This is a genomic window from Nisaea sp. (genome assembly GCF_034670185.1).
GTDB lineage: Bacteria > Pseudomonadota > Alphaproteobacteria > Thalassobaculales > Thalassobaculaceae > Nisaea.
Map to the genome: position 1 here is coordinate 1649160 of NZ_JAXMNY010000001.1, position 57671 is coordinate 1706830.

Sequence of the window (57671 nt, forward strand, 5' to 3'; positions counted from 1 at the left end):
CCGGGAAGACCGTCACAATAGCCAAACTGGCGACGAGGCTTGTGATGCAGAAACAAGCGGTGCGGGTCATCACCACGGACACGGTCCGCGCAGGCGGGTTCGCCCAACTGGAAGCTTTCACCAAGATCCTGAAGCTGAACCTGATCAGTGCGGGAACACCTGCTGAGCTGAGAACCGCCGTCGCCGGCGCTGAAGGCCGCGGGCATATCCTGATCGACTGCCCTGGCGGGAACCCTTTCGACAACGACGACATCGACAGGCAGGCTCGCCTGATCAAAGCGGTGGATGCGGATGTCGTTCTGGTCATGGCTGGCGGTATTGACCCGATGGAAGCCGCCGAAATCGCGGGCATCTACCGTGAACTCGGCGCCCGCCGCCTGCTTCTTACCCGGATCGACATGACCCGCCGCTTCGGATCCTATCTGAGCGCTGCCGCGATGACCGGATTGCAGATGACCGAAGTGGGGGTCGGGCCAAGTGTGGCTGACGGCCTCAGGCCAATGAACCCGGTTACACTGGCACGATTGTTGCTCCCCAAGTCAGTGGTGGAGAGTTTCGACGACGAACAACAAACGGCACGAGGCGCCTATGGTTGAGGTCGCTATGATGGAACGGACCCGAGGATCAATCCAATGATGTCGCCCGCAGACAAGCCCCGCCCCACCACGGCCAGCGGTCCCGTCACCAAAGGCGCGAACATTCTCGCCATCGCTTCCGGCAAGGGCGGTGTGGGCAAGACATGGTTTTCGGTAACTCTGGCTCATGGACTTAGCAGGATGGGCCAGAAGGTTCTGCTGTTCGATGCCGATCTTGGCCTCGCCAATGTCGATATCCAGCTCGGCCTTATGCCTCAGCGTGACCTGGGCGGTGTTATTGCCGGCCGGTTGTCCCTTGCTCAGTCAAAAATTCACTACGACGCCGGCAATTTCGACATCATTGCCGGACGCTCCGGTTCCGGCAGCCTCGCGACCCTGCCCTCCAACAGGCTGCAATCGCTTGGCACCGAGCTTGTTCAGCTCTCCGATTCCTATGACCGCGTGGTCATGGACCTCGGAGCCGGACTTGACCGGACGGTCCGCATGCTGGCGGCACGGGCCGGAAAAATCATTGTTGTCACGACTGCCGAGCCGACATCGCTGACCGATGCCTATGCGTTCGTCAAAGTCGCGCATCAGAGCGATCCGAATTGCGAGGTCTCCATCGTCGTGAACAGCGCGGATTCGGTGAATGACGGCCGGAAGACCTACGATACGCTCCGCAAGGCAGCGATGAATTTCCTCAAGTTCGAGCCGAAATTGCTCGGGATCATTCGCCGTGACCGCAAGGTCATCGAATCGATCCGGAACCAGAGCCCGATCCTGAGCCGCTATCCGTCGGCCCCGGCGGCGACCGACGTGGAGGCTATTGTCGACAGCCTGCTATAGCGGGCGAAGAGAGAAGATTGAGCACCGTACAACCCACCGCGCCTGCCCCGCAGGCGACAAGTACCTCACAACCGGCCGCCAACGCGCCGGTTGAGGGACGGGTGACCAGTGGCGCAGACGCGCTCCAGTCCGGGAACCAGGCCAAGCCGGCTGCACAAGGCTCAACTCCGCAAACACAACCACCAGCACCGCAACCCACTCAGGGACGGGCCGCCCAAAATCACCCCCCGCAGGGACAGGCTCCGCAACCTCAGGCCCAACCACCCCAGGGGCAAGCGCCTCAGAGTCCGGCGCCGCAAGGGCAGCCGCCACAAAGTCAGCAAGCCCCTGTTTCTCAGGCAGCGCCCCAGTCGCAGCCGCCAACGCCACCTTCACAATCATCGGCAACACCGCCAGCGCAAAACCCAGCGTCTCAAAGCCCCGCGTCTCAGGCCCCCGCGCCACTGCCGCCCGAAAGCACATCCGGGCAAGGCCGCGCAACGCCATCTCCCGCGCCCGCACTTAACGTTCCAACATCTCAGCCCCAACAACCGCTACCGCCTCAAGCTCAGACTCAACAGCCGGCGGCCCAGGATGTTACCGTCACACGGGTTCGGACTGACGGAACCGTCAGTGTCCGAACGGCGGCGGGCGAAGCGACGATCCAGATCAACCCACGGCAAATTCCGGCCTTCGTGCGCCCGGGCACAATTGTCAGCCTGATCCTGCAGCGCACAGACAATGGCCTGCAGGCGCTGCTGCAGCCCCGCTCTCCAGCGCAAGCCGGTACAACTGCAGCGAAAGCGGTATCCAGCAGCCAGCAAGCCCCGACCGGCGCGACCGGCAGCGCTACTTCCACAACAGCACCTGCCGCAAGGACTTTACCCCCGCTATCCGATGGACAGATTGCCCGTGCCATCGTGTTGCGACCAACCTCGTTGCCCCAGGGCGTCGCAAGCGGCCCGCTCCCCGCAACCGCAAGCGGCATCAACCCTCAGCAGGCAGCGCAAGCCGCCGCAAGGTATCTGCTCGCGTCCAGCCCGCATCTGAAACCATCCAGCGCCTTGCCATCGGCCCCGCAAAGCACAGCCCCAGCCCTAACGTCTTCGCCGCAGACAGCCGTTAGCAGCCAGCCTCTTCCCGGCACATCATCGCCGACACAACATCCGGCAGTGAAACCAGAAGTCGTCCAGCAAAACGCGCCTCCGGCGACACGGACGCCTACATCAACGTCAACACCTACACAGACACCTACGCAAACACCGACACCGACCGGTGCAGCAGGTACATCCGCCGCGTCTGCATCGCAGCCAGCAACAGCGGCGCCTCCCGGCGGCACTGCGGCGACGGCGCAATCACCGCAGGCTCCCGCGACAAGAACTGCCCCGCTAACCACACCACAAGCCGTGACAAGCGGGCCGATAACGACCAGGCAGACCACCACACCTGGACTAACAACCGCCGGACAAACCGCCGCCACGCCACAGGCTTCTCCCACGGTCCCTCAAGGCGCCACGGAAAGCCGGACAACGCCAGCACCAGCCGGGACCGCACCTGCTAGCCAAGCGACAAGTACACCCGCCGCGACGGGAACCTCAGCCCCAAAGCCTGGAACAGCACTCCCTCCCGGGACGGACTTTCCGGTCCGGGTATTGTCTGTCGGCGCGCAGACCAGCAACGCGCTACCGGCGCAGGCCGGCAGCGGCAGTACCGTGATATCCGGAACCATCGTTGCCACCGGCGGAAACGGCCAGGCCATTGTGAACTCGTCGGTTGGATTGCTCGATATTGCGGCGCGCGCAGAGGCCGGGCAGCTGCAATCGGCTATTCGCATGGAAATCCTCAACCGTTCGGAAAGCGACGTGCGCGGCCGGATCGAAGGCGGCAGCCAGACACCCCTCTCCATTCTCTCCCGGGAATGGCCTGCGCTGGAAGAAAGCCTGCGCGCCCTTGAGATGTCGGCACCGCAGAGCGCGGCGCAGTTTGCCGCAACGATCGCACGGCCCGGCCCGCAACTGACCGCTTCCATGCTGTTTTTCCTGGCTGCGGTGCGTGGCGGCTCCCTTGGTGGCTGGCTTGGAAAAGATACGGGGCAGGCCCTGGAAAAGTCACATAGCCGGTTGCTTTCAACCCTCTCCGGCGATTTCCAGTCCATGTCCCGGGCAAGCGAAGGCGGGCCGGAAACCGCTGGGTGGCGCGCATTCTTCATGCCGATACAGACCCAGGATGCTCTTGAGCAGATGCGGCTTTTCATCCTGCAGCCATCTTTCGAACGCACTGGCGATGAGGGTGATACGGATAGCGAAGATAGAGATGACAGCAGTGGCGACGGAGAGACCAGATTTGTCGTTGACCTGATGCTCAGCGGTCTCGGCGCCTTTCAGATCGATGGATCCGTCGCGAAGCAATCAATGTCACTTCTGATCCGAACGCAACGCGCCCTGCCCCCGAAGATGCGGGTGGAGATCATCGATATCTTCGAAAATGCGGCCGGACGCACCGGCATGTCCGGCGCGGTGAGCTTCAAGGTCCAGAAGGAATTCCCCCCCCTGCCTATCGCCGATCTTATGCCGGACGGGCGCCAGAGCCCGGATGTCTATGCCTGATCGCTGATCAGCCTAACCACGACGCTGCTTCATCATATTGAGGGCGATCTCATCGATCTCCATCTGTTCAAGTCGTCCGACTCGCTCGGCTTCACGGGTCTTTTGCTCTTTCTCAACAGCCTCTGCCTTGCAAAGCTCCTGATAGGATTCCAGCACTTCTTCATTGGCGGCCTCGATCTCGCGGCGTTTCGCCTCGATCCGCTCTTCCAGAGCCCGCACCCGGGACTTGAAGTGATGCATATAGGGTTCGAGCGTTCGGCGAGCTTCAAGCGAGCCCGCCGCGGCTTGCTTCTCCCGTTCGAACTCGCGCTGCATGGCATCGGATTCAGCAAGCAACCCCGCCTCTTCCTGAAGCAACATACCCATCGCCCGGCGCTTTTCGTCGAGCTCCCAGGTTCGAAGCCGGATCAGTTGCTCAAACTGGCTCACGGCTCACCTGGCTCTTCCTCAGTCTCCGCGCTCTCTCCGACCATGGAAAGGATGGCATCGAGCTGGGCGTAACCAGATTCAAGAGAGGCTGGCTCGTTCTTGTCCTGAGACAGGAAATGCTCCAGCGAGGCATGATACATGATCGCTTCGTCGACTTCCGGGTCGCTGCCTTTGCGGTAAGCCCCAAGGCGGATCATGTCGGCCATGTTGTCGTAAGTAGCCATCAACGCACGCGCACGGCGGACCAGCGCATTCTCCTCGGCCGAATTACAGTCGGGCATGGTCCGGGACACACTGCGCAGCACATTGATGGCGGGATACCGACCACGGTCAGCGATCCCGCGCTCCAGGACGATATGACCGTCAATAATTCCGCGCACCGCATCGGAGATCGGCTCGTTGTGATCGTCGCCCTCAACCAGAACAGTGAAAAGGCCAGTGATGGTGCCTTCTCCCGCGCCCGGCCCCGCGCGTTCCAATAGTTTCGGCAGCTCGGCAAACACAGTCGGCGTATAGCCCTTGGAGGCCGGCGGCTCCCCGGTAGCGAGACCAATCTCACGTTGCGCCATGGCAAACCTGGTCACACTGTCCATCATGCACATGACGGTCTTGCCCTCATCGCGGAAGTATTCGGCGACGGCCAGTGTCATATGAGCCGCCTGACGGCGCATAAGCGGGGACTCGTCAGAGGTCGCAACAACAACCACGCTGCGGGCCAAGCCTTCTTCACCGAGGTAGTCCTGGATAAACTCCTGGACTTCGCGGCCACGCTCCCCGATCAGGCCGATGACGTTGACCTCGCTCTGGGTGAAACGCGCAATCATCGACATCAGCATGGATTTACCCACGCCCGAGCCGGCGAAAATCCCCATACGCTGGCCCTTGCAGACCGACATGAAGGTATTGATGGTGCGCACACCGAGATCGAGCTTCTCGCCGACCCGTCGCCGCGTGTGAGCCGCTGGTGGTTGCGTCTTAATCGGGCATCCGAGGGGGCCGTCCCCGAGCGGCCCCTTACCGTCTACTGGCTCGCCCATCGCATTCACGACTCGCCCAAGCCAGCCCTCATGCGGAAAGATTACCGGCGCCGCATCCGATATCTCAGCCCGGCTTCCGATACCTATCCCGTCGAGGGCGCCGAACGGCATGGCCAATGCCCGGCCGTCCTTGAAGCCAACAATCTCGCAACTGACCCGCTTCCCGCCCCGGGCCTGAAGGTGCAGGCGATCGCCAATGGACAGCGCCCGGTCCACGCCACCAACCTCGACCATCATGCCGAGAACAGCGGTCACACGACCGTAAAGCCGAAATTCAGCAATCTTATCAACTTCCGATGCAAGATTTCCGAGTGCAGTTGCCACCCGTACATACTCCTTAACGCGACCGACGCTTTGAGCCTGCCATTAACTGTTCTACACTGGGAGTTTAGCATCAATGAGAACGCCTGGCACGCTTTCGACCGGGCGCCGCCGCAGGTTAACGGTTTGTTTATCTTACCCCGTTAACCTTTGCTCCAGGGTCATAGAGGGAGAGTTCCATGCGCGTACTCTTGGTAGAAGACGATTTCGCCACAGCCCAGAGCATCGAGCTCATGCTGAAGGCCGAAGGTTTTGTGGTCGACGTGACGGAGCACGGAGAGGACGGCCTGGAGATCGGCCGGCTTTACGATTACGACATTATTCTCCTTGATCTCATGCTCCCGGATCTCGATGGCTATGAAGTTCTGCGCCGTCTCCGGAGCTCGAAGGTCGAGACACCGATCCTGATCCTCTCCGGCCTTTCCGAGCTGGACAACAAGATCAAGGGCTTGGGCTTCGGCGCCGACGACTATCTGACAAAGCCGTTCGACCGCCGCGAGCTGATTGCTCGGATGCAGGCCATTATCCGCCGCTCCAAGGGGCATTCCGATTCAGTGATTGAGACCGGCCCGATTGCCGTGAACCTTTCCACCCGCAGCGCAGAAGTCGACAACAAGCCGGTACATCTGACCGGAAAAGAGTTCGCTATCCTCGAACTGCTTTCCCTGCGCAAGGGTACGACCCTGACGAAGGAAATGTTCCTCAACCATCTTTATGGCGGGATCGACGAGCCGGAACTCAAGATTATCGATGTGTTTGTCTGCAAGCTCCGGAAGAAGCTCTCGAAAGCGACCGGCGGCAACAATCACATCGAGACAGTCTGGGGTCGCGGCTACGTCCTGCGCGACGGGGACGAGGACACAGCGACCGGCAAAGAAGCCGAAAAGGTCAAGGAACCGGCGGAATAAGGTTTCCTGACATTTAGGCCTTCAAGGCTCCGATGAAAAAGGGCTGAACCAGTAGATGGTTCAGCCCTTTTTCTATTATCGCCCGATTCCGGGCACGGCCTTCATGCGCCGTGCGTCAGATCGCTGCTTTCTGGCCTTCTTTGGCAGTCGGCTGATACATGCCGCGCTGCCCTTTCACCGGCTGGAACTTGTCCGTAATGCTGATCACCGTTTCGGCCCCGCCGAGATAGAGATATCCATCAGGCGCAATCTGCCTGGAAACCCCTTCCAGTACTTTCCGCTTAGTATCCTGATCGAAGTAGATCAGGACGTTCCGGCAGAAGACGATATCGAAATTGCCCAGCGGGCGCGGGTCCTGCAGCAGGTTGAACTCACGGAAAGTAACCATCCGGCGGATCTTCTCGCTGAGCTGCCAGCGATCTCCGTCCTGCTGGAAGTACTTCACCAAAAGCTGAACCGGAAGGCCACGCTGCACTTCGAACTGGGAGTAGATGCCGGACCGAGCCCGGGCAACCATTTCCGTCGAAATATCCGTGGCAACGATCTCCACCTTCCAGCCGACAAGCTTGGATGCCAACTCGTCCAGGACCATGCTCAGAGAATAAGGTTCCTGACCCGAAGAGCATGCGGCGCTCCAAATCCGGATCGATTTCTTCGCTGCCCGGGACTGCAACAGGCTCGGCAGAACAACTGTCTTGAACTGATCAAACGGCGTCCGGTCCCGGAAGAACAACGACTCATTCGTCGTCATTGCATCTGTGATTGAGGCAACAAGCTTTTCGTCCCGTCGCGCTTTGAGCGTCGAGACAATCTGCTCAATGGACGTAAGACCGTGGCTGCGCGCCACTGGCTGCAACCTCGTCTCAAGCAAATAGCCTTTGTCCGGCGTCAGTACCAAGCCTGATTGCTTGTACAGCAGGCTGGACAGGAATTCGAAATCAGAGCTGTTCATACCTGTCTACCCCCTCGCCAGCCGACTAACGCTGGCGCCAATCTCCGAAACCGGGAGAACTTCGCAACACAACCCGGCCTGAGCAACCGCGCCAGGCATACCCCAGACCACGCTGCTCTGCTCATCCTGTGCAACCACATCGCCCCCCGCTTCCACAACAGCACGACATCCCTCGCGCCCGTCATGCCCCATACCGGTGAGGATCACCGCGAGGACACGCCCATACGCCTTGATCAAACTACGCATCATAGGATCAACCGCAGGCCGGCAAAAATTCTCGGGTGGATCCTGATTCAACGCGATTACTTTCTCAACGCCTTCGGTTTTCACCGTCATATGATAGCCGCCCGGAGCAAGATAGATCCGCCCAGGTGATACGACATCGCCGGTTTTCGCCTCGGAACAAACCCATCCCGACGTTTTAGTGATGTGCTCTGCCAGGATTGTCGTAAAGGTCGGCGGCATATGCTGCGTCACAAGAATGGGCTGCTTGATGGTCTTCGTGAGATCCGTAAGCACACGAAACAGAGCCTGCGGCCCACCGGTCGAACTTCCAATACCAATCACATCTGCCCGCCGGCCACTGGGCTTGCGCAATGTATAATCGGTGCGGGCAGCTGCGGATGAACGCGCTGCCGAGGACGGCCTCGCAGCCGAACGGGCTGCAGCAGCAGCCAAGGCACTCTTCGGCGCCGGGGTGCGCGCCGCACCGGACGCGGCTGTAGGCGCCGCTGCGCCTGATTTCCGTCTACTCTGGGCCCCGAAGGCCTTGACCTTGCTTAACAAATCGCTCGGGAAGTCTGCCGCACCCGTCATTTCGGAAGTGGAACTCGGCTTTGTGAGATAATCCCGAGCACCAAGCGCGAGGGCTCGCAGGGAAATCTCGGCATTCCGGGCCGTAAGAGTTGAGGCCATGACGACCTGAACCCCCGGGTTCACCTTCAGCAGTTCCGGCAGCGCGGTGATGCCATCCATACGCGGCATCTCGATATCGAGCACAATGATCTCTACATCGTTATTCTTCAGCGTATCGATAGCACGTTGACCGTCGCCCACAGAGGCCACGATCTTCACGTCCGGATCTGCCTCGAGAAATCGTGTGAAGAGTCCGCGGATCACAGCGGAATCATCAACAAGCATCACCCTGTATGGATCGGTCGACCGCGGTTTGGCATCCGCGGACGCACTTTGTCCACGCATCTACAGCAATCCGATTTGAGAAAACTTTGTTTCGATAATCTCGCTGTCGAAAGGCTTCATGATGTACTCATTCGCCCCGGCGGACAGCGCTTCCTGGATATGTGCCATGTCATTCTCGGTGGTGCAGAAAATCACAAGAGGCGTCTCGCCTTCCGGCAGCTTTCGCAGCTCTCGCAGAAATTCAATCCCGCTCATGACCGGCATGTTCCAGTCGAGAAGAACGGCATCAGGCAGTGCTGCCTTACAGGCATCAAGCGCGATTTGGCCGTCTTCCGCCTCCATGGTCTCGAATTTCAGTTCTTCCAGAATTTTCCGAGCCACCATTCGAACGACTTTAGAGTCATCCACGATCAAGCAGGTTTTCATATAAAACTCCGCGAATTTTCACGCGTCAATTGTCACACAGATTGCAGGCCATGCACACTATGCGGCTTCTTCGCCCTGAAAGCGAAGCAAAGAGCGTACATCAAATACAACCAGGAGGCTTTTATCGAGCCGGTAAATGCCCGTTGAAACCTCGCGGATGTTTCCGTCGAGCGTCGCGGGATGCTGTTCGAACATCGCCTCATCCAGCGACAGCACCTCACCAACAGAATCGACCATCAGGCTGTAAAGCTCACCCTGATCCTCAACGACGACACTCATACCTTCGTGCTCGCCCTCATATGGCGGCATGTTGAGACGGCTCCGAATATTGATCGCCGTAACAATACGCCCGCGCAGATTGAGCGATCCCGCCACTTCCTTGGGCGACAGCGGAATGCGCGTTATCCGCTGAGGGCCAAGCACGTCGTGAACCTGAAGCACCGGAATACCGAAGAGCTGCTTGCCGATCATGATCGAAACAAACTGTTTCAGCTCGCCAAGCGTAACCACACTCTGCCCGGTGGATTGAGTAGCTGGTAAATCTGACATCATTCCCTCACGCGTCAATGGTTTGCGCTAGCGTCTCGAGCAGCGCATCCCGGTCGAGTTTGGCGATATAATCCGTGAAACCGACTTCCCGGCCCCGATCCAGGTCACGCGGACCCGTGTGGGACGACAAGGCGATGATCGGCGTATCTTCCCAGCGTGCGATCTCGCGCAGGCGGCGGGTCAACTCGAACCCGTCGATCCCCGGCATCTCGATGTCGCTGATGATGGCGTCGAATTCGGCGCCGCCTTCACACAACTCGAGCGCCGCCTCGGCGTGATCCACAGTGGTCACGTCGTAACCCGCCACTGAAAGCAGCGGCTTGATGAGGTTGCGGAAGAAAGCACTATCATCAACCAGCAGAACGCGCCGCGGCTCAGTCGGCTCCTGGCTGTCGGCATCGGCAGAGCCGAACCAGTCGCCATAGGCCTGGGTCAGGTAGAAGCCGGCATCGATCACTTCAGTTGCCTTGCCGGCAATGACCGCGCTGCCCATCAGCCACGGGGCATCCGGGCGAACCTCGATATTGATCCGGTCTTCGACGATGTCGACGATCTGGTCAACAATCAGTCCCATGGACCGTTCATTGTCGGTAAAGACGAGCACCGGCTGACGGCCTTCGGTCTCAAGCTTGATGTCGTCTTCCATCCCGACCAGTGGCATCAGTTGACCGCGATACTGCACCAACGGACGTCCTTCTGAATACTCGACCGTAGCAAGGTCGATTTCTTCCAGACGGGCGACCAGCGCGAGCGGCACAGCCTTCGGGCTTTGTCCACCGGCACGGAACAGCAACAGCGACGAAACATCGGAACGGTGCGTCAGGTGACGGGCCGTATCCTGGCCTTCCTCGTCCACCATCTTGAGCTCTCCGCTGGCGGCCGCGACCCCGTTCGGATCGAGGATCATGATCACGCTGCCATCGCCGAGAATGGTGTTGCCCGAGAAGAGCGTGATGTTGCGCAGGATCGGTGCGACCGGCTTCACCACGATTTCCTCGGTGTCGAACACCCGGTCGACCATGATGCCAACCGAATAGGTACCGATCTGCAAGACCACGATGAATGCTTCCTGCGGGGTCTCCTCGTCGCCCTCGTCCAGACGCAGCAAGCGCTTGAGAGAAACGAGCGGAAGCAGACGGTTTCGCAGGCGCAGGACCGGCGTACCGTGAACTTCCTCGATCTTGTGTTCGCTGTTGTTCGACGCCCGGACCAGTTCCACGACACTGAGCTGCGGAATGGCGAACCGTTCGCCACCGGCTTCAACGATCAACGCGGAGACAATTGCGAGCGTCAGCGGGATCTTGATGATAAAGGTCGAGCCTTTGCCATACACAGACTTCAGCTCGATCGTGCCACCGATCTTCTCGATGTTGGTCCGCACCACGTCCATGCCGACGCCACGCCCCGAAACGGAGGTGACCGCGGCAGCCGTCGAGAAGCCGGCCCGGAAAATGAACTGCTGGATCTGCTGCTCGGAAAGGTTATCCGCTTCGGATTCAGCAACCAGCCCGTTGGCAACGGCCTTCGCCTTGATCTTCTCCGGGTCGAGCCCCTTACCGTCATCCTTGATCTCGATGATGATATGGCCGCCTTCATGATAGGCGTTCAGGGTGACTGTACCGGTCTCGGACTTTCCGGCCGCCAGACGCGCCGGGCCATCCTCGATACCGTGGTCGGCCGAGTTGCGGACCATGTGGGTCAGCGGATCCTTGATCAACTCAAGAACCTGACGGTCGAGTTCGGTGTCGGCGCCGAGCATCTGCAGATCGATCTTCTTGCTCAGATCGATCGAGAGATCGCGAACCAGACGCGGCAGTTTCGACCAGGCGTTCCCGATCGGCTGCATACGCGTCTTCATGACACCTTCCTGCAGCTCCGAGGTGACCTGGCTCAGGCGCTGCAACGGCACCGTGAACTCGCTGTCTTTCTCGTTGCGGGAGATCTGCATCAGCTGGTTACGCGTCAGCACCAGTTCGCTGACCATCGTCATCAGGTTTTCGAGCAGATCGACGTTCACGCGAATGGTCTGGTTGGCGACCGCGGATTCACGAACCTGCTTGTCCTGATCCGGCTGCTTCGCCACGTCCTTGGGAGCGCTGACAGCGACTTCCTTCTTCGGCTCGGGCGGTGCGGGAGCGGGTTCAACAGCCTCTTCGGCCTGCGCCTCTTCAGCAGCCTCGGCTTCCGGCTCGTCAGAAGGCATGTCGTCCGGGCCCGGCGCTTCCATGAAGGCGCGCTCGAGCTCTTCCATGCTGACCTCACCCGGACGAAGAGCAACAGGCTCTTCTGCAGGCTCCGGTTCCGGCTCGGCGACGTCCGCAGGTGCGGCCCCGCCATCGAGCGTACCGCCCTCGGCAACAAGATTAAGCCGGTCAATCAGGTCCTGATCGTCACCTTCGGGTTCGACCTCGTTCTCCTCAAGCGAGGAGAGCAGCCACTTGATACGATCGAAGGATTCAAGGATCAGCGTGATGGCGTCAGCGGAGACTTCAAGGCTGCCATCGCGGATCTTGCCAAGAACATTCTCCGACGCGTGCGCAACCGCTTCAAGCCGGGGAAGCCCAAGGAAGCCACAAGTGCCCTTGATGGTGTGGACAAGGCGAAAAATATTGCCGAGCAGGCCCTGATCGTTTGGATTTTGCTCCAGTTGGACCAGTTCCACGTCAAGCTCAGAAACGTTTTCGGACGTCTCCGTCAGGAATTCGCTTAATAGCTCATCCATGCGTCTTACCCCAATCTACCTCGTTCTTCGACGGCCACCCTGAAAGATGGCCCGCAGGCATTACTGCGCCGCGCGGTTAGTGTCTTTTCAATCCTGTCGCAGCCTAGGCCAAACCATTAAAGAAAGCGTTAACCCATTTACGACGCGGGAACAATTCATGGCGAACCCATTTCCCGCCTCTTTCAAGTGAAATTCACATCGACGGTGACCCGGCCAGGTTCTTCTTCGACCACAAAGCGAAATCCAAAGCGGTCGGCATTAACTGCCGCTACATGCGCAACAACCGATTTGCTGGTCAGCTCGCTCGTCTCTACATCCGGCTCGAGAGCCGCCCGAACATCGCTAGGTACGCTAGCGCCGTCGCCATCTGCACTCAGGATGAAGTTCTGCCCCAGTTCGCCAGGAGAATTCAGCGAGATGCTCCCTCCGCGCGGCAGGCATTCGCACAAGAAAGAGATGAGACCGAGAATGACCTTTATCCCGCCAGGCGCCGGGCGCACCAGCTTGGGGTCGACCGGACAGTCGAGGCTGAAGTCGATCTTCCGCGCTTTCAGATAGGGAGCCGCGAGCTTGGCTCCGTCCGCAAGAGAATGATCACTGTTCGAACCGGCCCCGCCAAAAGCGACTCGGAAGAAAGAAAGCCGCTCGGATGCCTGCCGGGCACTGGTTCCTATGAGTGCGAGTGCTTCCTGCTCAAGTTCCGATCCGCCGCCGCCAAGATCCGAAATCAGCTCCGCGCCATTGACAGTCGCGCTTACCGGACTGATCAGGTCATGGAAAAGGCGCGATAAAAGCATATCGATCAATGTCATATGTTCAGGCATTCACAATCAATCCCTGGTCCGAGTGGCGGTACATCAACGTAGCGTAAGTGAGATCACTTGTTTTTTCTCAGCTTTTGAATAGCTCCGCATGAAAATCTGTTGAAGTTTGATTCCGCTTTCCTTCACAATTCATTAATCGAGCGATTTTATCTGGCTTGATCGCGCTGAAACGCAACCGAGACTGAGGATGCGATGTCCCATTTTCTGCTACCTGGAAGTTTCGTGTTGCTGGCTGATGAGCCGGATTGGGGGATTGGGCAGATACAATCCGTCGTCGGAGACCGAATAACGGTGAATTTCGAACATCGCGGCAAACAGCTGATCAACAGTGCCAAAGTCGATCTCATTGCTGCCGATGACATGATCGAAGAGCGTCGCGTCGCCCGCATCGGCTGACCGGGTCTCTAATTCGAAATGATGGCCACAGGCCGATGATTTTCCCACTCCCTCGCCTCCAGCCGGGCTGGCTTCTATCGGAAACAGATGAATTCGGGGGTACATCGCATGATGTTTTCCTTGAGGGCCTGTCCGACCGCCGCTGGAACGTGCTGCGCTTTTCGGGCGCTTCAGAGCATCTCGGTGACACAGGCGATCTTCTGTTTATCGACCTGACAGCTTCCGACATCCCCGCCGCTCTGGATAAAGCTGTCGGAAACGCCCTCAAGCATTCCGTCCCCATCCTGTTCCGCGGGCCAGCGAACCTTATTACCAGGATCAGCAACCAGCTCAGCTTGAGACCTATGCTCCTGACCCCGGGGGACTTGCCGTACTGGTGGGGGCCAGAACGGATGGATGAAGAGCTTATCCGCAACACACCGCCGCTGCCGCTAACGTCGGTCACACTCGGTCGCGAATGGGCCATCGTCGAGACCAGCCAGAGCATGGGACTTGCCGCGATGGCGCATCCTTCGAGCGAGGCCTCGGATCAAGCGGAAACCGTCGATCCGCAGCGCATGGTCGGAATGCTGCTCACAAACGTCGCTGCGGGGCTTCGCGAGCCAGCCGGCATTCGAAGAACCATTGCCTGTGCCGCTGTGAATGCGGGAATCGCCACTCCTCCGAATGCAATGCCTGGAGACGGGTTGCTTTCGGACAATGTCAGTCTGGACCGGACAACAGTGATCATCGGACGCTTCCCCGCGCTGCAAACCAAGAGGCCGAACGCTATTGTGCTGGAAATGTCGCCAGGACCGGAAGATCTACCCGCCGAAGCTGCCCCCCATGTCATTCCCGGCGCAGCGGAACTTTTGGTTACCGCTTCAGCCTGGTGCAACGGAACCCTGTCCGGCTTGCTGCGGCTTGCACGAAATGTCCCGGTGACGCTGGTTGGTCCCGGAACCCCGCTCACGCCGGCACTCCATGCCTACGGCATCAGAAAACTGGCAGGCTTCAAGGTTGTCGACCGTGATGGGGTCAGGTCGGCCATAGCCGGAGGTGGCGGTGTGAAAGCGTTCAAGGAATATGGCGATCAGATTTTGATGTCTGCCGAATAGCTTTGCCGCACGGGAGAAACCCGCCCGCTTCCGGCTATTCTACTTTGCAGCCGATCCGTTCGGTCGCGTCGAAAACCACAAGGGTCTCTCCGATCTGCATGGTGACCCAGCAGTCATCCCATTGCTTTCGGCTGCGCGCGTCAACCTGAACGGTCCGCGATCCGGCCTTGAATTCGATGCGGTCGGAATCTCCCGCCTGCACGGCGAGGGCTTCCTTCGTCCAGAGCTTGATCCTGACGCTGACCTCTGTTGAGGAGTCATTTCTGATATTGATGAAGTCCATCTTCGGACCCGGCTTTTCTTCTTCTCCGAAACATCCGGAAAGCACCACAAGCAAAGCTATGGTTAACACAGATAAATTTTTGCGCGTCACTTCAGTACCGCTCGCCATGGTGAAAGATGATACAGTTAAGCAGACCTTACGCCGAAGCACTCAAGAAGAGAAGTCGTTCTACTAAATTCCGAAAATGTACAAATTACATAAAATAGTTTTTATACAATATTTCGGCCTCTTTTATATCATCGGGCCTGTTCACATTGAAAAACGGATCCACAGGCCGGTCTGGATAATCAACCACGGCGAGACGATATCCAGCAGTCCACCGATCCACCTTCCGGATACCATCTGTTTCAATCGCGGTCTTCAACGCACCGGCAAGGGCAACCGGCCAAAGACCGATGACAGGATGATGGCGCTCACCGGATGATACGCATCCGAGATCCGCATTTTCCCGCTCGATAACCTCACCGAGTCGCGCAACCAAATCCGTCGGGACAAAGGGTGCATCCGTCGCGACCGTCAGTATCCATTGAGCGTCCGGCGCATTTTTGAGAACCCAGGACATTCCGGTCAGCACACCGGCGAGCGGCCCGGGCTGCCCGTCGATAACATCCTCGGCAACCGGAAGGCCATACTGAGCGAAGCGCTCGGGATCACCGTTGGCATTCAACACCAAACGGCCAACCTGCTCTCTTACACGCTCCAGGACATGCTCGAGGATCGGACGCCCCGCGAGGCACTTCAACGACTTGTCGCCGCCGCCCATGCGTCGGGACTGGCCACCGGCGAGCAGCACGCCAACGACATCCCTGGTATCAATTGCCATCGGACACCACACTCGCCTTTCGGCCGCTCCTGCGTGGCTCGTCCGCAATCGCCGACCAATCGGCATCGTAGATCAGTCGGTCGTCACCGGAGAGAGCGATGAACCGCTTACCCTTTGCCCGGCCGATCAAGGTCAGTCCGGCCTCGCGAGCCAGATCCACTCCCCAGGCGGTAAAGCCGGAGCGGGAAATCAGGATCGGGATTCCCATCTGTACGGTCTTGATCACCATTTCGCTGGTCAGACGTCCGGTCGTGTAGAAGATCTTGTCGCCCGCCTCGATTTTGTTCAGGAACATATAGCCGGCAATCTTGTCGATAGCATTATGCCGGCCGACATCCTCCATATAGATCAGCGGCTTGTCTTCCTTACACAGAACGCAGCCATGAATTGCCCCGGCCTCAAGGTAGAGGCTGGGTGTGTTGTTGATCAGCCGCGAGAGCGTGTAGATCCAGGATGTGCGGAGCACGGCATCGCGCGGCAGCGCGATATCCTCGAACTTCTCCATCAGATCGCCGAAAACAGTGCCCTGAGCGCACCCAGACGTGCGAATCTTCTTTTGCAGTTTCTCTTCGTAATTCGTTTCGCGCTCGGTACGAACAACGACAACTTCCAGATCGTCATCGTAATCGATTCCGGTGATCCGGTCGTCCTGGCGCAGCATGTTCTGATTGAGTAGATAGCCAACGGCGAGATAATCCGGGAAGTCGCCGATGGTCATGGCGGTCACGATCTCCTGACCGTTCAGGAAGATCGTCAGCGGCCGCTCCATGATCACGGAAATTTCCTGCTCCTTACCCTCGTGATCAAGGCCGGAAAGGCGCCGTGTCAGGCTTGGGTCGTCCGGGTGCGGACCGACAAGATATTCTGGAAGATCATCTTTCATAAGCTAACTATGGGCAGACGGCGCGGTCCAGGCAATCCGCATCGCGGTAAATCGTCCTGTCGACGCCGGAGAATTTCAGCGCGATATTGAAGCCGGGAACGCTGAGCGCTATATCTGTCGGGACATATCGGTCTCCGTAAACGACTCAGGCGACCATAAGGGAGGATCAATGCTCGATCCGTTTGGGCGTGACATCAGCTATCTTCGGGTTTCAGTGACGGATCGCTGCGATTTCCGCTGCGTCTATTGCATGTCCGAAAACATGACCTTCCTGCCGAAGTCAGACATTCTCAGCCTGGAAGAGCTGGACCGGATGTGTTCGGCCTTTGTCGGCCTTGGTGTCAGAAAGCTGCGCTTCACAGGTGGTGAGCCGCTGGTCCGCCGGAACATCATGAGCCTGTTCCGGAACATGCAGCGCCATCTCGAGAGCGGCGCGCTGGAAGAAGTCACGGTCACAACAAATGGCAGTCAGCTTGGCCGTTTCGCACACGAACTATACGATTGCGGCGTGCGCCGGGTGAATGTCTCGATCGACACGCTCGACCCGGAAAAGTTCAAGGCCATCACCCGCTGGGGCAGGCTGGATCAGGTGCTGGAAGGCATCGAGACTGCCAAGCGTGCTGGCCTCAAGGTCAAGATCAATGCCGTTGCACTCAAGGGGGTAAACGACGTCGAACTTGGCGACATGCTGCAATGGTGCGGCGATAACGGTTACGACATGACCGTAATTGAAGTCATGCCAATGGGCGATATCGGTGGCGAGGATCGGGTCGATCAGTACCTACCCCTCTCCATGGTCCGGGCGAAGCTCGCCGAGCGTTTCACCTTGACGGACAACGAATACAAAACCGGCGGCCCTGCCCGCTATGTCGATGTCGGCGAGACCGGCGGCAGGCTCGGCTTCATCACCCCGCTGACCCATAATTTCTGCGAGAGCTGCAACCGGGTTCGCCTGACCTGCACCGGTACCCTCTATATGTGCCTCGGCCAGGACGACGCCGCGGATCTGCGCGCGCCGCTGCGGGCAAGCGAGAGCGACGAACCTCTGGTCGCCGCCATCGAGGAAGCCATCGGTCGCAAGCCGAAGGGCCACGACTTCATCATCGACAGGCGCAACAACGGCCCTGCCGTCAGCCGCCACATGAGCGTGACTGGCGGATAAACCGACCTTAGTACGTCACGAAGCTGTCACTGCAGCAATTCACTCCAGAATGAAACGGTGCGCGTAGGTCCGGCCGTCGCTGATCGTCAGTTCGGTAAATCCGAGCATCTTGCAGAAATCGAGAAAATTGAAGATCGACTCGACCTGCAGGTCACGCAGGATCTTGGTCGTCCGTGCCACCCCCGTCATCATCGCCAGAATGGCACGCGCCTGAGCGAGCGTGGTCATGTGGTTATCGTAGAGGCTGACGACGATCAGCTTGTTGGCGTCATCCCCCTTGGCAAACATTGCCCGTTGCGGCGGATAAGGACGCTCGCTGGCGCTCTTGGCCACGCCCGAGACAAAGGCCAGACGGCTTTCCCTCGTGGCAGCGGGGATCTTCTGTGCATGCGAGACGTAATGCTCTTCAGTCACGCTTTCCGGATAATAGTATCCTGCATGTCTTTCCGAGGCATCGGCATCCTGCCCGAGCAGGGTTGCGAAAGGCAGCGCCACGACGATCCAGAGGGCAGCGGCAATGTGGAGATGTCGACTGCGTTTCATGCCATTTTCCCTTATTATACTTTCTTGAGGCGCCCTATCTTTCCGTGGCCGCGCAAGGTCGGATCATGCATAGTCCGGCCGGACGAATAAAGCTCGAAGCGAGTTCTCCTCTCGCTTATCGTCGCTTTGACCGGCTTTCAATCGGATTGGCCCGAATGAAAATCTGCTTCACTTCCTCGAAAGCACCGGATGCGCAGGACGCGTTCACCGCGCTGACCAAGCGCTACGGGAACCATTCAGCTGCAGATGCCGATGTTATTGTCGCGCTTGGTGGCGACGGCTTCATGCTGGAAACCTTGCGGGATAATTTCGAGAGGCCGCTGAAAGTCTTCGGTATGAACCGCGGCACAGTCGGCTTCCTGATGAATGAGTATCTGGAAGAGGATCTCGAGCAGCGCATCTCCGCGGCGCAGCAGGTCACACTGCACCCTCTCCGCATGGATGCAGAATCCCGGGATGGCACGGTGACCAGGGCCCTGGCGATCAATGAAGTCTCGTTGCTCAGACAAAAAGCTCAGGCCGCGAAGATAAGGATCACCGTCGACGGGATTGTTCGGCTGGAAGAGCTGGTCTGTGACGGCGTGCTTATAGCCACGCCCGCCGGCAGCACAGCCTATAACCTCTCCGCCCACGGCCCGATCGTTCCGCTCGGCGCCGGTGTCCTTGCCCTCACCCCGATCAGCGCCTTCCGCCCCCGGCGCTGGCGCGGCGCGCTGTTGCCGCATGAGGCAAAAATCGAGTTCGAGGTCCTCGACCCCGACAAACGGCCGACCAGCGCCACCGCGGACTCGACCGAGGTACGGGATATCGTCCGGGTGCGCGTCCGGGAGGACCGGACCGTTGCCTTGACCTTGCTCTATGATCCCCAACACAATCTGGAGGAACGGGTCCTGAAGGAACAATTTGCTCCCTGAAGCCGCTCTGCCGTTTCCTCTGCCTCACCCCTGACGGAAGCATGACATGACCGGAAAACCCGATCTCGGCGCCCTTTTCGGTGCGACGCCCGCCTCAACCTTTCTCGGGCTGGAAAAATGTGACGATCTGGATCGGATGGATGCATCCTCGGCCTACATCGGCGCTCCGGGCGCTACACCGTACGGCAGCGTTGGCGCCTATTGCCGGAACGCGCCCGACGCGCTGAGAAAAGCCACCTCATCGCTGACCGCAAATATCGACCGGCATAATTTCGATCTGGGTGGACCTGTCTTTCCGGCTGGCAGCCGCCGCGCCGTCGATTGTGGCGATCTGCCATTCAATGAAACTGACTTCGCGCGGAACCGGACAGTGATCCAGGACGCAATCAGGAAGATCGTCGGCAAAAGCGCGGTGCCAATTCTGGTCGGCGGCGACGATTCCGTGCCTATCCCAATGCTGGAGGCTCTTTCGGCCACCGGGCAGACCTATAGCGAGCTGCAGATCGACGCCCATATCGATTGGCGCAAATCCCATATGGATGAGGAATTAGGCCTCTCATCGACCATGCGTCGCGCATCGGAGATGCCCCATATCGAGCGTATCGTGCAGGTCGGCGCCCGCGGCATCGGCTCCGCCCATTCCGACGACCATGCTGATGCTATCGCCTGGGGCGCCGCATTCGTGACGGCACACGACATCCACCGGTCAGGTGTCGAGCCTGCGTTGGCATGCATTCCCGATGGCGCGAACATCATCGTCTGTATCGATGTCGATGCCCTCGACCCGTCCATCGTACCGGGTGTAATTGGAAGAACTCCCGGCGGCCTCGCCTATCATCATGTTCTGGATCTGATGACCGGAGCCGCTAGGAAAGGCCGTATCGCAGCGATGGATTTCGTCGAATACGTTCCAGAAGCGGATATTGACGGCCTTGGCGGCCTGGCAACCGCAGGCTTGATTTCAGCAGCCATGGGCATCCTTGCACGACAGGACGCCAGACTCCCCATATAGGCATCATCAACGCCAATTATTGCAAATTTTATATAAGCATTTCAGATAGCTGAAAGATAACGCCCACGTTTCTTTCGTTGTCGAAATGCATACATCCGAGCTAAATTAACGAATTGGTTACCGATTAGCCCGAATGATGTAGCGGCTAGACTTAAAAATAATATGGCATGAACCTCCTGGGAAAGAGTCATGACCGACTATTGGGATAGTTACGAAACTACGCAGACCAGCGAAGACGATCTCAAGGCCTATGTCGAGGAACGCAAAAAGCGCGCAGCGCAATATCTGCGAACTGCTAAAAAGGCTCAGGAGCACATCGAGAATCTTCAGCGGATCGAAGAAGCGCACCGCAAAGCCCTAGGCGAGAAATAGCCTCCGGACTGGCATTGGTTCGACCGCCTTTTAAACGGGTAGCACATGCCCGCTAAGCCATGCCGAGAATGCATCCAGATCCTCCTTCAAACGGATGAACCCTTCAGTTTTCCTCATCCGGTCCGGGTCCAGATAAAGCCGCCGGTTGATCTCTACCTGAATGGAATGGCGTCCTTCCGACGGCGCGCCATAGCGGCGGATCATTTCCGCGCCCTTGTAGGGATCATTGACTGAAACATCATACCCTCGCGCCCCGAGCCAGCTTGCGACGGCTTCGACGAGATCGGCATCCGCCGTCTCGCCCTCACTATCGCTGACCACGAAGTCCGGCCGCGCTTGGCCGTCATCCACATTCATCGGATTGCCGTAAGGCTTCATGGAATGCCAGTCGACATGCCAGACCGCACCATGCCGTGCATGCAGCCGGTCGAGGCTTTCCCGGACGGCATCATGGTAGGGCTGATAAAAGACCGCAATCCGTGCGGCAACCTCCTCGATTGACAGCGCTTCTGAATAAAGCGGCACATTGCGCAGGATATGCTTGCGGATGAGCCCCATGCCGCGCGCGCTCTTGTCCGTCGGATTGGCTCCATCGGGCCACGGGCCGGCCAGCAGCTCCTCGTCGATATCGTCGACGGCGCGGTTGGCATCGATATATGTGCGGGGGAACTCCGCCTGCACCAGTCCGATGCCGTGGTCGAGGCATCCTGAAACCAGCTCGTCCACAAATGCGTCCTCGCCGGTCCTGAGCTCCGCCAAGCTGACCGCCGTCACGAAGTCATGCGGGATGGTGCGCCCTGAATGGGGCGAGTCGAACAGGATCGGCACCGCGCCGGAAACCGGGTGGCGTTCTGTCAGAACGCCGTCTACCCGGCGGATCCGGATCGTGTTCGACGGCTCAGAGACCATCATTCAGGTGGCAGGCGGAAATCCGTCCGGGCGCAATCTCCCGGAGTGCCGGTTGTTCGACACGGCAGCGCTCGATCGCATGCGGGCAACGCGGGTGGAAATGGCATCCCGGCGGCGGATCAATCGGCGACGGGATCTCGCCCTTGACCGGAACGAACTTGCGCTTCCGTGTGTCAAGCCGCGGCACTTCACTGAGAAGGGCTTTGGTGTAGGGGTGGTTCGGCTCGCGGAACAGCTCGTCCGTCGGCGCGCTCTCGACCACGCGGCCGAGATACATGATGACGACCCTGTCACTCAGATGCTCGACGACGCCCAGATCGTGGCTGATGAAGAGATAGGTGAGGTTGAGATCCTCGCGCAGATCCATGAACAGGTTCAGAACCTGCGCCTGGATCGAGACATCGAGGGCGGCGACAGACTCGTCGCAAACCAGGAAATCCGGTTTCACCGCAAGCGCCCGGGCGATGCCGATGCGCTGCCGCTGCCCGCCGGAGAACTGGTGCGGATAGCGCTTTATATAGCTCGGGTCGAGACCGACCCGCAGCATCACGCTCTCGACGTACTCATCAAGCTCTCCTTTCGAGACGATGCCATGCACAAGCGGCGCCTCGCCAATGATATCGCGGACCCGCAGCCGCGGATTGAGCGAACTCATCGGGTCTTGAAAGATCATCTGGATCTTGAGCTGCACTTCACGGGCTTCGGCCCCTCTCAGCTCCGTCACGTCCTGGCCGCGATAAAACATGTGGCCTTCACTCGGCTCATGTACTCCCGCGACGACGCGACCGAGCGTGGATTTGCCACAGCCGGACTCGCCGACCAGACCGACCACCTCACCGTCGGCGATGGACAGCGACACACTGTCGACCGCGTGCACGGTTTCGTCGCGCACATTGGCTCCCAGCTTCTGGCCGATCCTGCCGGCAAGATCGAGATGCTTCACGAAGCGCTTGGAAATACCGTCCAGCTGGAGGATCGGTGTATCGGTCGCGGCGGCAGGCTTCTTCATTTGTGTTGTCATGGGTCTAGACCGCCTCAGTCGCGAGCGGATGATGGCACCGGACCTGTCGGCCCCCGGCAACCTCGGACAGAACCGGCGCGGTCTCGCAAACCGGAGTGGAATAGCTGCAGCGTGTCTTGAAGGCACAACCGACCGGCAGATTGAGCAGAGACGGGGTCATGCCCGGAATTTGCTGCAAGCGCTTGCCGCGGGCATTCCGGCTCGGCACGGACCCAATCAGGCCCGCCGTGTAAGGGTGTTGTGGCGCGTCCAGCACGCCGTCCACCTCGCCGGACTCGACCACGCGGCCGGCATACATCACCGCCACCTCATCCGCGAGCCCAGCAACGACGGAAAGATCGTGGGTAATCCAGATCATCGCCGTGCCTGTCTCCGCACAGAGCTTCTGCACCTCGTAAAGGATCTGGCCCTGGATCGTCACATCGAGCGCCGTGGTCGGCTCGTCCGCAACAATCAGTTCCGGCTTGTTCAGCAACGCGATGGCAATCGCAACGCGCTGACGCATGCCGCCGGAGAACTGGTGCGGATAACTCTTCAGCCGCTCTTCCGGTGCAGGAATACCAACCTGGCCGAGCGCATCGCGGCAGCGCTGGCGCGCTTCGTCGTCGCTCACCTTCTGGTGCGCCTTGATGGCCTCGATCATCTGCGTGTCGATACGCAGGACCGGGTTCAGCGTCATCATCGGATCCTGGAAGATCATGGCAATGTTGTTGCCACGCAACTGCCGCATCCGCTCCTGACTGGCACCGACGAGATTTTCCCCGCGATAGCGGATCTCGCCTCCTACCACCCGGCCCGGCTCGTCCACCAACCCGAGAATGGAGAATCCCGTCACCGTCTTGCCCGAGCCGGACTCGCCAACGAGTCCAAGGATCTTGCCTTTGCCAACGGAGAAACTGACGTCGTCGACCGCTTTCACAACACCGGCTTTGGTGAAGAAATGGGTCTGGAGATTACGGACCTCGAGGGTCGCCTGATCGCTCATCTGACCTGGACCTACTTCTGAAGACGGGGATTGAGAACGTCGCGCAGACGGTCGCCGACGAGATTGATCGTAACGATCGTGAACAGCAGGGCCAGCCCCGGATAGACGCTGATCCAGTATAAACCGCTCATGATGTACTCAAACCCGTTCGCAATCAGCAAGCCCAGCGACGGTTCCGTCACCGGCAAGCCGAGACCAAGGAAGGACAGCGTCGCTTCCAGCGAGATCGCATGCGCAACCTGCATGGTGGCGACCACGATCAGCGGCGGCAGACAGTTCGGCAGCATGTGCCGGAATATGACACGACGCTTGGACAGGCCTAGACAAGTTGCCGCCTCGATATACTCACGCCGACGCTCAACCAGAGCCGATCCACGCACCGTTCGCGCGTAATAGGCCCATTGCACCACGACGAGCGCGATGATGATCTTGTCGATTCCCTTGCCCAAAGTCGCGAGTAATACCAGAGCCACGAGGATGGCAGGAAAACTCAGCTGTATATCGACGATGCGCATGATCACGGTGTCGACCTTGCCACCGAAATAGGCCGCGCAGAGCCCGAAGGTCACGCCGATCAGCAGCGCAATGATACCGCTGCCGATACCGACGCCCAGGCTGATCCGCAATCCGTAGATCATGGCACTCACCATGTCCCTGCCCAGACCGTCGGTGCCGAGCACGGCAGTCACGCCATTCCCCATCTGCTCGCCCGGAGCAAGCTTGTTGTCCATGAACGTGACGGACGCGAGGTCATACGGGTCGGTCGGTGCAATGAGCGGCCCGAATAACGCTATCAAGACCACAACAAAAACACTGATCGCGCCGAACACGGCGATCTTGTTTTCCATATAATCGGCGACGAAACGGCGGAAGGGCGTTTCGACTTCCACAGCGGACTGGCTGTGTCCCGCTGCACCGTTATCTGTATTTTCCTGAACGGCGCTCATGACTTCATCTCCTGAAGACGAACACGCGGGTCGAGCACCGAATAGAGCACATCGACGATGAGGTTGATCACGACGAACAGCACCACGACGAACATCAAATAAGCGACGATCACCGGCCGATCGAGGAAATTGATTGAGTCGATCAGCAGCTTGCCCATTCCAGGCCAGGCGAAAACCGTTTCGGTCACAACCGAAAACGCAACCAGACCGCCGAACTCAAGCCCGAGCACCGTCACCACCGGGATCATGATGTTCTTGAACAAATGAACCCCGATGATCCGTGTATCGCTGAGCCCTTTGGCCCGGGCAAATTTGATGTAATCCTGATGCACCACTTCTCTGGTTCCAGCACGGGCCAAGCGAATAACCATCGAGAGTTTGAAAAGCGCGAGATTGACCGCCGGCAAAAAAACGTGTGACAGGCCGTCAAGCGTGAACAAGCTCAACTGAATACCGAAGACATCCACGGTTTCGCCCCGGCCGGAGGATGGCAACCATCCCATGATCACAGCAAAGAACAGGATCATCATGATGCCGACCCAGAAAGTCGGCAGACTGAAGCCGAGGATCGAGGTGGTCATGATGGTCTTGGAAATCCAGGAATTGGCGTTCAAGCCGGCATAGATGCCGAGCGGAATACCGAACACCACGGCGATGAAAAGCGCGGCAAATGCCAGCTCAAACGTAGCCGGCATACGCTCTGCGATCAGGTGCATCGCGGACTCCTGGAACACGAATGAGTTCCCCATGTCCCCCTGCAAGGCGTTCCCGATGAAGCGCAGATATTGAATGTAGAATGGCAAATCCAGTCCCATGGACTTGATGATTGCCTCACGTTCTGCCTGATCCGCGTCATCCGCGACCAGCATCTCGACGGGGTCGCCCACAAGAAACACGCCGCCGAACACAAGCAGCGACATGATAAGTACAACCAGAGCCGCCTGCAAAAGGCGGCGAATGACGAAGACGGTCATTCTTTATCCCAACACCAGCATGTTGAAGAACGCAGCCGGGCTAAAAAGCCCGGCTGCAATCCGCATTTCTTTATTCCGGCACGTAGTCAGATGCGAGCGTACGCTCGTCAGTGCGCGGATTGTATTTCAGGCCCTTCTTCGTGGCCCAAGTATTGACCTGGTAGTGGAGAGGAATGATGCCCTGATCTTCTCCAATGCCCATGTCCGTTGCTTTCGCAAGAAGTCCAGCGCGCTTGGTATCATCCACCGTCGCGAGAGCTTCAAGCAACATAGCATCCATTTTGGGGTTGGAGTGACGGCCGCGGTTGGACGCCCCCATACCCTTGGACTTGTCGTGTGTTGCGAGAAGCGACTTCAGCGGCGAGGACGCCTCACCGGTGCCAGAGCCCCAGCCGACCAGCACGAGGCTGAATTCCGGCAGACCCTCCGCACCAGAGGAGGCACGCTTGAAGAAGATGTTCTTGGTCATGGTCTCGACCTTGGTCGGGATACCATTACCGGTAAACAGCTGACCGATCGCTTCCAGGATCTTCGCGTCGTTGATGTAACGATCGTTCGGACCATGGATGGTTAGAGCAAAGCCATCGGGATAGCCCGCTTCCGCCAGCAATTTTTTGGCACCGGCCGGATCATAGGCTTCGACCTCGAGATTAGGTGAAACGCCGAAAAATCCTTCCGGCAGCAACTGTCCTGCAGGAATGGCAACGCCTTCCATCACCCGCTTCACGATCGCTTCACGGTTGATCATTTTGGACAGAGCCTTGCGGACACGCGGGTCCAGCAGCGGGTTTTTAATCTTGCTGCCGTCCTTGGCCGTCACAAAAGGTGAGTCCTCGCGGAACTGATCCAGGTGGAGATAGATCACGCGGTTTGAGATACCGGAGCTAAGAGTAACCCGTGGGTCCTTCTTCAGACGCTCCACATCAATCGTCGGCACGTTGTCGATGGCATCAACATCACCGGCAAGCAGTGCCGCCACGCGGGCCGGCTCGGACTTGATAAACTTGAAGGTCACCTTGTCCCAGGGCTGAGCAATCTCGCCGATATATCCATCGAATTTCTCGAGGATGATATGCTCACCCTTCTTCCATTCAACGAACTTGTAGGGACCCGAACCGACTGTCGCGGTGCCGTCATTGAAGTCCTTCGCCGAGATCCCTTTGTTCTTGCCGGAGCTATCCGTGCCTTTGGCTTCCGACGACATGATCATGACCGTCGTCATGTCGTTTGCCATCAGCGGATACGGCCTTTCGGTGACGATATGCAAAGTCAGATCATCGACCTTCACCAGCTTCTTACCCTTGGTGTAGGTCCGGAAGCTGGAATTGCCGCCTTCATAGCCATCAGCGCGCTCGAAGGAATAAATAACGTCATCAACCGTCAGGTCGGAACCATCGTGGAATTTCAACCCCTTACGCAGCTTGAATTCCCAAGTGGTGTCGTTGACCGTTTTCCACGACTCGGCGATGCTGCCAAAAATCTGCTGCTTCGAATCGAAGTCGACCAAACGAGAAAACACCTGTCCGATCATAGCGTTGTTCGGTGTCAGGTTGTGGAAATACGGGTCCATTGAGGACGGCTCGGACCGGATACCAATAACGATATCGGCCGCCATCACATTTGCGGTCATCGCGGACAACGCCACGGCCGCTAGGCCTAGCTTGCGCAGTGCCTTCATCCCTGCCTCCTGTTCAATAATCACAATTTGATTTTGCCCCGGCTTGATACCTGCCCGGTGCCATTTTGATCACGGGAGAATGGCCGATAAAATGAGACGCGGCAAGAGCTCTGGACTCGCCAAACCGAGGCCAGGCAACTTGCCGCCGGGAAAGTCTTCGGTTTACCATCATAGATTAATCCGGTTGCCTGCTCGGATCGCACCGATCAAGGAAGTCGCGTATGTCTGACATCGTCCGGGCAACCGCCCCGATCCACTATCCCGTGGAAATAGAGGCTCCGGACATTTCGGCCTATCGCGATGGCAATCGCGGCGTATCCTTTTTCACCACATTCGACTCCGGCATCCCTGGCCCGAAAGTCCTGATCACCGCCCTCGTCCATGGAAACGAGCTTTGCGGCGCTATTGCATTGGATCACCTGTTCCAGAACGACGTTCGACCACGTGTCGGATCGCTTACGCTCGGTTTTTGCAACGTGGCAGCCAACGCTGAATTCCGGGCTGATTATCCGGCATTCTCGAGATTCATCGATGAGGATTTCAACCGGGTCTGGGATCTCGATATCCTGGATAGCGATACCCATAGTCTTGAACGGGCAAGAGCGCGTGAAATCCGTCCTATCGTGGATGAAGCAGACTTCCTTCTCGACATCCATTCCATGCAGAATGCAACCGAGCCACTTGTCCTGGCCGGACGCCACGAGAAAGGCCCGCTACTCGCCGAGAGGGTCGGCGCACCGGGCCTGATCGTTCAAGATGCGGGCCATGCTTCCGGCCGCAGAATGCGCGATTACAGCTTCTTCAACGATCCCGGGGACCCTCGCAGCTCCCTGCTGGTCGAATGTGGCCAGCATTGGTCCCGCGCCGCCGCCGATGTTGCGGTAGACGTCACCTATCGTTTCCTGCATGCCATGGACATGATCGACGACGATCTGCTGGAGCGCCATGCCGGCCTACCCACAGCCCCAGCGCAAACCGTCATCGAGATCACGGATGCGATCACCGTCACGACGGATTCCTTCTTATTTCACGATGACTATGTCGGCATGGAAATTATCCCGAGGGCGGGGACGGAAATCGGCCTCGACGGGGATAAACCCATACGAACGCCGCACGACAATTGCGTCCTCGTCATGCCATCCCGGCGCCTGAGCCTCGGCCTGACAGCAGTCAGACTCGGTCGATTTGTTGAATAGAGACAACGAACTGCTCTAGGATTGCGGTCCTTCCCCGGTATGCAAGTGCCCCGACCTGCAAGAAAGCGTTCGGCGATCGCCGAAGTGAATCAAGAATTGACCGATACCAAGGCGTCCGCCACACCTGAGTCCGAATCCACCATCAGCACCAGTCCGAAAGAAAACAAGCCCGGCGGAATTCAGCGCGCTCTTCTTGCACTCGCCATCGGCAGCGCGGGCGGTTTCCTCTTTGCCTATCTGAAACTGCCCCTGCCCTGGATGATGGGGGCAATGGTCGCGACGACGGTATGCTCTATTGCCGGTCTGAATATAGGCCTGCCGTCCACCGTGCGCATGGCCATGGTCGCCATTCTCGGGGTGATGCTCGGCAGCGCCTTCTCGCCGGCTTTGCTGGACCATATTGGTAAATGGGCCATCTCCGTGACCGGCCTGCTGGTCTACGGCGTCGTTGCTCTGGTTCTGGTCCTGGTCTTTCTTCGGCGCTTTGCCCGGTACGACCCGGTCACCGCCTATTTCTCATCATCTCCCGGCGGCCTGAACGAGATGGTGATCGTCGGCAAGGCCATGGGCGGCGATGAAAGGATCATTGCCCTGACCCATGCCTCCCGCATCCTGATCGTGGTGATGATCATCCCGTTCATGTTCCGGATGTTTGGCGACTACCACCCGCAACCCGGCATGCTACCGCCCGGCTCCGGCTTTGACCTGCCGATGCATGAATGGGCACTGATGGCGGGTTGCGCGGTGATCGGACCGATCATCGCCATGCGTCTAAAGCTACCGGCCGCGCCGCTGCTTGGCGCCATGGTGCTGAGCATGGCCGTCCATTTGACCGGCCTGAGCAAGAGCGCGCCGCCCAGCATGCTCATAGCCGCTGCACAGGTTGTTCTCGGCACCGGCGTCGGCTGCCGCTTCGCCGGCACGGCCGTCAGCGAAGTCCTGAAGATCATCCGCACCTCTTTCGGTGCCTCGGTCATTCTGCTGGTTACCGCCGTTGGCGCCGGTTTCCTGTTGCAGGACATCACCGGCCTGCCCTGGTACGTGCTGGTGCTGGCCTATGCCCCGGGCGGGCTTGCGGAGATGAGCATGGTCGCGCTCGGCATCGGCCAGGATGTGGCGTTCGTTGCCACCCACCATCTGTTCCGCATCGCCTTCATCGTCATCCTGGCGCCAATCGCCTTCCGGCTGATCCGGCGCTGGTTCTAACCCGCCGGTCGTGACGCCTTCCCTGCGGGCCAAGTACATCGCGCAATTTGGGGCCAGGTCTACCCCCGGAAACGCACCACGATCTGGGCACGCCGCGCGGCCTCCTCATTCTCGGCATGTTGCGGCGTTGCCTTGACCCCAAGCTCACGTTGCTTGTACCGGTCGATATCGACCTGGGTCAGATCCATCAGATCACAAAGCCAGATCGTAAAATTGGCGAAGAGCCGTTCGATCAAAAGCACAGGTTTCCTCCGGAAGCGGCACTCTGGATGTCCCTCATGGATATCTAAGCACCGGCCAATCCCGGAGAAAACCATTCATTCAATTCCAAATGGAGACGGCCCAGCCGTCAAACGAGTCAGGCCCGGCGTTCCAGGAAGCCATCGATCTCGGCCCAGACGGCATGCCGCACCGCGTCGCATTCAAGCAGAAGCTCATGCGCGCCTTCGGCAAAACTGACGAGCCGCGCATCCGGCAGTATCGCGGCGACTTCCCGCTGCCCCGCATTGCTGACGATCCGCTCGCGTCCGGCGCTCAGGATCAGCACCGGGATGCGGACGCGCGAAAGATAGGATGGACGCTTCACCAGCCTGATCGACCGGAACGCCGAATAGACCCAGGCGAAGGTAGGTCCGCCTAGTGCAACATCCGGGTTGATCTCGATCTGCTCATGAATGCGGTCGAAGCGGGCGCGGTCCGTTGTCAGCGGATTGTTCTCGTATCGCATCTGACCCGGCACATAAGGCCCCGCGCCGGGGATGAAACAATCCCCCAGACCGAGACGCACCATCGTCTTTGCCAGACCATAGGCCGCCATTCGCGGCCAGGTTCCGGTGAGGATGTCAGCCATTGGCGCGCACAGGACCGCGCGCTCGAACAGATCCGGATGATCGTGTGCCGCGCGCAAGGCCAGATGCCCGCCCATGGAATGCCCCATAATGACGTGCGGTCCTGGCAACTCCGCGAACCGGGTTATCCGCAGCACTTCCTCAAGATCGTTGAGAAAGTGCTGCATGTCGGGGATATGGCCCTTGCGGCGGTGCGGCAATAACCGGTCGGAAAGCCCCTGCCCGCGCCAGTCGAACGTGATGACGCCATAACCACGGGCACGGAGGGCCGCAATGCTCTCCAGTCCCTTCTCGATGAACTCGGTGAAGCCGGCCAGCATAAGCACCGTCCCCGCCGCCTTCCCCGCTGGAGCAGGAAACCGGGCAATGCGGAGACGGACCCCGTCCGCCATCTTTGGAAACTCGGCGGTGCCGCCGGTGCTTTCGATGGTCGGGACCGGGCCCAGAGCACTCACATCAGACATTGAGGAGCAAGTACTCCCGCTCCCAGGCACTGATAACCTTTTGATAGGCCGCTGATTCCGCGAGCTTCACAGACGTGAAGACGTCGACGAAGCGCTGCCCCATGATCTCCTTCAGCGGCTTGGCCCGGTTCAGCCGCAACAGAGCGTCTTCCAGATGACGCGGCAGCTTTGCAGCAAGCGCATAGGCGCTTGTATCGATCGGTGCCGAAGGCTCAATCTTCTCTTCCAAGCCGAGATAACCACAGGCCAGAGAGGCGGCCATCGCGAGGTAGGGATTGACGTCCGCCCCGGCGACCCGGTTCTCCACCCGTCGCTCGTTTGGTTTCGAGATCGGCACCCGCAGACCAGTGGTCCTGTTATCGACACCCCAGTGCATGTTGATCGGCGCATCGCTATCAGGGATCAGGCGCCGGTAAGAATTCACATAAGGCGCAAGAAACGGCAGGGCCGCCGGCAGATATTTCTGCAGACCGCCGATGAAGTGCAGGAAGTCCTCGGAATGACTGCCATCTTCGTTCGCGAAGAGATTCCGGCCGCTTTTCACATCGTAGAGGCTCTGATGCACATGCATCGCGCTGCCCGGCTCGTCCTGCATGGGTTTTGCCATGAAGGTGGCGTAGACGCCGTGATCCAGCGCCGCCTGCCGGACGGTCCGTTTGAACAGGAAGGTCTGATCCGCAAGGTCGAGCGCATCGCCGTGGTTGAAGTTGATCTCCATCTGCGCGGCGCCGGACTCATGGCTCAGCGTGTCGATATCGATCTCCTGCGCCTCGCAATAGTCGTAGATATCCTCGAACAGCGGATCGAACTCGTTCACCGCGTCGATACCGAAGGCCTGACGGGCAGTCTCCGGACGGCCGGACCTGCCGATAGGCGGCTCGAGCGGATAATCAGGGTCCGGGTTCACCTTGACGAGGAAGAACTCCAGCTCCGGCGCGACGACCGGGCGCCAGCCCTTGTCCGCATAAAGTTGCAGGATCTTTTTCAGCACCATGCGCGGCGATATATCGACCGGACGACCGTCCTGATAATAGGCGTCGTTGATAATCTGGGCCGTCGGTTCCTTGTACCAGGGCACCATCCGTATCGTATCCGCCTGCGGCGCCAGAAAAATGTCGCTGCGCCGAGGATCGAGATCCTTTTCCTCGATATAGCTGCCAGTCACATCCTGACCGAAGATAGCCTCCGGCAGACGCAGACCGCGTTCTCCTATCCCGTCCAGAAATTTCGCCGCGGGCAGGATCTTGCCGCGAGGGATGCCGGCATGGTCGGAAACCATGCATTCGACTTCCGTTATCCGTCTTTCACTGATCCAGGATTTAAGATCGACTGACATAAATGCTCCGCGAGCCGTTTCAACATGATCATGCGCCTCGCCCGGGGACGACAAGCGTGATAGGGCTCCGATATCTGAAAACGGATAAGCGCAATGACTACCGCAACCTATTACCACGCATTCACATCCGAGGACGAGCGGCGTCCGCAGCTGAACGGCGAAATCGACGCAGATATTTGCATCATCGGCGGCGGCCTGACCGGTGTCTCGGCAGCCTTGCATCTGGCGGAGCGCGGATTCAACACGGTCCTGCTCGAAGCCGGTCGGATCGGCGACGGTGCCTCGGGCCGCAACGGCGGTCAAATCTGCATGGGCTATAGCTGTGGCATGGAGGTGTTCGAACGTGCCGCCGGAATGGATGCGGCGCAGCGCTTCTGGGCCATGGCCGACGAAGCCATCGAGGATATACAGGTCCGCATCGCCCGCCACGCCATCAAGGCGGATTACCGGCGCGGCTATATTCATGCAGCTCTGAACAACCGGCAGGAGCGCGGCCTCGAGGAGATGGCCGAGTCGTGGTCGAAAACCTACGGCTTCACCGATCTCAAAATGCTGAACCGCGCCGAGACGGAAGCGGCAACCGGCTCACAACTCTACTGCGCATCATTGCTGGAGCACGGCAGCGGGCATATGAACCCGCTTGCCTATCTCTACGGCCTGGCACAAGCCGCTCAGACTGCCGGAGCCCTAATCTTCGAGGAAAGCCGGGCCATCGCCATCCAGAAGGGCGCGACGGTCACAATCGAAACCAATAGCGGCCGGGTCAAAGCGCGAATGCTGGTGCTGGCCGGCAATGCATATCTCGATGCTCTCGTGCCGGAAATCCGTTACCGCGTCGCCCCCGTGCTCAGCGCCGTTGCCGCCACGGCCCCTCTAAGTGCTGATCAAGCCTCCCGCATCCTGCCCGGAGAAGAGGCCGTCGCGGACTCGAATACCGCACTCAACTATTTCCGGAGGACCGTCGATAATCGCCTGCTGTTCGGCGGACTCGCCAGTTATTCCGGCCGGCCCATAACGAATGCGGCGGATGCCCTGCGCCGGTGTATGGCCAAGGTCTATCCGGAACTGAGCGATGTTGTGATCGACCATGCCTGGTCCGGGAAAATCGCCATCACCACCGGCCGGATGCCTGATTTCGGACGGATCGGCAGCAATATCTACTACGCGCAGGGTTTCTCCGGGCACGGTCTGGCCCTGACCGGTTTTGCCGGCAAGATCATCGCAGAAGCCGTGGCGGGCGACGCCGGGCGACTCGATATGTTCGCCCGGCTGCCCAACCTGCGCTTCCCCGGAGGCCCTGCCCGGACAGCCCTGCTTGCCCTCGGCATGGCCTGGTTCAAGATGCGGGACCTGCTCGGCCTGTCGAAATAGACCGAGCTGGCTCCTACAATCCCAGCGCCTCCTGCGGCGTCTTGAAAACCATACCGTGCGAGTCCGCTACTGCCTTGTAGGTTATCTCGCCGCGGTGAACGTTCAGCCCCTGCATCAGATGAAGGTCATCGGCAAGTGCCTGGCGGTGTCCCTTGTCAGCAAGAGCGAGAACGAACGGCAGCGTGGCGTTGTTCAGCGCAAAGGTCGATGTCCGCGCAACGCCGCCAGGCATGTTCGCGACGCAATAATGAACCACATCATGAACCATGTAGGTCGGCTCCCGGTGGGTCGTCGCGCGAGAGGTCTCGAAGCAGCCACCCTGATCAATCGCGACATCAACAAGGACGGAGCCACGCTGCATTTTGGCGACCAGCGCATCCGTTACCAGTTTCGGCGCGGCAGCCCCCGGGACCAATACGGCACCGACCACCAGATCCGCGGCCATCACATGCTCTTCGATCGCATCCACCGTCGAATAGATCGTGTTCAGCATCGGCCCGAACTGGAGGTCGAGTTCATAAAGCCGCTCAAGGCTGCGGTCGATGACCGTCACCTTGGCTTCCAGCCCCATCGCCATACGCGCCGCGTTGGTGCCGACCACACCGCCTCCGATGACAACGACATTCCCCGCCGGAACACCCGGCACACCGCCAAGCAGGGTTCCGCTGCCGCCTTGCGCCTTCTCAAGGCAATGGGCGCCGGCTTGTATCGCCATCCGCCCCGCGACTTCGCTCATCGGCGCCAACAGAGGCAGGCCGCCGCGGGCACTGGTGACGGTCTCATAAGCGATTGCAATAGCACCGCTGTCGATCAGGCCTTTGGTCTGGGCCAGATCCGGCGCCAGATGCAGATACGTGAAAAGGATCTGTCCCTCACGCAGCATCTTGCATTCCGCCGCCTGCGGCTCCTTCACCTTGACGATCATGTCCGCCTTGGAGAACACCTCATCCGCAGTTCCCGCGATTTCGGCACCGGCGGCGATATACCGGTCATCATCGAGACCGATGCCATAGCCGGCATGGGTCTCGACAAGGACCTTATGACCATGATGAACCAGCTCCCGGACGCTGGACGGGATCAGTCCGACCCGGTTTTCATCCGACTTTATTTCTCTGGGCACGCCAATCAGCATGGTGTCCTCCCTGATTGAGATTTGAGGCAGTTTCCCGACACTCTTTCGAACTCGCACTGCACCCTGTCAAGTTAGGGATACTAGCTCAACGATAGCTGGTCTTTTCTCGCCACAATACGGTCACGATTGATCACGAGAATTTCTTTTGTCAGAACGTCGGACGGCTCCTAGGCTGTTCACATGAAGGTGTCTCTGTTCGTCTATATCGGACAGCGGAGTGACACGGGGGAGAAGGTCATGGCCATGGAAGCTGGAAATCTGAAACGCTCTTGCGTCGTTCTCGGCGCGATTGTTTTCAATGTTCTGGTCTGGCTGACCGCGGCACTGCCGCATCTGGTTGTTTGATCGGGGTCACGAATTCAATCTGGCGATCCGTTCGTTCGTGAACGCTGGATGTTCACGCGGATACGTCACTGGCACTGGAAGTGATCCACGATCGGCACTAGGATTCCGGCTCTGAGTTTGCCGGAGAATATCTCATGTACCGCCATATCATCGTCGGTCGGGGCCTGATCGGTTCCGCAGCCGCACGCCATCTTTCCTCCTGGCAGGATGGAGTCGCCGTCATCGGCCCGGATGAACCTGCAGACAGGCAAACTCACTCAGGTGTATTCGGCAGCCATTATGACGAAGGCCGCCTGACCCGGATTTTCGATCCGGAGCCCGAATGGTCAATCACCGCTGCACGCTCCATCGGCCGCTATCCGGAAATCGAGACTGAGAGCGGCATCACTTTCTTCACCCCGGCCGGGTTTCTCAAAATCGTCGGATCGGAAGACCCCGTCATCAAACCGGCCGTTGCTCTGGCACGGGAGAATGGCGGGAACGCCACCGTGATCGGCTCAAACGAAATGCGCGAGCTCTATCCCTTCCTTTCGCTGCCCGACGATTGCGCGGGCATCAGGGAGACCGAGACCGCCGGCCACCTAAGCCCGCGCGCACTGGTCAAGGCACAGACGACGATCGCCAAGAAACAGGGCGCCGAGATCATCAACGCCGCCGTCACCAAGATCGATGTCCAGAGCAGCCATGTCAGCGTCAGCACCGATGACGGACAGACCCTTACGGCTGAACGTGTACTGGTCGCAACAGGCGGCTACACGACAGCCATGAAGCTGCTGCCAAGGCCGCTCGCTACGACGGTCTATGCCCGCACAATCCTGCTGATCCGGGTCACCGAACCTGCTGCCGAAGCATTGCAGGCCATGCCCACCATCATCGACCGGTATGCCGGCTCTTACATACTGCCTCCTATCCGTTATCCGGACGGGCATCTCTACGTGAAGATCGGTATCGGAACGGAAGCCGACGCCCAACTGGCAACCGTCGACGACCTGACAGACTGGTTCAAATCCAAGGGTTCAGAGCGTAACCGGGTGGAGCTTACCGACGTCTTCGAAGGCCTTATTCCGGTGCTGAAGGACTGCCCTGACCGACACACGGATACCTGCGTGACCACCTTCAGCACCTCAGGCCTGCCCTATATCGACTATGTGGCCGGGGACCGGCTTGCCGTTGCCATTTGCGGTAACGGTAAAGGGGCAAAGGGGTCGGACGACTGGGGGTACGCCGCCGCCCGATTGCTGGAGGGCGGCGACTGGGACCATCCGGTTCCGCGCTACAAGCTAAAAGCTGTATTCGCCTGAGACTCAGACCGCCATCGGCGTGCCTCGCGCCTTGTCAACGCAGGCTGCCGCAACCGCATCCATGATCGCTTCAGCGTCAATGCCGTGGGTCTGGTAGAGGTCCGGCAGATCGCCGGACTGGCCGAACGACGTGACACCAAGCGGGAACAGGCGGCGGCCAAGCGCGCTGCCGATCCAGCTCAAATTCGCCGGATGACCATCCTGCACGGTGATGATCCTGGTTTCCGGGCCGAGCCCGCCCATCAGTTTCTCCAGATGCGGAACAGGGGCGTCCGGGCGGCGCACGCGCGCCTGCCAGTCAGCATAGAGCCGGTCCGCACTGGTGACCGCGAGCACACCGACACCCGGCAGCTCTTCCTCCAGCATCTCGCGGGCCTGCAGCACTTCCGGAACCACCGCACCTGTATAGACGATCACGGCCGGTGCCTGCGGGTCCGGCTCACGCAGCCAGTAACCACCAGAGACAATGTCGTGCCTGAGATCGGCGGTCATCTCCCGCTCCGGCTGCTCCTGCGGCCGTGTCGAGAGTCGGAGGTAAACCGCCCCACCATCATCCGCCTGCATGTAGTTGAAGCCCCAAGCCATGATCTCCGCCACCTCGTCCGCATAGGCGGGCTCGAAGCTCAGCAGGCCCGATTGGCCCATGCCGATCAGCGGCGTCGAAACCGATTGGTGCGCCCCACCTTCCGGAGCGAGCGATATCCCGGAAGGGGTCGCCACGACCATGAAACGGGCGCCCTGGTAGCAGGCGTAATTCAATGAATCGAGACCACGCGCGATGAATGGATCGTAGAGTGTACCGACCGGCAACAGCCGTGTGCCGAATAGCGGCCCCGATAAGCCGAGCGAGGCCAGCATCAGAAACAGATTGCTCTCCGCGATACCGAGCTCGAAATGCTGCCCGCCACCATGCCGCAGCCATTTCTGCGCAGACGCCACCTTCTCGTCCCGGAAGACATCGTTCCGCATGTCGAGGCTGAAAATACCTCGCTGGTTCACCCAGGGGCCGAGATTGGTCGAGACCGTCACGTCCGGCGAGGTGGTGACGATGCGGGAGGCGAGCGCAGAGTTGCCGCGCGCCAGCTCGTTCAGTACGGCCCCGAAGGCCTGCTGTGTCGATGTCTTCGCGGCACGCTTCGGCACGATGCTCTCCGGCAGCTCCACTTTGGCTGCATGATGAATACGCGATCCGCCCCGATTGAAGGAAACACCAGCGAGATAGTCCCGCACCTCTTCCGCCGGCATGTCGAGATTGGCGAACGGGTCCCACTCGTCCCCTTCCGGCACCCCCATATGAGATCGGAACAGCTCCATCTGGTCCGGCGTCATCAGGCCTGCGTGGTTGTCCTTGTGTCCGGCGAGCGGTGTGTTGAAGCCCTTCACCGTGTAGGCGATGAAGCATTGCGGGCTATCGTCTGAAACCCCGTGGAAAGCGTCCAGCACCGCTTCCATGTCGTGCCCGGCAAGGTTGGTCATCAGGGCATGCAGGGTCTCGTCGTCATGGTTGTCGAGGATCGATTTGATGCCTTTGACCCCGTGCAGATCGCGCTTCAGATGATCCCGCCAGGTGCTGTCACCGCCGGCCTGCCCCTTGAAGGTCAGCGCGCTGTAGAGATCGTTCGGGCAATCGTCGATCCAGTTCCGCAGCACTTCCCCGCCAGGCTGCAGAAACACCTTTTCCAATTTCTTGCCGTATTTCAGCATGTTGACGTTCCAGTCGACCGTGCCGAAGAACTGCCGGATCTTCTGGAACAAGCCATCCGAAACCACACCGTCCAGGCTCTGCCGGTTGTAGTCGATCACCCACCAGAGGTTCCGGACGTCGTATTTCCAGCCCTCCAGCATGGCCTCGTAGATATTACCCTCGTCCAGCTCCGCATCGCCCATGACAGCGATCATGCGGCCGGCCGGCTGCTGCTGCAGGCCCTGGTCCTGCACAAGGTGATGCAGCCGGACGTAATCCTGCACCATGGAAGCGAACAGCGTCATGGCAACACCGAGGCCGACAGAGCCGGTCGAAAAATCCACCTCGTCCCGGTCTTTAGTGCGCGAGGGATAGGATTGCGCGCCACCAAGCGCCCGGAAACTCTCCAGCGCCGACTGGTCCTGCCGCCCCATCATGTACTGGATGGCATGGAATATGGGGCTTGCATGCGGCTTCACCGCGACCCGGTCCTGCGGCTTCAGGACGTCAAAATAGAGCGCCGTCATCAGCGTCGAGACGGACGCGCAGGAAGCCTGATGCCCGCCGACCTTGATCCCATCGCGCGACGGCCGGACATGGTTGGCGTTATGGATCATCCACATGGCAAGCCAGAGAACTTTCTTCTCCAGCTCACGCAGGGTTTCGATCTTGTTTTGCGGCTCTATCAGGCCCATCTCGGCCTCCTGAAAACGGATGATTTCGGGAGAACTATGGGGTTCGCGTAATAATCCGTCGATAGGGGGCGGTAAGTTCGCAATGATCGGTCTGACAATTGAATTAGGTCTGCAAGTTTTCTGCCCCGCAGGTCCTAATCGGAACTTTGTTGCGTATCTGGAGTCCTCGACCAGAGCGTAATTCGCAACAGGATTCGAATTTCTGCCTTGCTTGCAGGATAACCGCAGAAATAGAAGAAACCTGCCGCGCACTTTTTGCTGCGGTGCCTAATTGAGTTTTAGGTTCACAGGCGTCGAGAAGCACGCGCACAAGGGCAGGGTTTGATGGCTCCCAAAGTGACGGTAATCACAACCTTCAACAACAAGGGACTTGAGCAGTATGGACGCGAGTCCATTCGCAGCTTCATCTCTTATTGGCCGGAGACTATTAATCTTGTCGTCTATTCAGAAGGCTTCACGCTGGAAGACGCCGCGCGTGTCCAATGCTACGACCTGAACACCGCAGCGCCGAGGCTGGTAACCTTCAAAAATCACTATGGCAAACAGCCGATGGCTAACGGCCATACGACAGAGGGCTACAACTACAATTTCGACGCTGTCAGGTTTTCGCACAAGATGTTCGCGATGTTTGCCGCCGCGGGCACTCTTGAGACGGATTATCTGGTCTGGCTAGACGGCGATGTGATCACGCATCAATCCGTACCGGATACACTGATTCCGGAAATGATGGATGGATATTTTGCCGCCTATCTCGGGCGCAAGGGAAAGCACAGCGAAACCGGCTTCCTCTGTTTCGACATGCGTCATCAGGAAGTTGGCGCCTTCTTCGAGACAATGGAGCGGGTCTACTTGTCCGGCGAGCTGTTCAAACTGAACGCATGGCACGATAGCGAAGTCTTCGATGTCACCCGCACGATCTTCGAGGCACAGGGCAAGATCAAAACACACGATCTCTCAGCGGATTTGTTCACCGCCGACCCCTTTTCCGAATGCCAACTATCGGAATTCATGAACCATCGTAAGGGGCAGCCCAAGACCACAGAGAGTCCAGTGCCCGTCATCACGGAAACCATGAACAATCCACAACGCTATGGGCAGATCCTGGACCTCATCAGGACCTTTAAGCCAGCAACGCTCGTGGAGGTCGGTACCTGGAACGGTCAGCGTGCAATCGAAATGGCATCTGCAGCCCTTCAGGGTCGGCAACAAGTCACATATCGCGGATATGACCTGTTCGAACTCGCCACGTCGGGGAACGATAAGGATGAGCTGAATGGAAAAAGCTGGGTCAAGCTTACCGAGGTCGACGAAAAACTGGCCAATTTTAAAGCGTCCCAACCTGGTTTCAGCTTTCATCTCGTTCGCGGTAGCTCCCTTGAGGCGCTGACAGAACAGGCGGTGGATTTTTGCTATATCGACGGCGGGCACGCAGTTGAAACCATTGCCCAGGATTTCAGCAAGCTGAGAGAGTCCGAAATCATTGTGTTCGATGACTACTATCTCAATGGTGTCGATATAGAGGCATTCGGCTGCAATAAGGTGATCGAGGCACTACCTCACCTCCTTCTGCCAATAGTCGACCGGTTCTCCAGCGGCCTTGCCATCGCGCTTGCCGTTGTAGCAAAACCTGAGAAACTGTCAGAAATTGGCCGCGTCTTCCCTCAGGCCATTAGGAAGAACACATGATCGTCCGCGCGCACAGATAAACAGCTAGAAGCAACACAGAATGTATCTGTTGATTCCGGGTGGCGCGATTTCGGCGAGCCAACACATTTAGCGACCCGCCATGAGCCCGAAAACCCGTATCAAAACCGCCGACGACGCCCTTGAGGCTATTGAGCAATACGAAAACAGGCTCCCGTTCTTCAACCTGCAGATCGAGGGCCGCACGATGAAGTTCGCGGTCCCGAACCACAAGTGCCTGTATTTTGCAACATCTCTTGAAGCAAGAGAGCCCGAGACAAACGCCTGGATAAGGGCGCTTCCAAGCGATGCCCTATTCTTCGATATCGGCGCCAATGTCGGGATATTCAGTATTCTGGCAGCGGCCAGCACAGATGCGTCGATTGTTGCGTTCGAACCGCATTTTGCAAATTATCATGCTCTTGTCCGGACAGTGATCGCAAACGGCCTGTAGGACCGTTTAAAGACCTTTCCGCTCGCGCTTTGTGATGAGCAAGGGTTTGGCAGCTTTTTCGTAGCCGACACAACGGCGGGAAAAAGCCTCAACCAATTCGGTGAGCCGAATGAGAACTACCGTCCGTCAGGCTCTGATTTTCTGGAGCTGACAGCAATATCATCGACTATGGATGCGTTCGTGAAGATGACCGGAACAGTCCCAACGCACATCAAGGTTGATGTCGACGGGCTCGAACTCTCGATCCTGAAAGGCGCCACTGATACACTGGCGAACGAGACTGTCGCTTCAGTCCTAGTCGAACTTGATGGCGAAGAGAGCAAAGACATCATTCTCTTTATGAGGGACCTAGGTTTTTCACTGCGCAATCTAGGCGAGCAGAACGCCATCTTTGACCGCCCCTGACCGTCGTACTCAGACTTCGGCGAGAGCTGACGCAATGCCCCCCTGCTGATTTTCTGAACTTTCACGCATCTGCTGCCGCCACATTGCGGCATAGATCCCGTCCTGCGACAGCAGCACATCATGATTGCCGCGTTCGGCGATCTCGCCGTCGCGCAGCACGATGATCTCGTGCGCGTCGACCACGGTCGAAAGGCGGTGGGCGATGACCAGAGTGGTGTAGTCCTGGCTGACCTCGGAGAGGCTGTTCTGGATCGCTTTTTCCGTCTGGCTGTCGAGTGCCGATGTCGCCTCGTCGAAGAGGAAGATCTTCGGTTGCTTCAGCAATGTCCGGGCAATCGCGACACGTTGTTTTTCACCGCCAGAGAGTTTCAGCCCGCGCTCGCCGACCGTGCTTTCATATCCGTCCGGCAGGCTTACGATGAAATCATGGATCCGGGCCAGACGGGCAGCCTCCTCGATTTCGGCTGTGCTTGCATCGGGCCGGCCGTAGGCGATGTTGTAGTAGATGGTATCGTTGAACAGGACAGTGTCCTGCGGAACGATCCCGATAGCCCGCCTCAGGCTCTCTTGCGTGACTGAGCGGATATCCTGACCGTCGATCAGGATCGCGCCTTCGTCGATATCGTAAAAGCGGAACAGCAGCCGGGAGATGGTCGATTTTCCGGCACCGCTCGGGCCGACCAGCGCAACGGTCTTGCCTGCCGGCACATCGAAGCTGATCCCCTTTAGAATGCCGCGTTCCGCCGAATAACCGAACTTCACGTTGTCGAACCGAACCGCGCCTTTCTCGACCACAAGATCTTTCGCGTCCGCCGCGTCCTCGATCTCCGCCTCCTCATCGAGCAACAGGAACATCTGCTGCATATCCGTCAGGGACTGCTTGATCTCTCGATAGACGAAACCGAGGAAGTTCAGCGGCATATAGAGCTGGATCAGATAGGTATTCACCATCACGAAATCGCCGACAGACGCTTTGCCGGCGGCGATATCACCGCCCGCGAGCGCCATGACGACCATCAAGCCGACGGCGATGATCCCGCCCTGACCGACATTGACCAGTGACAGGCTGGTCCGGCTTTTGACCGCCGCGTCCTCATAGCTCCGCATGGAGCGGTCGTAGCGCTCCTCCTCATGCGTCTCGTTGCCGAAATATTTGACGGTTTCATAGTTCAGCAGGCTGTCGACCGCGCGAGTGTTCGCGCGGTTGTCCATCGTGTTCATCCGGCGCCGGATCTTCAGCCGCCATTCCGTCACCAGCATGGTGAAGGTGATGTAGGAGAAGATCGTTCCAAAGGTGGCGATGGCATAGCGGAAGTCGAACATCCACCAGAGCACGCCGCAGACCAGAAAGATCTCGAACAGCGTCGGCAGGATATTGAAGAGCATGAAATTGAGCAGGAACTCGATGGCCTTCGTGCCCCGCTCGATCACCCGGGTCAGCCCGCCGGTCTGGCGATCCAGATGGAAGCGCAGGGAGAGCCGGTGCAGGTGCCGGAACGTCTTGATGGCGACCGCGCGGATCGCCCGTTGGGCGACACGGGCAAAGAAGAACTCGCGCAACTGGGCGAAGGCCTGCTGGCCAAGGCGCGTCATGCCGTAAGCAACAACGATCCACAACAGGACCGTGAAATCGAACTTGTCGCCCGAGATCAGGTCGACCGCTTCCTTGTAGAGGATCGGGACATAGACCGACGCCGCCTTCGCCAGAACAAGGCAGGCAATTGCCACCACCACCCGCGCCCGCATCTCGAACTGACCTTTCGGCCAGAGATAGGGCAGCAGGGATTTTATCGTATCAAGGTCGGCAGTCGCCGGCGGATCGGACTCGGTCAGATTAGCGGTCGGTCGACGTGACATAAAACTTCCTGTCGGGCAGCGCCGGGTGGCGCACCCCGCTTATTGCTTTGTTCGATAAATATGGAACTATAAACCATATGCACAAGGCTATTCATCGGCGCATGCGCCCGTGAACGGCAGACGGAACCTGTAGCACCGGTTCATTCTGGCTGGAGCTTCACAGCTTTGGCTATTAGCCGGGACTATGCCGCAACCATCCTTCCGGTGGGAAGAATGAAATAGGTTCCAATACAGGCGTTAATCGCTTAGCCGCTGTTGCGGAGCCCCGCTGAAATCCCGTTGATGGTCAGCTGTATGCCCCGCAAGACCTTTGGATCGTCCGCATCCCGGCGATAGTCGCGGAGCAGGTTGACCTGCAGGTGATTGAGCGGGTCGAGATAGGGGAACCGGTTCGAGATCGACCGAGACAGCAAGGGGTTTCCGTCCAGCAGGGTCTCATCCTGCATGATCTGCAGCAAAGCTTCGATGGATGCTTCCCGCTCATCACGGATCCGGTGGAAGATCGCATCCCGTAATTGCTCATCCTCGACCAGTTCGGCATAGCGCGAGGCAATTGCGATATTGGTCTTGGAGAGAACCATCGCCATGTTCGAGAGCTGCGCCTTGAAGAACGGCCATTCCCGATACATCGTGCGAAGACGCTCCAGGCCATCCTCGGGATGCGCCACCAGCCATGCCTGGAACGCACTGCCGACGCCGTACCACCCGGGTAGCATCAGGCGGCATTGCGACCAGCTGAAAACCCAGGGAATGGCGCGCAGATCCGCTATCTTGCCGAGTTTCTTCCGGGAAGCCGGGCGCGAACCGATATTGAGGGTGGCGATCTCATTGATGACCGTCGAGCCCCAGAAGTACTCGTCGAAACGCGGGGTTTCATAGACCAGCGCGCGATAGGCCTTGAAAGCGCTGGCCGACAATTCCTCCATCGCCTCCAGGAATTCAGGCGGAACGTCGTCCCGGTCCGGCCGCAACAGCGAGGCTTCAAGGCAAGCGGCGGCAAGGATCTCCAGGTTTCGGCGACCGAGATCCGGATTGGTGTACTTGCTGGAGATGATCTCGCCCTGCTCGGTCAGACGGATCTGGCCATCCACGGCGCCGGCCGGCTGGGCAAGTATAGCTTCGAAACTCGGACCGCCGCCGCGCCCGACAGTGCCGCCACGGCCATGAAACAGGCGCAGCCGGACATTGTGATGCCGGAACAGCTCGATCAGCGCGATCTCGGCCTTGTAGAGCTCCCAGCCGGACGTCAGATAGCCGCCGTCCTTGTTGCTGTCGGAATAGCCGAGCATGACTTCCTGAACGCCGCCAAGATCATCCACCAGAGCGCGATAGGCCGGGATTGACAGAAGCCGGTCCATGATGCCGACGCAATTGCGCAAATCCTCGATGGTCTCGAACAGCGGGACGATATTGACGGCACTCCGGCCTTCCGGCGTGACCAGGCCGACTTCCTTCAGAAGGATTGCCAGTTCGAGCAGGTCCGAGACGCTCTGGGTGTTGGAGATGATCGCGGTGGTAATCGCACGCGGCCCATAACGCCGGTGCGCCGCCGAAGCAGCCCTGAAGATCGCCAGCTCCTTCTCGGTTTCCTCCGAATAGCTCTCGAACGGACGCAGGAGCGGGCGGAGATTGCCCAGCTCCGATGACAGCAGAGTAACCCGCTCATCCTCTTCCAGAGCCGTGTAGTCGGGCACCGCCCCAACTGCCTGCAGCAGATCCCCCACGGTGCGGGCATGCACCTCAGAATTTTGCCGCATATCCAGGGTGGCAAGATGGAAGCCGAAGCAATCGACCGCACGCCGCAGGCGGCGCAGACGCCCTTCGGTCAGCTGACGAGAGCCATGCGCGACCAGAGAGGCATGCACTATGTCCAGGTCCGCGCGCAGGGCTTCAGGGCTCTCATATTTGACAAATGCAGAGTGCTCTTCGCTCGCCATGGGCGGTATTCCGTGCGCGGGCAACACATCAGTCGGCAAAGGCTCCTTCACGGCGTCCAGCGTAGCCGCGACCCGGCTGCCGATACCCGAGAGCGCACGGCGATAAGGCTCCAGCACGGTGTGTTGCGAGACGTCGTCCGCGTTGACCGCAAGTGCGGCCAGCTCCTCCGATACCGATACGATACGCAGCGAGAGGGAGAGCTCGTCCTCCAGCTTCTCAAGCTCCGACCTATAAAAGCCGAGCACGCGCTCACTCTGCATCTGCAGGGTTCGCTCCACGACAGTAGCGGTCACGAACGGATTGCCGTCCCTGTCACCACCGATCCAGCTGCCGATACGCAGAAAAGACGCCAGCTCGACAGGCTGTTCGCTCCCGTCCATGGTCGTATCCATGGCAGAAATCCGGTCTTCGAGACGGCAATAGAGACGCGGCAACTCCCGGAAGAAGGTGTAGTCGTAATATGTCAGGCCGTTCTCGACCTCATCCGCCACATCAAGCCGGCTCTGGCGCAGCAAATTGGTCTGCCAGAGCGTCAGGATCGCCCGGCCGAGCTTGGCGTCGATATCCTCCGCCTCTTCCGCCGTCCACGGTCCCCTCTCCAGCTTGGCGATGAGATCGGCGACAGCCATTTCACGGCGCATCGTGCTCTTGCGGCGCACTTCCGTCGGATGCGCCGTCAGCACCGGGCTCACCAATGCGTTTCGAAAGAAAGCTTCGAGACCGCCAGCCGAAAACCCGGCTTCGGCAGCACGGCCGAGTGCCGCTTCGATCGATCCTCCACGGGCTGCTGAGCCGGCAATATCGTGTGCCCGGTTCCGGCGGGTGTGGTGAAGGTCCTCGGCAATATTCGCGAGGTGCGAGAAGTAACTGAATGCCCTGATCACCTGTACCGACTGGTCCGGGTTCAGACGCTCGAGAATGCTCTCGAGTTCCTGCTTCGCCGTCAGTTCGTCATCGCGATGAAAGCGGATTGAGGTCTGCCGGATATTCTCGATGATATCGAAAACATCCTGACCTTCCTGCTCCCTGACAGTGTCGCCGAGCAGGCGCCCCAGGAGCCGGATATTCTCGCGCAGCGGCGCGTCCTTGCCGTCTTCAATCTTGGAATCCAGACGCGTCTCATCGGGCATCGCGACCTCACATCTTCAAATGACGTGCGCCTCTCTCGAGTCCGGGCCGTGTCGCACAGGCCTTTGTTCGCGAGCGCAACATTCTGATTATAGGGGAGGCCGATACGGCACGTCGGTCAAGGGATCTTTACAGCGCAAAGACCGAGGATATCCCGCACGGATTCGACCTATGGGAAGTTTACTGAAAGGCCTTCAAACTCAGGAAGCGACGTTGAAGCTCTCGCCACAGCCGCAGCGGCTTTCTTCGTTCGGATTATTGAAGACGAAACCCGAATAATATTTGTCTTCCTGGAAATCCATTTCGGAGCCGAGGATGAACATCACGGATGTCGGATCGACAAAGATAGTGACACCCTTGTCCTCCACCATGTCCTCGAATTTCTTCCGCTCTTTGGCGTACTCGACGAAATAGCTGAGGCCGGAGCATCCCTTGGCTTTCACGCCAACGCGCAGTCCAAGAACACCGTCCTCGGGTTTTGCCGCCATCAGGGACTTAACCCTTTCCGCGGCGGCGTCCGTCAATGTGATCGGGGCTTTACCGGGCTGAAACATGTTGTCTCTTTCCTCTGTCTAGCCTGTCGTCTTTATATAGTGATGATCTGGATCAAATTCTAGAACATGTTGAGTGCGAGGCGTGCCTCGTCGCTCATCCGTTCCGGTGTCCAGGCCGGCTCCCAGCTCAACTCTACCTGCACCCGGCCAACTCCTTTGACGCTTGCGGCCTTCTCGCCAACATCAATTGGAAGCTGCCCGGCAACCGGACAGGCCGGTGCTGTTAGCGTCATCAGAATTTTGACATCGCCATTATCCTTGATATCGATCTCGTAGATCAATCCCAGCTCGTAGATGTCGACCGGGATTTCCGGATCGTAGACTTCTTTCAATGCGAGGATGATCTCATCTTCCGTGGCTACACGTACGCCTTCGGCAAGCGGCTCACCGACTTCGGCAACGATGCCTTCTTCCGGCGGCGGGATATCCAGAAAGTCATGCATTCCGGGACCAGGCTGCATCACGAAAAGATCTCCCTCACCTTTTCCAGACTGTCGACGAGTGCGTCGATGTCCTGACGGGTGTTGTAAAGGCCGAGACTGGCCCGGGCCATGGCCGGCACATCGAACCGCTCCATCAAGGGCTGGGCGCAATGGTGCCCGGCGCGCACCGCAACACCGGCCTGGTCGATGATCGTCGAAATATCGTGCGGATGGGCGCAATCCATGACGAAGGACAACACACTCGCCTTGCCCGGCGCCGTGCCGATCAGACGCAGCCCCTCGACGGAGGCCAGACGCTGGGTCGCGTATGTCAGCACGTCGGCCTCATGCGCACCGATTGCCGACATGCCAATGGCATTAACATAGTCGACCGCAACCCCGAGACCGTAGGCCTGGACGATCGGCGGCGTGCCCGCCTCGAACTTGTGCGGCAGGTCCGCCCAGGTCGATTTAGCGATCGTAACCGTGTTGATCATGTCGCCGCCGCCCTGCACCGGTGGCATTTTCTCCAGCAATTCTTCCTTGCCGTAGAGAATACCGATCCCGGTCGGACCGTAGAGCTTGTGCCCGGAGAAAGCGTAGAAATCACAATCGATATCGACTACGTCGACCGGCATATGCGTGACGCCCTGCGCCCCGTCCACGACCAGGATCGCACCGGCCTTGTGGGCCAGCGCGGCGATCTCCTTCACCGGCAGGACGGTCCCGAGGACGTTCGAGACATGCGGCACGGAGATGATCTTCGTCCGATCCGTGATCAAAGCTTCCAGCGCGGAGAGGTGAAACGCCCCCTCCTCGTCGACATCGGCGGCCTTGAGCACCAGCCCCTTCTCGTCCCGAATCATCTGCCACGGCACGATGTTGGAGTGATGCTCCATCGTGGTGATGATGATCTCGTCGCCTTCCTCAAGGAAGGCACGGGCATAGGATTGTGCAACGAGGTTGAGCGCGTCGGTGGTGCCACGGGTATAGACGATCTCGTGGCTGTGCTTGGCATTGATGAAGGCCTGAACCTTCTCCCGCGCGCCTTCGTAACGCGCTGTCGCGAGCTCACTCAGATAATGCAGACCGCGATTGACGTTCGAATATTCCGCCTCATACATCCGCGTCACGGCTTCAATTACCTGACGCGGCTTCTGAGCCGACGCTGCCGAGTCGAGATACACCAGCGGCTTGCCGCGAACTTCCATCGACAAGATCGGGAAATCCTGCCGGATCAGGTCAACGTCGTACCCTGCCTCGCTCATGCCGCCGCGTCCTCTCTTTTCGCGCGCTCCGCCAGCCAGTCGGTAATTTTCGCACCGAAGGCCTGGGCAACGGAATCCATCCGGATTTCTTCCAGAGCATCGCGGAGGTAAGCCTCGATCAGCATATTGCGGGCGTCGTGTTCCGCAATGCCGCGGGCTTTCAGGTAGAAGAGCTGATTATCATCAAGTTCGCCCACCGTTGCGCCGTGGCTGCACTTCACGTCATCGGCATAGATTTCCAGCTCCGGCTTGCTGTCGATTTCCGCCTTGCGGGACAGCAACAGGGCCCGGTTCATCTGGTAACCGTCAGTCTTCTGCGCCGGGCGCTGCACCAGGATCTTGCCTTGGAAGACGCCGCGTCCGTTTTCGTCCAGAACGCCCTTGTAGATTTCGCGCGACTGGCTGTTCGGCTTGGCATGCTCGATGAAGGTTGTGTTGTCGAGATGCTGGTTGGCCGCCGCCATATAGACGCCATTCACAGCATAAAGGATCTCGGAGCCATCCAGCTTGCCGCGGATTTCGTTCCGGGCCAGCTTGGAGCCGCAGGACAGGGCGAAGTTGTCGTAGATCACCTTCTCGCCACAGGTCACATGCGTCATGGCCACGTGATAGGCCGAACGGGCCTCATTCTGCAGCTTGTAATGATGGAAGATCGCCTCGTCCTCGACCGTGACATGGGTCACGGAATTGGAAAAGTAGCTACCCTCGCCCACACCGACATGGCTTTCGACCAACGTCGCCTTGGCGTTCGCACCAACCCAGACAACATTGCGCGGCGCGAAAGCAACCGGCTCGTCACCGGCTGTGCCAATGGAGATGATGTGGATCGGCTTTGCGATATCGGCGTTCTTGGCGACCTCGATCAGCACACCACCGGTAATCCCGGCCGTGCTGAGAGCCGCAAGCGGCAACCCGTCGATAGCGCTCTCGTCCTGGAGCGCATGTTTGACGGCTCCGCCGTCCCGTTCCATCGCTTTCGAAAGCGGCGTGATCGCCAAGCCGACGGGCAGGTTGTCGAGCGCCGAACGGCCTTCGTCGAGCCGGCCGTTCACCAGGACGATCTCAATCCCCTTGATGTCCGCGACGCTGTCGCGCGGAATCTCAACTGGTTCCAGATCAGCCGACGGCGCCGCGAAGGCAAGGCCGCCGAGTCCGCGCAGGCTGGTATACTTCCAGGCCTCAGTCCGGTTCGTCGGCAGGCCGAGGGTTTCGAATGTCTGCGCACCCGCAGCTGTAACCGCCCCGAACCAGTCCGGCGCACCGTCAACGGGCGTCGCGCTGAAAGCCTTCAGCAACGCATTGTCATTTGCCATATCGTTCGGCATGTCTCGTTCTCCGAACCTGTTCAGGCAGCCTTGCCGGTGAAATCGGCATAGCCCTTTTCCTCGAGCTCAAGCGCGAGTTCCTTGCCGCCCGAACGCTGGATCTTGCCTGCCGCCATGACATGCACGAAGTCCGGCTGGATATAGTCGAGCAGGCGCTGATAGTGCGTGATCAGCAGCATGCCACGATTCTCGTTGCGCAGCGCGTTCACGCCGTCGGCAACGATCTTCAGGGCATCGATATCAAGGCCGGAATCGGTCTCGTCCAGGACGCAAAGGGTCGGCTCAAGTACCGCCATCTGCAGGATCTCGTTCCGCTTTTTCTCACCACCGGAGAAGCCGACATTCACGGCGCGTTTCAGCATGTCGTCGCCCATTTCGAGCGCCTTCGCCTTCTCGCGTACGAGCTTGAGGAACTGCATCGCGTCCAGCTCTTCCTCGCCGTGATACTTGCGCTTGGAATTCAGCGCTTCACGCAGGAATGTCATGCCTGGAACGCCCGGGATTTCCACCGGATACTGGAAAGCCAGGAAGACGCCTTCATTGGCGCGTTCGTTCGCTTCCAGCTCGAGCAGATCCTTGCCGTCGAAGGTCACTTCACCTTCGGTCACCTCATAGCCGTCGCGGCCAGCCAGCACGTAGGACAGCGTGCTTTTGCCAGACCCGTTCGGGCCCATGATCGCATGCACTTCGCCGGGCTGGATGACGAGGTCGATCCCTTTCAGGATTTCCTTGTCTTCCTCTTCCAGTGAGGCGTGCAGATTCTTGATTTCCAACAGGGCCATATCTCTCTCCGAGCGTATTATTTGATATTCCGGCGCGTCAGCCGACGCTGCCTTCAAGACTGATACCGATAAGTTTTTGAGCCTCGACGGCGAATTCCATTGGAAGCTCTTTCATGACTTCCTTGCAGAATCCGTTGACGATTATGGAGACCGCGTCCTCTTCCGAAAGACCGCGCTGAGAACAGTAGAAAAGCTGGTCTTCGCTGATCTTCGAGGTCGTCGCCTCATGCTCGATCCGGGCAGAGGGATTGCGGGATTCGATGTAGGGCACCGTGTGGGCGCCGCACTGATCGCCAATCAAGAGGCTGTCGCACTGGGTGTAGTTGCGGGCGCCTTCGGCCCCCGGCAGCACTTTGACCAGACCGCGATAGGTGTTGTCCGCCTTGCCCGCACTGATGCCCTTGGAGATGATCGTCGACTTCGTGTTCTTGCCGATATGGATCATCTTGGTGCCGGTATCGGCCTGCTGGGCATTGTTGGTAATGGCGACGGAATAGAATTCACCGACCGAATTATCGCCCTGCAGGATGCAGCTCGGGTATTTCCAGGTAACGGCGGAGCCGGTTTCCACCTGGGTCCAGGAGATCTTCGAGCTGTCGCCGCGACAGGCGCCACGTTTGGTCACGAAGTTGTAGATGCCGCCGGCACCGGTGTCGTCGCCCGGATACCAGTTCTGCACCGTCGAGTACTTGATCTCCGCTTCCTTCATTGCGACCAGCTCAACCACGGCAGCATGGAGCTGATTCTCGTCACGCTGCGGGGCTGTGCAACCTTCCAGATAGGAGACGTAGGAGCCCTCTTCGGCAATGATCAGGGTGCGCTCGAACTGTCCGGTGTTTTCCGCGTTGATGCGGAAATATGTGGAGAGTTCCATCGGGCAGCGCACGCCCTTCGGGATGTAGACGAAGGAGCCGTCGGTGAAGACGGCGCAGTTCAGCGTCGCGAAGTAGTTGTCGGAATACGGGACGACCGAGCCGAGATACTTCTTCACCAGCTCCGGATGCTCCTTGATGGCTTCCGAAATGGAGCAGAAGATGACGCCGTATTCGGCGAGCTTCTTGCGGTAAGTCGTTGCAACTGACACGGAATCGAACACTGCATCGACCGCAACCACGCCAGCGAGAATTTCCTGCTCTTTCAGCGGAATGCCGAGCTTCTCATAGGTACGCAGAAGCTCTGGATCAACCTCGTCCAGACTGTTCAGCTTCTCTTTAACCTTGGGTGCTGCGTAATAATAGATGTCGCTCAGATCAATGGGTGTGTACGCAACCTTCGCCCAGTCCGGCTCTTCCATGGTCTTGAAGTGCTCGTAAGCCTTCAGGCGCCATTCCAGCATCCATTCCGGCTCTTCCTTCTTCGCCGAAATGAAGCGGATCACCTCTTCGCTGAGACCCTTCGGAGCCATTTCAGACTCGATGTCGGTGACGAAACCGTACTTGTATTTCTCGGTTCCGAGCTGCTCGACCTGTTCGATTGTCTCGACAGTTGCCGCCATGATCGTGTTATCCCGCTATCTTAAACGCTCGTTCAATTGCACTCGAATTCGTCCGTCAGCTGTCAGCCGTCACTGGCTGACGCGTCCCCGCCGCGGCGGGTTGCAACGGAAACATTTCCGTCGGGTCCAGAAGATCAGCCAGAGTGACCTCCTCCAGCGCCCGCCTCACGGCGAGATTCACCCTGTTCCAGTTCCCGCTTATTGGGCAGGAGTTACTGACCTCGCACTGGCCGTCGCTGTCATCCACACAAGCTGTCAGCGCGATCGGACCATCAATGGCCTGCACTATGGCCGCGACAGTCACCTGCTCCGCCGTCCGGTCCACCGAATAACCGCCATTCGCCCCGCGATGTGAGGTTATGAGACCCACGCCGGCAAGGATCTTCAGCAGCTTCGAGACAGTCGGAAGCGGTATCGCCGTTGTTTCGGACAGTGCCGCAGCGGTCCGCACACGACCGGGGTCGCGGGCCATCTGGCCCAGCACCACAACCGCATAGTCAGTCATCTTGTTCAGTTTCAGCATCGCACCGTCCATAAAGCGGACTAAATTCGTACCGATTAATTAACCCGGCTGGCGGGGAAATCAACACGAAACTCAGAAACCGGTGATTTTTTTTGAAAGATTCTAAATCGGGACCGGCACTGAGACCGGGGATACATTCGGGAAGACCCCGGCGAGGAAATGTCGCAAGATGCCGACCACTTGCCGCTGGGCATCTCCTGCCTGCGATATGATCTGCATCAAATACCCAAAGAAGCCCTCCCATGTCCACGACGAACCAGCCTTCTCAGCCCTTGCTCGCGGTCCTCTGGATGATGGGCGCTCTTGCCTCTTTCACCTCGATGGCCGTGGCTGCGCGCGAGCTGACCCAGGAAATTTCGGTTTTCCAGGTAACCTTCATGCGGACAGTGATCTGCCTGATCCTGCTCAGCCCCTACGCCTGGAAACTCGGTCGCACCGGTCTGAAGACAGCACGCCTGAAAGTGCATCTCGGCCGAAATATTATTCATTTTGGCGGGCAACTCGGCTGGATCTTCGGCGTCAGCGTGCTGCCGCTGGCCGCTGTCTTCTCCCTCGAATTCAGCGCCCCGATCTGGACCGCCATCCTAGCCGCAATATTTCTGAAGGAGCGCTTGACACGGATACGGGTCATTTCAGTGCTCCTCGGGTTTGCCGGAATTCTGGTGATCCTGCGGCCCGGTTCCGAGCTGTTGCAGCCAGCTTCTTTCGCGGTGATCGGTGCTGCCGTCTGTTTCGCCTGCACATACGTCTTCACCCGAGGCCTCGCCTCTACGGAAAGCGCCTTCAAGATCATCTTCTATATGAACCTGATCCAGCTCCCGATGGGCCTGGTTCCATCCATCATGCTCTGGGTCGAGCCGTCCGTGGACGTTTATCCTTATATTGCCGTGCTCGGCGTCGGCGGAATCACGTCGCATTACTGCATCGCCCGGGCCATGGCTCATGCGGATGCAACTATCGTCAGCCCTCTGGATTTCCTGAGGCTGCCCTTGGTCGCTGTTATCGGATTCTGGCTCTACCACGAACCATGGAACCCCTATGTCCTGATCGGTGGCGCCATTACCTTTTCCGGCAATCTCCTGAATATCTGGAACGAGCAAAAAGCGAGCAAGCATAAAGGGTAGTTCTAACACGACAACCAACAGACCATTTGCCGGACCGGCCACCATCATTAGTCCCGTTTCGGGAAACGTCTTTATCCATCACCGTTTTCCCAATAAAATAACCGGAAAATCGACGGAGATAGTCGAACAGAATGCTTCGTAAGAAGACCTTAGAGATCCTGACGCTCAGGGAGGGATCGTGGGCTATCGAAAGTGCCGCTGACGATCTTGAGATTGCGCAGAAAGCTGCGCTGCAGTTTCTCGGCAAGCCCGGCGTCATGGGTGTGCGCGTTCTCAAGGAATCCGTTGGCGATATCGGCAACCCCGCTCCGGGCGATATTCTGTTTGAAAAATTGCGTTCCACGGGTGGCGCCGACCGTATCGCTGTCGGTGAACCCAGCAGCCTGGCACCGGTATGCGAGGATATAGAGGACCTGTTCCATGGAGGTGGCCGAACCACGGTCAACCGTCTGTTCCGGGCCTATCTCGACAAGAATACCGTGACCGCAACCGAGGTCATGCACAACGCTCGCGAAATGAAGCGGATCATGGATTTTGAGAGCATGCTGCCTTCGGCCATCTCCAAGGTCGCGCAGATGCAATCCCGAAGCGAAGACAGCCCGACGATGGGCGAGCGGCAAAACACCCTCTTTGGTTTTGCCGACCGTCTGAATAAACGGGCCAAGCAGGCCGAAAGCCTCGATCTCCCATCGCTTGCGAACGTCGAAATCAATGAAGCGATCCATCAGATCAACAAGAAATCTAACGGTGAGGCGCCGGGCTATCTGTTCCGGGTCGCCGCCAGCCGGGAACTTATCAATGTCCGGAACTGGTGGGGCAAATTTGCCATGTCCGTTGACTGGGCCGGTGCCTGCAAGTCCGATCCGGCGCTTGCCAATCTTGACTGGTTCATCAGCGATGCGCTGAGCAATGCGTCGGTCCTGCAGGATCTGCTCGGCGATCAGGATAGCCTTGCGGACGCGCTGATCTCCCTGATCGAGATTGCCGATGGCGTCCGTTCAATCGATACGGAGAAGGCTCAGGACGCGACCTCGACCGAGGCAACCGCGGCCAAGATAAACGGCTTGTTCAAAGCCTCCAAACTGCCGGAATCCAAGCTTGCGGTGATGGAGCGGGTATGCCGTCAGCTACAGGGCAGCGGCGCCTTGACCAAGGACGGCGCCGAGGAGCCGAAAGTGTTCCGGGAAATGCTGCTGCGACTAATCCCGGGAACTGAACTGACAGGCGGCCCTGAGATGGCCGAAGCCATCACTCATCGGCAGTCTCATATCATCAACAAGGGCGGTGAAGGCGGCCTGAAGGCAGCGACAGCCAGCGTCCTGCCCGCACTCCGCGACCCGGGCCGCAAGGCGGGCTATCTGCTCTCCCTGATAGAGAGCGACCTCGGTAAAGACCTGTTGAAGGATGAGATTGAGCAGCATCTGAACGGCTTGTTCATGACCCCCGAATCCGTCCACCAGATCGTGCGTACCGGAGCTCCGAACAAGAAGATGGAAAAGATCACCTCCATCTTCTACCGGATTCAGAAATCAAACCTGCCCGACTCACGCAAGGCGCAACTGACACAGCATCTGGACGAATTGCTGGCAAGCTATGTGGTCGACGGAAAGATCCTCGACCGGTTGGACGATCCGAATAAACCATTACATATCCGCGCCTTCATGCTGGTCAGCATGTGCCAGCCGGAAATGCTCCCCGACGGCAAGGCCTCAAAACTCGCACGGGAAATCATCGTCAAACATCTGCGCCGCCCGAATTTCGAAACCGAGCTGGTCGCGCAGGTTCCTGACGAAGCGAAGAAAGAAAAGATCCTGCGGGACTTCCATGTGCAACTGCACCGAAGCGGGTTCTTCAACTAGTCGTCACCCCTGTTGAGGAATTCGTGGAGTTGCTGCTCCCCGATATCACACTCATAAGGCTTTGCTCTTCCCCCCATTTGCACCGGCATGGCCCGGACGGGTCTTACAGGAGTCATACCGGCAACTTCCAGGATCATCTTGCGCCTGACGGCAGCGGCAAAAGACCGGATCCCCTTGGCGACAATAACGAAAGCGCCGCTGCCGCCGATCACGCATTCCTCATAGTAAACGTCCAGATCGACCAGCTTCGGAAATCCGTAGGGTGATGGCCGCTCATTGAGAATCGGAAGCGCGTTGATGGTAATGCCGCTGGCAACTGCCAGATCGCGTGCCTCGTCGACCTTGGCACCAGTGTTGTTCGGGCCGTCGCCTGAGATATCGATCACCTGCCGCTCAGCGAAAAACCTTGGATCACGGAACCAGTCGGTGGCGAATTTGAGCATGTTTCCGATAGAGGTGCGCCGCCCTGCCATGTGCGGCCGGACGTTGAGATCCTCAGCCACGGCATAGGCAGCTTCACGGCTGTCGATCAGGCTCCAGTCGACGACAACCCGCTGATGATCGCCGCCGGCCCATTCGACGTAGCTGAGAGCGATCCTGCCGGTCTGGCCGGACAGGATTGTGTTGATGACGGTCTCGTCCTTCAGCGCCTTCACATAGCCGTCGCGCTGAAGGTCGGATTCCCAGAAATCGATGGAGCCCGAAACGTCAACGGCCAGCAAAAGCTTCAGATCGACGAGTTGGGGCGGGTTTTGCGCGAAAGCCGATACTGGTGACAGAAAAGCCGAGAGCAGCGCCCCGCACATAATCTTACGCCAACCACCGACAAGACCTGAGAGCGGCATATCAGACGACCTCCGCCTGTATTAGCGCGTAAATCCCGCCTCGGTGGCAAGCCTATGATGCAAAGAAGTCCCTCAAGAGCGCGTTATAGGCCTCCGCTACTTCCAGGTAAGGCGCATGTCCGGCACCGTCGAGCCGGACATGGCGTCCCGCAGGATAGAGCGCGGCCAGAGCTTCCGACTGGCGCCCGGAGACAACCTTGTCACCCGCACCGGAGATCAGCAGCACCGGGCACTTGATGCTCGGCGCATTCGGCCTTGTGTCCGCGTGGTGCAGCATGGTTGCGCAGGTGCGCAGCCCGGGCGCGGTAACCCCGCCGGCGATCTCCTGAACCTGGGCACGAATGTCGCCTGGTGTACCGTCGGCAACCATCATCCCGGAGCGAGCCGCCGCATATTTCGCACTGCCTTCCGTCTCCAGCGCGGCAATCCGTGTCGCATAGCTGCCGGAAATCGGCTCGCTCGCCGGGGCCGCACTGCCTGAATGTGTGCAGGACAGCACCATATGCTGCACCCTGTCGCCCGCCTCGGCGGCAACCGCCTGCGCTACCACCCCACCCATGGAATGACCGATCACGGAGAATTTCTCGACGCCGAGATGATCGAGCAGCGCCAACGCAAGAACGGCAAACGCCGTCTGGTCCGGACCGACCACCATGGTCTGACCGTAACCCGGCGCATCCCAGCCGATGATATGGAACGCATCGGACAAGTCCGCATACTGGGCTTTCCACGTCCGCGAATTACCGCCCAGACCGTGCAGAGCCAGGATCACCGGCTTGCCCTCTCCAGCTCCTGTTTCTCGGTAGGACACGCGCCCGGCCGCCGTTTCAACACGTTTGGCTTGAGGTTCCATAGTCATGGATCAGTCCTCCGATTAACCGCGGGCGGATGCATGGTACTCGGGATTGGGCATCAGATGCACGGCGCTCGCGACCCGGTTCGACATGTTGAAGAACCCGGCGACATTGGCGATGTCCCAGATGTCGCGGTCGGAAAAGCCTGCATCGCGCAGGGATTGGCGATCCGTCTCTGCCATATCGTAGGGCGTCCTTGTCAGCTTCTCGACAAAAGCCACCATCGCCCGCTCACGCTCATCAAGATCGGCGTAGCGGTGA

Annotated in this window: 55 protein-coding genes and 1 pseudogene (2 of these 56 cut by a window edge); 20 read left to right on the forward strand and 36 right to left on the reverse strand. The window is 58.9% G+C overall.

The features are described from left to right. Window positions 1-596, forward strand: the 3' portion of a protein-coding gene (locus VOI22_RS07870; RefSeq protein WP_323795962.1) for a hypothetical protein. 400 nt of this gene lie to the left of the window's left edge; 596 of the gene's 996 nt are visible here — the last part of the coding sequence; the start codon falls outside the window, past its left edge; its stop codon occupies window positions 594-596. Window positions 597-635: 39 nt separating this feature from the next. Further along, window positions 636-1424 (forward strand): MinD/ParA family protein, encoded by a 789-nt coding sequence (locus VOI22_RS07875; protein WP_323796293.1) that lies wholly within the window; start codon window positions 636-638, stop codon window positions 1422-1424. Window positions 1425-2397: 973 nt separating this feature from the next. Here VOI22_RS07875 and VOI22_RS07880 read toward each other — a convergent pair. After that, window positions 2398-2883 (reverse strand): hypothetical protein, encoded by a 486-nt coding sequence (locus VOI22_RS07880; protein WP_323795963.1) that lies wholly within the window; start codon window positions 2881-2883, stop codon window positions 2398-2400. A gap of 172 nt (window positions 2884-3055) precedes the next feature. Here VOI22_RS07880 and VOI22_RS07885 point away from each other — a divergent pair, with 172 nt between their 5' ends. Beyond that, the gene (locus tag VOI22_RS07885) at window positions 3056-4009 is read left to right on the forward strand and encodes a hypothetical protein (protein WP_323795964.1); all 954 of its coding nucleotides are present in this window, start codon (window positions 3056-3058) and stop codon (window positions 4007-4009) included. Window positions 4010-4021: 12 nt separating this feature from the next. On the opposite strand, the gene VOI22_RS07890 is transcribed toward VOI22_RS07885, so the two are convergent. Further along, entirely contained in the window at window positions 4022-4438 is a 417-nt protein-coding gene (locus VOI22_RS07890) for a flagellar FliJ family protein (protein WP_323795965.1), read from the reverse strand. Continuing rightward, entirely contained in the window at window positions 4435-5799 is a 1365-nt protein-coding gene (fliI, locus tag VOI22_RS07895) for a flagellar protein export ATPase FliI (RefSeq protein WP_323795966.1), read from the reverse strand. The genes VOI22_RS07890 and fliI overlap by 4 nt, the downstream gene beginning before the upstream one ends. A 176-nt stretch (window positions 5800-5975) precedes the next feature. Here fliI and ctrA point away from each other — a divergent pair, with 176 nt between their 5' ends. Further along, the gene (ctrA, locus tag VOI22_RS07900; RefSeq protein WP_028464598.1) at window positions 5976-6704 is read left to right on the forward strand and encodes a response regulator transcription factor CtrA; all 729 of its coding nucleotides are present in this window, start codon (window positions 5976-5978) and stop codon (window positions 6702-6704) included. 115 nt (window positions 6705-6819) lie between these two features. Here ctrA and VOI22_RS07905 read toward each other — a convergent pair whose 3' ends face one another. The 6 genes from VOI22_RS07905 to VOI22_RS07930 form a co-directional block, all read right to left on the reverse strand. Beyond that, a complete protein-coding gene (locus VOI22_RS07905; RefSeq protein WP_323795967.1) occupies window positions 6820-7656 on the reverse strand; it encodes a protein-glutamate O-methyltransferase in 837 nt (278 codons plus the stop codon). Between the two features lie 6 nt (window positions 7657-7662). Next, window positions 7663-8856, reverse strand: coding sequence for a chemotaxis response regulator protein-glutamate methylesterase (locus VOI22_RS07910; protein ID WP_323795968.1), 1194 nt, complete (start codon window positions 8854-8856; stop codon window positions 7663-7665). Then, window positions 8857-9222, reverse strand: coding sequence for a response regulator (locus VOI22_RS07915; RefSeq protein WP_323795969.1), 366 nt, complete (start codon window positions 9220-9222; stop codon window positions 8857-8859). It abuts the gene before it with no gap. 57 nt (window positions 9223-9279) lie between these two features. Continuing rightward, window positions 9280-9771 carry a chemotaxis protein CheW gene (locus VOI22_RS07920; RefSeq protein ID WP_323795970.1) on the reverse strand — a complete coding sequence of 164 codons (492 nt, stop codon included), beginning with the start codon at window positions 9769-9771 and terminating at the stop codon, window positions 9280-9282. Between the two features lie 7 nt (window positions 9772-9778). Further along, window positions 9779-12493 (reverse strand): chemotaxis protein CheW, encoded by a 2715-nt coding sequence (locus tag VOI22_RS07925; RefSeq protein ID WP_323795971.1) that lies wholly within the window; start codon window positions 12491-12493, stop codon window positions 9779-9781. Between the two features lie 182 nt (window positions 12494-12675). Beyond that, entirely contained in the window at window positions 12676-13317 is a 642-nt protein-coding gene (locus VOI22_RS07930) for a histidine phosphotransferase family protein (RefSeq protein ID WP_323795972.1), read from the reverse strand. Between the two features lie 192 nt (window positions 13318-13509). Between VOI22_RS07930 and VOI22_RS07935 the strand changes: the two genes are divergently transcribed. Further along, on the forward strand, window positions 13510-13713 hold the full coding sequence (locus VOI22_RS07935) for a DUF3553 domain-containing protein (protein ID WP_323795973.1): 204 nt from the start codon (window positions 13510-13512) through the stop codon (window positions 13711-13713). A gap of 149 nt (window positions 13714-13862) precedes the next feature. Next, the gene (locus tag VOI22_RS07940; protein ID WP_323795974.1) at window positions 13863-14810 is read left to right on the forward strand and encodes a Rossmann-like domain-containing protein; all 948 of its coding nucleotides are present in this window, start codon (window positions 13863-13865) and stop codon (window positions 14808-14810) included. A gap of 34 nt (window positions 14811-14844) precedes the next feature. Here VOI22_RS07940 and VOI22_RS07945 read toward each other — a convergent pair whose 3' ends face one another. The 3 genes from VOI22_RS07945 to fdhD all read right to left on the reverse strand — a co-directional run bounded on the left by VOI22_RS07945 (window position 14845) and on the right by fdhD (window position 16799). Continuing rightward, window positions 14845-15093: a hypothetical protein gene (locus tag VOI22_RS07945; RefSeq protein WP_323795975.1), complete on the reverse strand. Its 249-nt coding sequence runs from the start codon at window positions 15091-15093 to the stop codon at window positions 14845-14847. Window positions 15094-15286: 193 nt separating this feature from the next. Next, window positions 15287-15916: a molybdenum cofactor guanylyltransferase MobA gene (gene mobA / locus VOI22_RS07950; protein WP_323795976.1), complete on the reverse strand. Its 630-nt coding sequence runs from the start codon at window positions 15914-15916 to the stop codon at window positions 15287-15289. After that, entirely contained in the window at window positions 15906-16799 is an 894-nt protein-coding gene (fdhD, locus tag VOI22_RS07955; RefSeq protein WP_323795977.1) for a formate dehydrogenase accessory sulfurtransferase FdhD, read from the reverse strand. Before fdhD ends, mobA begins: the two co-directional genes overlap by 11 nt. 169 nt (window positions 16800-16968) lie before the next feature. Between fdhD and moaA the strand changes: the two genes are divergently transcribed. Continuing rightward, a complete protein-coding gene (moaA, locus tag VOI22_RS07960; protein ID WP_323795978.1) occupies window positions 16969-17961 on the forward strand; it encodes a GTP 3',8-cyclase MoaA in 993 nt (330 codons plus the stop codon). 39 nt (window positions 17962-18000) lie between these two features. Here the strand turns inward: moaA and VOI22_RS07965 are convergent, their stop codons facing one another. Continuing rightward, a complete protein-coding gene (locus VOI22_RS07965) occupies window positions 18001-18504 on the reverse strand; it encodes a molybdopterin-guanine dinucleotide biosynthesis protein A (RefSeq protein WP_323795979.1) in 504 nt (167 codons plus the stop codon). Window positions 18505-18659: 155 nt separating this feature from the next. On the opposite strand from VOI22_RS07965, the gene VOI22_RS07970 reads away from it, so the two are divergent. The 3 genes from VOI22_RS07970 to VOI22_RS07980 all read left to right on the forward strand — a co-directional run bounded on the left by VOI22_RS07970 (window position 18660) and on the right by VOI22_RS07980 (window position 20802). Beyond that, the gene (locus VOI22_RS07970; protein ID WP_323795980.1) at window positions 18660-19418 is read left to right on the forward strand and encodes an NAD kinase; all 759 of its coding nucleotides are present in this window, start codon (window positions 18660-18662) and stop codon (window positions 19416-19418) included. A 46-nt stretch (window positions 19419-19464) separates the two neighbouring features. Further along, the gene (locus tag VOI22_RS07975) at window positions 19465-20430 is read left to right on the forward strand and encodes an arginase family protein (RefSeq protein WP_323795981.1); all 966 of its coding nucleotides are present in this window, start codon (window positions 19465-19467) and stop codon (window positions 20428-20430) included. A 189-nt stretch (window positions 20431-20619) separates the two neighbouring features. Further along, window positions 20620-20802, forward strand: coding sequence for a hypothetical protein (locus VOI22_RS07980; RefSeq protein ID WP_028464582.1), 183 nt, complete (start codon window positions 20620-20622; stop codon window positions 20800-20802). 30 nt (window positions 20803-20832) lie between these two features. On the opposite strand, the gene VOI22_RS07985 is transcribed toward VOI22_RS07980, so the two are convergent. The 6 genes from VOI22_RS07985 to VOI22_RS08010 form a co-directional block, all read right to left on the reverse strand. Continuing rightward, entirely contained in the window at window positions 20833-21714 is an 882-nt protein-coding gene (locus VOI22_RS07985) for an N-formylglutamate amidohydrolase (protein ID WP_323795982.1), read from the reverse strand. Then, window positions 21701-22732 (reverse strand): oligopeptide/dipeptide ABC transporter ATP-binding protein, encoded by a 1032-nt coding sequence (locus tag VOI22_RS07990; protein WP_323795983.1) that lies wholly within the window; start codon window positions 22730-22732, stop codon window positions 21701-21703. The genes VOI22_RS07985 and VOI22_RS07990 overlap by 14 nt, the downstream gene beginning before the upstream one ends. 4 nt (window positions 22733-22736) lie before the next feature. Beyond that, a complete protein-coding gene (locus tag VOI22_RS07995; RefSeq protein ID WP_323795984.1) occupies window positions 22737-23717 on the reverse strand; it encodes an ABC transporter ATP-binding protein in 981 nt (326 codons plus the stop codon). Between the two features lie 11 nt (window positions 23718-23728). Beyond that, complete coding sequence (locus VOI22_RS08000; RefSeq protein WP_323795985.1) at window positions 23729-24664, reverse strand: ABC transporter permease; 936 nt, start codon at window positions 24662-24664, stop codon at window positions 23729-23731. Further along, window positions 24661-25638, reverse strand: coding sequence for an ABC transporter permease (locus VOI22_RS08005; protein WP_323795986.1), 978 nt, complete (start codon window positions 25636-25638; stop codon window positions 24661-24663). Before VOI22_RS08005 ends, VOI22_RS08000 begins: the two co-directional genes overlap by 4 nt. 70 nt (window positions 25639-25708) lie before the next feature. Further along, the gene (locus tag VOI22_RS08010) at window positions 25709-27316 is read right to left on the reverse strand and encodes an ABC transporter substrate-binding protein (RefSeq protein WP_323795987.1); all 1608 of its coding nucleotides are present in this window, start codon (window positions 27314-27316) and stop codon (window positions 25709-25711) included. Window positions 27317-27537: 221 nt separating this feature from the next. Here VOI22_RS08010 and VOI22_RS08015 point away from each other — a divergent pair, with 221 nt between their 5' ends. Beyond that, window positions 27538-28512 carry a succinylglutamate desuccinylase/aspartoacylase domain-containing protein gene (locus VOI22_RS08015; protein WP_323795988.1) on the forward strand — a complete coding sequence of 325 codons (975 nt, stop codon included), beginning with the start codon at window positions 27538-27540 and terminating at the stop codon, window positions 28510-28512. An 84-nt stretch (window positions 28513-28596) separates the two neighbouring features. Continuing rightward, on the forward strand, window positions 28597-29718 hold the full coding sequence (locus VOI22_RS08020; RefSeq protein ID WP_323795989.1) for an AbrB family transcriptional regulator: 1122 nt from the start codon (window positions 28597-28599) through the stop codon (window positions 29716-29718). Window positions 29719-29777: 59 nt separating this feature from the next. Here the strand turns inward: VOI22_RS08020 and VOI22_RS08025 are convergent, their stop codons facing one another. The 3 genes from VOI22_RS08025 to VOI22_RS08035 form a co-directional block, all read right to left on the reverse strand. After that, entirely contained in the window at window positions 29778-29960 is a 183-nt protein-coding gene (locus VOI22_RS08025) for a hypothetical protein (protein WP_323795990.1), read from the reverse strand. Between the two features lie 116 nt (window positions 29961-30076). Further along, window positions 30077-31030 carry an alpha/beta hydrolase gene (locus VOI22_RS08030; RefSeq protein WP_323795991.1) on the reverse strand — a complete coding sequence of 318 codons (954 nt, stop codon included), beginning with the start codon at window positions 31028-31030 and terminating at the stop codon, window positions 30077-30079. Continuing rightward, the gene (locus tag VOI22_RS08035; RefSeq protein WP_323795992.1) at window positions 31023-32366 is read right to left on the reverse strand and encodes a glutamine synthetase family protein; all 1344 of its coding nucleotides are present in this window, start codon (window positions 32364-32366) and stop codon (window positions 31023-31025) included. Before VOI22_RS08035 ends, VOI22_RS08030 begins: the two co-directional genes overlap by 8 nt. Window positions 32367-32459: 93 nt before the next feature. Here VOI22_RS08035 and VOI22_RS08040 point away from each other — a divergent pair, with 93 nt between their 5' ends. Next, window positions 32460-33737, forward strand: a complete 1278-nt coding sequence (locus tag VOI22_RS08040; RefSeq protein WP_323795993.1) for an FAD-binding oxidoreductase — start codon at window positions 32460-32462, stop codon at window positions 33735-33737. Between the two features lie 13 nt (window positions 33738-33750). Here the strand turns inward: VOI22_RS08040 and ald are convergent, their stop codons facing one another. Beyond that, window positions 33751-34869 carry an alanine dehydrogenase gene (gene ald / locus VOI22_RS08045; RefSeq protein ID WP_323795994.1) on the reverse strand — a complete coding sequence of 373 codons (1119 nt, stop codon included), beginning with the start codon at window positions 34867-34869 and terminating at the stop codon, window positions 33751-33753. Between the two features lie 180 nt (window positions 34870-35049). Between ald and VOI22_RS08050 the strand changes: the two genes are divergently transcribed. Together VOI22_RS08050 and VOI22_RS08055 are read left to right on the forward strand one after the other, a co-directional pair. Further along, window positions 35050-35214, forward strand: a complete 165-nt coding sequence (locus VOI22_RS08050; protein ID WP_323795995.1) for a hypothetical protein — start codon at window positions 35050-35052, stop codon at window positions 35212-35214. A gap of 134 nt (window positions 35215-35348) precedes the next feature. Beyond that, on the forward strand, window positions 35349-36515 hold the full coding sequence (locus tag VOI22_RS08055) for an FAD-binding oxidoreductase (protein WP_323795996.1): 1167 nt from the start codon (window positions 35349-35351) through the stop codon (window positions 36513-36515). Window positions 36516-36518: 3 nt separating this feature from the next. On the opposite strand, the gene VOI22_RS08060 is transcribed toward VOI22_RS08055, so the two are convergent. Next, window positions 36519-38894 carry a transketolase-like TK C-terminal-containing protein gene (locus tag VOI22_RS08060; protein ID WP_323795997.1) on the reverse strand — a complete coding sequence of 792 codons (2376 nt, stop codon included), beginning with the start codon at window positions 38892-38894 and terminating at the stop codon, window positions 36519-36521. A gap of 336 nt (window positions 38895-39230) precedes the next feature. Between VOI22_RS08060 and VOI22_RS08065 the strand changes: the two genes are divergently transcribed. From VOI22_RS08065 to VOI22_RS08075, 3 genes and pseudogenes are all read left to right on the forward strand, one after another. Continuing rightward, entirely contained in the window at window positions 39231-40580 is a 1350-nt protein-coding gene (locus VOI22_RS08065; protein WP_323795998.1) for a class I SAM-dependent methyltransferase, read from the forward strand. A gap of 100 nt (window positions 40581-40680) precedes the next feature. Then, window positions 40681-41031 (forward strand): hypothetical protein, encoded by a 351-nt coding sequence (locus VOI22_RS08070; RefSeq protein ID WP_323795999.1) that lies wholly within the window; start codon window positions 40681-40683, stop codon window positions 41029-41031. 30 nt (window positions 41032-41061) lie between these two features. Continuing rightward, window positions 41062-41436, forward strand: a pseudogene (locus VOI22_RS08075) (FkbM family methyltransferase); the annotation flags it as partial. 9 nt (window positions 41437-41445) lie between these two features. Here VOI22_RS08075 and VOI22_RS08080 read toward each other — a convergent pair. The 9 genes from VOI22_RS08080 to VOI22_RS08120 all read right to left on the reverse strand — a co-directional run bounded on the left by VOI22_RS08080 (window position 41446) and on the right by VOI22_RS08120 (window position 52728). Continuing rightward, entirely contained in the window at window positions 41446-43293 is a 1848-nt protein-coding gene (locus tag VOI22_RS08080; protein ID WP_323796000.1) for an ABC transporter ATP-binding protein/permease, read from the reverse strand. A 245-nt stretch (window positions 43294-43538) separates the two neighbouring features. Then, window positions 43539-46361: a phosphoenolpyruvate carboxylase gene (gene ppc, locus VOI22_RS08085; RefSeq protein WP_323796001.1), complete on the reverse strand. Its 2823-nt coding sequence runs from the start codon at window positions 46359-46361 to the stop codon at window positions 43539-43541. Between the two features lie 198 nt (window positions 46362-46559). Beyond that, on the reverse strand, window positions 46560-46913 hold the full coding sequence (locus VOI22_RS08090) for a HesB/IscA family protein (protein ID WP_028464567.1): 354 nt from the start codon (window positions 46911-46913) through the stop codon (window positions 46560-46562). A 59-nt stretch (window positions 46914-46972) separates the two neighbouring features. Next, a complete protein-coding gene (locus tag VOI22_RS08095; protein WP_028464566.1) occupies window positions 46973-47374 on the reverse strand; it encodes an SUF system Fe-S cluster assembly protein in 402 nt (133 codons plus the stop codon). Continuing rightward, a complete protein-coding gene (locus VOI22_RS08100) occupies window positions 47374-48603 on the reverse strand; it encodes a cysteine desulfurase (RefSeq protein ID WP_323796002.1) in 1230 nt (409 codons plus the stop codon). Before VOI22_RS08100 ends, VOI22_RS08095 begins: the two co-directional genes overlap by 1 nt. After that, window positions 48600-49928: a Fe-S cluster assembly protein SufD gene (sufD, locus tag VOI22_RS08105; protein WP_323796003.1), complete on the reverse strand. Its 1329-nt coding sequence runs from the start codon at window positions 49926-49928 to the stop codon at window positions 48600-48602. Before sufD ends, VOI22_RS08100 begins: the two co-directional genes overlap by 4 nt. A gap of 20 nt (window positions 49929-49948) precedes the next feature. Next, a complete protein-coding gene (gene sufC, locus VOI22_RS08110; protein ID WP_416366111.1) occupies window positions 49949-50710 on the reverse strand; it encodes a Fe-S cluster assembly ATPase SufC in 762 nt (253 codons plus the stop codon). A gap of 37 nt (window positions 50711-50747) precedes the next feature. After that, window positions 50748-52205, reverse strand: a complete 1458-nt coding sequence (gene sufB, locus VOI22_RS08115) for a Fe-S cluster assembly protein SufB (protein WP_323796004.1) — start codon at window positions 52203-52205, stop codon at window positions 50748-50750. A gap of 55 nt (window positions 52206-52260) precedes the next feature. Next, window positions 52261-52728: an SUF system Fe-S cluster assembly regulator gene (locus VOI22_RS08120; protein WP_323796005.1), complete on the reverse strand. Its 468-nt coding sequence runs from the start codon at window positions 52726-52728 to the stop codon at window positions 52261-52263. Window positions 52729-52970: 242 nt separating this feature from the next. Between VOI22_RS08120 and VOI22_RS08125 the strand changes: the two genes are divergently transcribed. Both VOI22_RS08125 and VOI22_RS08130 read left to right on the forward strand, forming a co-directional pair. Beyond that, window positions 52971-53852, forward strand: a complete 882-nt coding sequence (locus tag VOI22_RS08125) for a DMT family transporter (protein ID WP_323796006.1) — start codon at window positions 52971-52973, stop codon at window positions 53850-53852. 131 nt (window positions 53853-53983) lie between these two features. After that, a complete protein-coding gene (locus VOI22_RS08130) occupies window positions 53984-55711 on the forward strand; it encodes a hypothetical protein (RefSeq protein WP_323796007.1) in 1728 nt (575 codons plus the stop codon). Here the strand turns inward: VOI22_RS08130 and VOI22_RS08135 are convergent. The 3 genes in view from VOI22_RS08135 to VOI22_RS08145 are tightly spaced (at most 52 nt apart) and all read right to left on the reverse strand, a layout consistent with a single transcriptional unit that may run on beyond the window. Beyond that, window positions 55708-56556, reverse strand: coding sequence for a DUF1194 domain-containing protein (locus VOI22_RS08135; protein WP_323796008.1), 849 nt, complete (start codon window positions 56554-56556; stop codon window positions 55708-55710). The genes VOI22_RS08130 and VOI22_RS08135 overlap by 4 nt on opposite strands. Window positions 56557-56608: 52 nt before the next feature. After that, entirely contained in the window at window positions 56609-57415 is an 807-nt protein-coding gene (locus VOI22_RS08140; RefSeq protein ID WP_323796009.1) for an alpha/beta fold hydrolase, read from the reverse strand. A gap of 15 nt (window positions 57416-57430) precedes the next feature. After that, window positions 57431-57671: the end of a peroxidase-related enzyme gene (locus tag VOI22_RS08145; protein ID WP_323796010.1), read on the reverse strand. It continues 344 nt past the right edge of the window; 241 of the gene's 585 nt are visible here — the last part of the coding sequence; the start codon falls outside the window, past its right edge; it ends in the stop codon at window positions 57431-57433.

Bases quoted from the DNA above. Each gene is read 5' to 3' on its own strand.
- VOI22_RS07875 (WP_323796293.1), top strand. From the start codon at position 636: ATGTCGCCCGCAGACAAGCCCCGCCCCACCACGGCCAGCGGTCCCGTC.
- ctrA (WP_028464598.1), top strand. From the start codon at position 5,976: ATGCGCGTACTCTTGGTAGAAGACGATTTCGCCACAGCCCAGAGCATC.
- VOI22_RS07905 (WP_323795967.1), bottom strand. From the start codon at position 7,656: ATGAACAGCTCTGATTTCGAATTCCTGTCCAGCCTGCTGTACAAGCAA.
- VOI22_RS07910 (WP_323795968.1), bottom strand. From the start codon at position 8,856: ATGCGTGGACAAAGTGCGTCCGCGGATGCCAAACCGCGGTCGACCGAT.
- VOI22_RS07915 (WP_323795969.1), bottom strand. From the start codon at position 9,222: ATGAAAACCTGCTTGATCGTGGATGACTCTAAAGTCGTTCGAATGGTG.
- VOI22_RS07920 (WP_323795970.1), bottom strand. From the start codon at position 9,771: ATGTCAGATTTACCAGCTACTCAATCCACCGGGCAGAGTGTGGTTACG.
- VOI22_RS07925 (WP_323795971.1), bottom strand. From the start codon at position 12,493: ATGGATGAGCTATTAAGCGAATTCCTGACGGAGACGTCCGAAAACGTT.
- VOI22_RS07930 (WP_323795972.1), bottom strand. From the start codon at position 13,317: ATGCCTGAACATATGACATTGATCGATATGCTTTTATCGCGCCTTTTC.
- VOI22_RS07935 (WP_323795973.1), top strand. From the start codon at position 13,510: ATGTCCCATTTTCTGCTACCTGGAAGTTTCGTGTTGCTGGCTGATGAG.
- VOI22_RS07945 (WP_323795975.1), bottom strand. From the start codon at position 15,093: ATGGACTTCATCAATATCAGAAATGACTCCTCAACAGAGGTCAGCGTC.
- mobA (WP_323795976.1), bottom strand. From the start codon at position 15,916: ATGGCAATTGATACCAGGGATGTCGTTGGCGTGCTGCTCGCCGGTGGC.
- fdhD (WP_323795977.1), bottom strand. From the start codon at position 16,799: ATGAAAGATGATCTTCCAGAATATCTTGTCGGTCCGCACCCGGACGAC.
- moaA (WP_323795978.1), top strand. From the start codon at position 16,969: ATGCTCGATCCGTTTGGGCGTGACATCAGCTATCTTCGGGTTTCAGTG.
- VOI22_RS07965 (WP_323795979.1), bottom strand. From the start codon at position 18,504: ATGAAACGCAGTCGACATCTCCACATTGCCGCTGCCCTCTGGATCGTC.
- VOI22_RS07970 (WP_323795980.1), top strand. From the start codon at position 18,660: ATGAAAATCTGCTTCACTTCCTCGAAAGCACCGGATGCGCAGGACGCG.
- VOI22_RS07975 (WP_323795981.1), top strand. From the start codon at position 19,465: ATGACCGGAAAACCCGATCTCGGCGCCCTTTTCGGTGCGACGCCCGCC.
- VOI22_RS07980 (WP_028464582.1), top strand. From the start codon at position 20,620: ATGACCGACTATTGGGATAGTTACGAAACTACGCAGACCAGCGAAGAC.
- VOI22_RS07985 (WP_323795982.1), bottom strand. From the start codon at position 21,714: ATGATGGTCTCTGAGCCGTCGAACACGATCCGGATCCGCCGGGTAGAC.
- VOI22_RS07990 (WP_323795983.1), bottom strand. From the start codon at position 22,732: ATGACAACACAAATGAAGAAGCCTGCCGCCGCGACCGATACACCGATC.
- VOI22_RS07995 (WP_323795984.1), bottom strand. From the start codon at position 23,717: ATGAGCGATCAGGCGACCCTCGAGGTCCGTAATCTCCAGACCCATTTC.
- VOI22_RS08000 (WP_323795985.1), bottom strand. From the start codon at position 24,664: ATGAGCGCCGTTCAGGAAAATACAGATAACGGTGCAGCGGGACACAGC.
- VOI22_RS08005 (WP_323795986.1), bottom strand. From the start codon at position 25,638: ATGACCGTCTTCGTCATTCGCCGCCTTTTGCAGGCGGCTCTGGTTGTA.
- VOI22_RS08010 (WP_323795987.1), bottom strand. From the start codon at position 27,316: ATGAAGGCACTGCGCAAGCTAGGCCTAGCGGCCGTGGCGTTGTCCGCG.
- VOI22_RS08015 (WP_323795988.1), top strand. From the start codon at position 27,538: ATGTCTGACATCGTCCGGGCAACCGCCCCGATCCACTATCCCGTGGAA.
- VOI22_RS08030 (WP_323795991.1), bottom strand. From the start codon at position 31,030: ATGTCTGATGTGAGTGCTCTGGGCCCGGTCCCGACCATCGAAAGCACC.
- VOI22_RS08035 (WP_323795992.1), bottom strand. From the start codon at position 32,366: ATGTCAGTCGATCTTAAATCCTGGATCAGTGAAAGACGGATAACGGAA.
- VOI22_RS08040 (WP_323795993.1), top strand. From the start codon at position 32,460: ATGACTACCGCAACCTATTACCACGCATTCACATCCGAGGACGAGCGG.
- ald (WP_323795994.1), bottom strand. From the start codon at position 34,869: ATGCTGATTGGCGTGCCCAGAGAAATAAAGTCGGATGAAAACCGGGTC.
- VOI22_RS08050 (WP_323795995.1), top strand. From the start codon at position 35,050: ATGAAGGTGTCTCTGTTCGTCTATATCGGACAGCGGAGTGACACGGGG.
- VOI22_RS08055 (WP_323795996.1), top strand. From the start codon at position 35,349: ATGTACCGCCATATCATCGTCGGTCGGGGCCTGATCGGTTCCGCAGCC.
- VOI22_RS08060 (WP_323795997.1), bottom strand. From the start codon at position 38,894: ATGGGCCTGATAGAGCCGCAAAACAAGATCGAAACCCTGCGTGAGCTG.
- VOI22_RS08070 (WP_323795999.1), top strand. From the start codon at position 40,681: ATGAGCCCGAAAACCCGTATCAAAACCGCCGACGACGCCCTTGAGGCT.
- VOI22_RS08080 (WP_323796000.1), bottom strand. From the start codon at position 43,293: ATGTCACGTCGACCGACCGCTAATCTGACCGAGTCCGATCCGCCGGCG.
- ppc (WP_323796001.1), bottom strand. From the start codon at position 46,361: ATGCCCGATGAGACGCGTCTGGATTCCAAGATTGAAGACGGCAAGGAC.
- VOI22_RS08090 (WP_028464567.1), bottom strand. From the start codon at position 46,913: ATGTTTCAGCCCGGTAAAGCCCCGATCACATTGACGGACGCCGCCGCG.
- VOI22_RS08095 (WP_028464566.1), bottom strand. From the start codon at position 47,374: ATGCAGCCTGGTCCCGGAATGCATGACTTTCTGGATATCCCGCCGCCG.
- VOI22_RS08100 (WP_323796002.1), bottom strand. From the start codon at position 48,603: ATGAGCGAGGCAGGGTACGACGTTGACCTGATCCGGCAGGATTTCCCG.
- sufD (WP_323796003.1), bottom strand. From the start codon at position 49,928: ATGCCGAACGATATGGCAAATGACAATGCGTTGCTGAAGGCTTTCAGC.
- sufC (WP_416366111.1), bottom strand. From the start codon at position 50,710: ATGGCCCTGTTGGAAATCAAGAATCTGCACGCCTCACTGGAAGAGGAA.
- sufB (WP_323796004.1), bottom strand. From the start codon at position 52,205: ATGGCGGCAACTGTCGAGACAATCGAACAGGTCGAGCAGCTCGGAACC.
- VOI22_RS08120 (WP_323796005.1), bottom strand. From the start codon at position 52,728: ATGCTGAAACTGAACAAGATGACTGACTATGCGGTTGTGGTGCTGGGC.
- VOI22_RS08125 (WP_323796006.1), top strand. From the start codon at position 52,971: ATGTCCACGACGAACCAGCCTTCTCAGCCCTTGCTCGCGGTCCTCTGG.
- VOI22_RS08130 (WP_323796007.1), top strand. From the start codon at position 53,984: ATGCTTCGTAAGAAGACCTTAGAGATCCTGACGCTCAGGGAGGGATCG.
- VOI22_RS08135 (WP_323796008.1), bottom strand. From the start codon at position 56,556: ATGCCGCTCTCAGGTCTTGTCGGTGGTTGGCGTAAGATTATGTGCGGG.
- VOI22_RS08140 (WP_323796009.1), bottom strand. From the start codon at position 57,415: ATGACTATGGAACCTCAAGCCAAACGTGTTGAAACGGCGGCCGGGCGC.